Origin of the sequence: Acinetobacter sp. ANC 5054 (assembly GCF_002135295.1) — a bacterium.
Classification (GTDB): Bacteria; Pseudomonadota; Gammaproteobacteria; order Pseudomonadales; family Moraxellaceae; genus Acinetobacter.
Map to the genome: position 1 here is coordinate 230,685 of NZ_NEGG01000002.1, position 57,671 is coordinate 288,355.

The window sequence follows — 57,671 nt, forward strand, 5'->3', positions numbered from 1 at the left end:
TAAATAATCCAAAAAATGGAGCTTAGATTTGAATATGTTTTTAACTGAACTACGGATTTAAGGGAAAAGAGGATTGAGCATGTTACAAAGCAAACACAGTGAAGCTTTTCTAGCCGTTGCAGAGACTGGAAGCTTTGAACAAGCTGCAATTCGTTTAAATATTACAGCCTCTGCAGTGACGCTCAGACTACAAACTTTAGAAAAAAATTTAGGTCATGTGCTCATTGTACGTGAACGCCCTTGCCGCGTGACTCAAGCTGGACAGTCTTTATTACATTATCTACAACACAGTAAATTGCTTGAACAGAATTTCATGCAGAATCTAACAGGGCAAACCGAAAATTCATTTTATCAAATCAATATCGCGACCAATGCTGACTCATTGGCAACGTGGTTATTACCATTACTTAAAGATATTTTAATTGAAGAAAAATTTGTGATCCACTTTCATGTAGATGATCAGTCGCAAACGCATCATTTACTTGAAGCTGGCTTAGTTAACGCCTGTGTTGCAACGGAATCGAAGTCAATGAAAGGTTGTATTGCTGACTACTTGGGTACAATGCATTATCGCTTTGTCGCAACGCCTCAATTTATACAACAATGGTTCAGCGATGGCTTAACACGCGAAGCATTACGATCTGCACCTGCGGTGATTTTCAATGAAAAGGATCAAATGCATATGCATAGCATCTCAAAAATCTTTGGTCTAAACCCTTCTCAATATCCGCATCATTTTATCCCTTCGTCCACTGCATTTGTCGATGCCATAACCATGGGCTTGGGTTATGGTTGGTTGCCAGATTTTCAAAATCAAAAATTCCTCAATGACGGTACATTAATTGAAGTTTCACAGGCGTTATCCATTGATCTCCCCTTTTATTGGCATCACTGGAAACAGCAATCAGAGCCCTTAGAAAAATTAACTGCCTTGCTCCAACATCATGCAAAAAGCTATATGGATTTAATATAATTTTGACCTGATTTTTGCCCTTCAATTAATAAGCTTGCCATTGGCCTTTTAACTGGATAATAACCTGCTCACCCACACCGCCCAGTGCTTTACGCATTCCAAAATCGCTACGTTGAATTGTAGTGTTCGAATGAATATCCATTAATCTTGGATTATTTGGATTTGGGTTCATCAGCGTATCAAAGCTCACCAATTTTGTGACACCACGAATGGTCAGGTCACCCGTAATTTGATAACGACCGTAGGCAATTGGTTTAATTTGTCGACTGGTAAATTTTACATGCTTGAATTCTTCGGCATCAAAAAACTCACTACCAAGAATAAGTCCTTTTAGACTTGGTTTACTAAAACTCATGCTGTCAACATCTAACCTCAATTGTGCTGTACCTTTTTGCGGTATTTCAGGATCGAATTTCAAATCGGATTGAACTTTATTAAATCGACCTTCAACAACCGAGAGTCCCACAGATTTAATACCAAAAGTAATCTGGGTCGCAGGAGTAAGTGTCCATTCGGCTGCATTTAACTGAGGTACATAAGCAAGCACGATAATCGTTAAAAATCGAGCGAAAAAAGTTCGACGCATTAACATAAAACCTCCTGAAGCGCTTTGCTATCCATAGCACACGCTATATTTAAGCCGTTCTATTTTTCGACATACTATTTTCGAATATTAACGGCTTTTAATTCAGGTTCGTTTTATCCTGAGTCATATATTTGTGTTGAAGTTGTTTATAAATGTCACTTAGTTGAAAATCACGTAAAAATTCAATGGTGCCTTGCGGAAATGCCTCGAGTTGAATTTCTCCTCGAAAATAGGCTTCTCGTACTGGCGTCGCCGAAATTGAACCAGCCAAACTATCCAACTCGACCATTTTCCATTCAGGGAAAAATTTTAAATAGTAAGATGAATGATCTTTGAAATGTCCAATCAAACCAACTTTGGCGCCGTCTTCGACCACTTCAGCAACTAATGATTTAACTAATTTTTGCCATTTTTCATCGTTATAAACATCAATAACATGGACAAATTTAATGCGCTGTTGATCGACTTCTGAAAAATTCGACAAAATCATCTCTTCACGTTCTGTGGCAAGAAATGGATTTTTGATGTTACGTTCATATTGCGCCGAACCTAATGCTAAAACTACATTTTGACTTTGCTCTAATGCGATTTTGATGGTTTGTAAATGTGCCAAATGAAAAGGCTGAAAACGACCAATGAACACTAAATAATCGAATATATATTTCATATCAAATCAAACTTTTTATGAACTGAGCAGTTGTGCCACAAACTGAAATATGCGACATAATGTCGGGCATAAAATCATAATGAACTTTTAAGCAAGGATAGTACGATGACACTGAGCTGTATTCAACAACCTCATGAACATTTGAATGCGAATTTGGAAAATGGCGTACTGACTTTAGCCATTAACCGCCCTCAGGCGAAAAATGCACTGTATACAGAACTGTATTTTTGGATTGCCAAAGCTTTAGATGAAGCAGATCAAGACAGTACTGTTCGTGCAGTGATTTTACGTGGTGCTGATGCCGATTTTAGTGCTGGCAATGATATGCAAGATTTTATGAAATCTGCTGCGCAAAAAGGTCAAGCGCCAGCATCTGAAGGTGCACCATTTGTATTATTAAAATCTGCTGCGAAGTTTTCTAAACCTTTAATTGCAGCTGTTCGTGGCGTGGCTATTGGCATTGGTGTTACGATCCTGCTTCACTGCGACTTAGTTTACAGCGACAACACAGCGCTATTCCAAATTCCATTTGTAAGCCTTGGTTTGTCACCAGAAGGTGCTTCAAGCAAACTTTTAGTTGAACAAGCAGGCTATCATAAAGCTGCTGAATTGCTGTTAACTGCGCAAAAATTTGACAGCGCAACGGCGCTTTCTGCAAATCTTGTCAACAGCATCGAAGAAGATCCGTATGCTACTGCTGCCAAAAAAGCAGCACAATTGGCAGCATTACCATTGGCATCTCTCGTGCAATCTAAAGCCTTGATGAAACACAATGTAGATGAAATTGTGGCATGGATTGACCATGAAGCCGAAATTTTTATGGATCGTGTTGGCTCACCTGAAATGATGGAAGCGGTTGCAGCCTTTATGCAAAAACGTAAGCCAGATTTTTCACAATTTAATTAATTGTAAAACTTTAATTTTGTATTGAAATACGCCACCTAAATTCATTTTTGGGTGGTTTTTTTATGTCTTAGCCCCCATTCATAATTCAAAATATCGTGTGGAAAACTCTGCTATGTCCTCTTCAAATACCAAAGATCTAGCCGCTAAACAATCTAATCAAACTGTATCTTCGCAAACCGAGAAGAAACGCTACTTTGAGCCTGCACCTAAAGGCATTGATATTGAAAATTTTAAAAAGGTGGTTAAAAGCCGCCGTTCAGTACGTAAATTTACCAAAACACCGATTCCAAACGAAGTTCTTGACGAATGTTTAGACTTGGCATTGCTCGCGCCAAACTCTTCAAATTTACAGCCTTGGACTTTTTATGTGGTGCAAAATCCAAGTAAAAAGAAACAATTGGTTAAAGCCTGTTTAGGTCAATTGGCAGCGAAAACAGCGTCAGAGTTGATCGTGTGTGTGGCGCGAACTGACCGTGTAGATGAAATGGCGAAACGTAATATTTCAGAGTTTCCATTTCCAGAAGCGCCTGCTGCGGTGCAAAAGTATTATAAGTTCATCCCTTATAACTACAAGACGGGTTATTTCAATGCCCTAGGTAACTTTAAGAAAGTCGCTTTCAAAGTTGCACGTACACTAGATAAGCAATTGCCTGTGACTGCTTTTAATGAAGCGGATGCAAAACTTTGGGCTTCTAAAACCACCGCATTGGCATGTGAAAACTTGGTTTTAGCTTTACGCGCTTATGGTTTTGACAGCTGCATGATGGAGGGTTTTGATGAGCCAATGGTTCGTAAAATTTTACATCTAAATAGCCAGCAATATCCTGTCATGGTGATTGGTGCGGGTGAACGTGCAGCTGATGGTGTGTTCTTTCCGCAATATCGTTTTGACCGTGATTTATTTATTCAAAAGGTTTGATTACAGCCTACTTCTGCATCACAGCCATTGGAGTCGTGAAAACGTCATCAGCAACTGTTCGAGGCAGGACTCGATTCAATAAGTTAAGTTTCTGCGATGAAATTACTCACTTGACGGAATTTAACGAGTTTTGCAGATGACAATGGTTTTGCCTACTTTTCCCGAAAGAAAAGTAGGTCGAACCGAAGGTTAATTCTAGCAATGAATTTATAATGATAAGACTCCGTATTAAAGATAAAAACTTAGAAGATCACATTTACCATCTGAATAAACTCAAAAGTAGGCTTTCATAATTTACATCAATACTCTGTGATGATTCGTGCAGGTAAACGTTCGAAAGATGGTGTGTTCTTCCCACAATATCGTTTTGACCGTGAGCTGTTTATTCAGAAGGTTTGATCGCAACATTGAATCCATCAACATCGTTTGATACACGCATGGCGACATGGATGTTGCCCCTGTTAGACTGTGGGACAGGAAGTCCCATCAGTCTAACATAGGGCTTTTGTTACTTTTCGCCCGTGAAAAGTAAATACTATCTACACGTTTATATAAGAATTAATCTCTGAATATGGCGATCGTGAGATGCGACATTAATACTCAACATCTACCATTTTAATAAACTCAAGCGGTGGCTCTTAATAATGTATTGCAATATTTTATGATGGTAATAAGTGCAAGTGAATGAGCGCAAGATGGTGTGTTTTTTCCGCAGTATCGTTTTGACCGTGAATTATTTCTTCAGAAGGTTTGATTGCAACATCATATCCATCAACATCATTTGATATACGCATGGCGACATGGATGTCGCCACTGTTAGACTGTGGGACAGGAAGTCCCATCAGTCTAACAAAGGGCTTTTGTTACTTTTCGCCCGTGAAAAGTAAATATTATCTACACGTATACCTAAGAATATAATCTCTGAATATCGCGATCGTGAGATGCGACATTAATACTCAACATCTACCATCTGAATAAACTCAAACGCTGGCTCTTCGTAAGGATGAGTCGTTTTTAATGCCTTCGCCACATGACTGGCTTTATCCTCAGGAACAATCATTTCAACTCGCCATTCAGGAATCTGCTCCAAAGAATCCAACTCCCCAATAAAAGGACTCGCACCTTTCACAGGCTTAAATTGCCCTGTGCCAAGCACTTGCCATGCGCAGTGCTCATAATTACCTATGCCACCCGCTCCTGCTTCAAACACTGCCAATTTTGTGGCTTCAAGATGTGATTCAGGTACGTAATAAATTAATTTCAACATGATTTATTTTCCAATGTCTTCTCATTTTTAATGCGAAGTTTCGTCATTCTGCTGACGCAAGGTCTGGGTAATAATGTCTAAAGCTGCATTTTGTGATTTTTTCGCATAAGTTGCGTATAAACCTAATTCGGGTAATAACAAATCAGTTTGAATGACTTTGACCTGTGGATTGAGAAACTTCAGTAAATATTCAGGGACAAAACTAAAACCCATGCCCATATTAATGAGGTTCAAATGTTGCATAACATTGGTCACCCAAAGCATATGATCATGTTGTTGCTGATCAAATGGAATCAACGCATTTAATTTTTCATAAAATACGGGTGAGGAATTTTGCTCACACATAATCACATGATGATTTTTCAATTCTTGTAGTTTTAGTACGCGGTTTGATGGATGTAAAACGTCTAATGCCACCAAATAGATTTGTTCACTCATCAAGTGAATATTTTCAAAATCAGCGTGCTTTAATTCAAAACGAGTAAATGTTAAATCCAGTTCTGCATTTTTCAATGCTTGGATTTGCTCTAAACAAGTCAAGCTATGCAGATGAATTTTTAAGTCAGGATTACGCTGTTTAATCTCAGCCAAAATACTGGGCATCAGCTTAATTTCAGCTACATTTAAAAAACCAATATGAATCTGATTACTTTTCCGCTGGGCAATTTGTCGTGCCGCAGCAACTGCCAGTTTTGAGCTTTCAATGGCATTGATTGCATGTGGTAAAAATGCTTCACCTTCAGCCGTTAATCTAACATTACGTGCACTGCGGTCAAATAATGTCAAACCGACTTCTTGTTCTAAGTCCTTAATTTGCTGGCTTAAAGAGGGCTGCGCAGTAAATAATTTATCTGCTGCTTTCGTGAAACTCTGTTCTTTCGCCACGGTTACAAAATATCGTAAATGTCGAAGTTCCATTGCATTTCACCTAATTCATTCAACACTAAAATCAATACATCGATTGTCTAATAGTGGAAATTTATATACATCCAGACTTTAAACCAATACCCATTTCAAGGCATACAAGGCTTAATTACACTCAAATGAGAACGGCAGAAGCCTATTCTAGCACCACAGAGATGGATCAAGTATGACACAGCTTTTCGATACCGATGTACTGATTATTGGCACAGGCCCTGCGGGTTCAACCTTAGGTTTGGCACTCGCTAACTATGGCATTAAAGTTCAACTTTTCACGCAGTTTAATTGGTTAGCCAATAGTCCTCGTGCGCATATTACCAATCAACGTGCAATGGAAGTCCTGCGTGATTTAGGTATTGAAGAGCAAGTCCTTGAAATCGCAACGCCTTGGGATCAGATGGGTGAAAGCCTCATTACCACCAGTTTGGTTGGCGAAGAAATTGCCCGTCTCAGCGCTTGGGGTACAGGTGATGAACGTCATGGTGATTACATCAAAGGTAGTCCTTGCCCATTGGTGGATTTGATTCAACCAAAAATGGAGGCATTGCTGGTTAAAAATGCTGCCGAGCGTGGTGCAATTTATAATTTTAATACCGAATATTTATCGCATGTTCAGGATGAACATGGTGTCACTGCTACTTTTTTAAATCGTATCACCAATACTGAATTTACTTTGCGTGCCAAGTATTTGGTCGGGATGGATGGTGCTAAATCTCGTGTATTAGAACAACTTGATTTACCGCTTGAAGGGATTATGGCACGGGCTGGAACGGTCTATGTGACGTTCAAAGCCGATCTTTCACAGTATGTGAAAAATCGTCCTGCTATTTTGCAGTGGATTGTGAATCCTGAAGCAAGCTTTGGCGATCTAGGCATGGGCTTACTTCGTGCTCTCACCCCTTGGAATGAATGGATTATGGGCTGGGGTTTTGATATTTCCAAAGGCGAACCTCAAGTGACTGAAGAACAAGTCCGCGCACGTTTAAATACATTTGTTGGCGCTGAAGTTGAAGATGTCGAAATCCAAAAATTGTCGTATTGGTACGTAAACCAAACGTGGGCAACAGAATATTCTAAAGGCCGTGTGTTCTGCGGTGGTGATGCCGTGCATCGTCATCCTCCTTCAAGTGGTTTAGGCTCAAATACCTGTATGCAGGATTCGTTTAACTTGGCTTGGAAATTAGCTTATGCCGTGAAAGGCTGGGCTTCTCCTACCCTGTTAGATTCGTATACTGCCGAGCGTGCTCCTGTAGGTAAGCAAATTGTCGCGCGTGCCAATCAATCACGTTTTGACTATAAACACCTGAAAGAAGTTTTTGGTTTTGACCAAGGCATCACTACGCAAAAGCAGATGTTAGAACGTATTTTTACTGAAGATGAACAAGGCGCAGAAATTCGTAAAAAACTCTTTGAAGCTTTAGAGATTAAGCATTTTGAGTTTAATGCTCAGGGCGTAGAGCTGAATCAACGTTACATTTCAAATGCAATGATTGCTGAATCAGAGCCTGAGATCTTTGAAAAAGATCAGCAGCTTTACCTCCAAGCAACGACTCGTCCAGGGGCAAAAGTTCCACATACATGGTTGATTGATGCCAAAGGCAACAAACAATCGACTCTTGATATAACGGGACATGGTCGTTTTACCTTGCTGACAGGACTTTCAGGCAAAGGTTGGAAAACTGCTGCTGAATCGTTAAATCTACCTTATTTAGATGTGATTCAAGTTGGCTCCCGTGACTATCGTGATGTGTATGGCACGTGGAATAGCAAATCTGAAATACATGAATCAGGTGCAGTGTTGGTTCGTCCAGATGGTTATGTGGCATGGCGCTACCAAGACAGTACCAATGATGCTTTTGATTATGAAAATACGTTGAAGGCGGTGTTAAAGCAGGTTCAATTGGCTATTTGAATGAATGAAAAAGGCCATCAAATGATGGTCTTTTTATATTTACATTTTATCTAGTTGAATTTTTATGTCATATAATTTTGTATACGCATGTATTCCCTGAATTAAATCTTTCTTTGCAAGCCCGCTATTTTTATATTGCTCATTAAATCTCATGAATGATGCTACATTTTCATCGCTTAAAGCTATAAATAAATGTGTTGGTGTATCTAATTCATCAAAACTATTTTCTATTGTTTTAGAACTTTGATGTATTACATTTAATTTTCCATACTGACAAATTAATAAGACATGAAGAACATGTTCAATTTCACCTCTAAGTTCATTTACTAATTCAAATTTTTTTATTTGATCAAAAAAGTGAAGAAAACTTACTATCCTAGGATCTATTCGATCCAAAGTATTCTGAGACCCTTGCATAATCTGTGGAAGTATTAATCTAAATAATTCTGTTCTAGCTTCCTTTAATTCCTCTATAGTCTTTTCAGCTTCCGATCTTAATTCTTTTAACTTGACGCCATTTCCTGCAATCGAAAACTCCTGCACCTCTGCAGCGAACGCGATAATCAGGCCAATTACAGCAAATCCAAAGCTAAACGCAACAAATTCAGCTCCCGATATTTTCTCTAAAGAAATTAACAGCCATAAGCCGCAAGCTATTCCGAGCAAACTAACAACAACGCCAAATGCTGTATTACCTTTTAAACTGTTCTTTTTAGTTTTCAATGTTTAACTCATAAATATTATATTTAATACATGATAACAAAAGAAAAAAAATAATTACTAATATTTGATCACATGACTAGCGACATGTATGTCACCAGTTAGATTGTGGGACAGAACGTCCCTTCAGTTTAACATAGAGTTTTTGTCTTACAGAGCAGTGCTACTCATACCCTGTCAAAAGTAAATGAATCCCAAAATAAAAAACCGCCTCACGGCGGTTTCAATTGTCCCAATATTTACATCTGCAACGCATAACCCAAAACTAAAAACATCAACTGTAAACACACGACTACACCAAAAAGCTTCCAGCCCTTTTTACGCAACGCAGACTTATCAACTGCCGAATATTGCACTGTTTTAATCATGTCATCACCTCATCATGAGTGTTGATACTGAACTCGTTTAGTTATCCATCTTTCTTTTATCTTGCATAGTTATTGTGCATAAATTACACACTAGCATGTTTCCACAAATATAAAAGCAAAATCTAAACCAAGTTCAGTGGGAGAAATAAAAATTTAAAACTAACAAAAAACCACCCGCAGGTGGTTTAAAAAACGAAAGCGATTATATGTGTAAAAACAAGCATTCACAATAATTAATATATCTTTTGGTAAATTTTTACCATAAAAAAAAGCCACCCGAGGGCGGCTCTTTTCTATGATTCATCTATCTAAGATTAACCAATAAATTTACGTGCATTACGGAACATACGTAACCAAGCACCATCTTGATCCCAATCTTCAGGTTTCCAAGAATGCTGAATCGCACGGAAGTTACGTTCAGGGTGCGGCATCATAATTGTTGCACGGCCATCTTTCGAAGTTACACCAGAAATCGCTTCTGGTGAACCGTTCGGGTTCAATGGGTAGTGCTGAGTCGGATTACCTTGGCTATCTACATAACGCAAGATTACTTGATCACCCGCATTCAATGCCTCAATGTTATCGCTGCTAGCAACCACACGGCCTTCACCATGCGCAACAGCGATCGGAAGAATCGAACCTTCCATGCCTTCTAACAATACAGAGTTTGATTTTTCTACACGTACGTTTACAGCACGCGCTTCAAACATTTCAGAAGTATTGCGATGGAAACGAGGCCAAGCTTCTGCACCCGGAATAAGCGGAGCCAATTGAGACAGCATTTGACAGCCGTTACAGATACCTAAAGAGAAGGTTTCGTCACGGTTGAAGAATTTCTCAAATTGGTCACGTAGTTTAGGGTTAAACAATACTGATTTCGCCCAACCACCGCCTGCGCCCAATACGTCACCGTAAGAGAAACCACCACAAGCCACTAGACCTTCAAAGTCATCAAGGCTGATACGACCAGCAAGCAAGTCGCTCATGTGTACATCAACGGTATTGAAGCCAACTTTGTCGAATGCAGCAGCCATTTCGACATGACCATTTACACCCTGCTCACGCAGAATCACCATGTTTGGACGGCGTTCGTTGATGTACGGCGCTTCAATAGGCTCGTTCAAATCAAATGTTGGTTTTGCAATTAAACCTGCATGTGATTTATCCGCGATTAACGCATATTCTTGATCCGCAGTTTCTACGTTATCACGTAAACGTTGGATTTGGTGAGACACTTCAGTCCATGCTTGTTGCAATTCAACACGGTCTAAGTTCAAACCATTTACAGTTAAAGTATCTGTAGTGTTTACAGTACCTACAACTACAATTGCATCTTTTAAGCTAGATGCTGCAACTTCAGCTTCAAGTGCTGCCCAGTCTGCTTTAGAAATTTGCAATACGGCACCAATTTCTTCTGCAAATAGAGATTCAACGGATTGATCTTCTAAAGCCACACCTAAGCGTGATGCAAACATCATTTCAGCAACAGTTGCAACCAAACCACCATCACCAATGTCATGGTAAGCCTGAATTAAGCCACGGTTGTTCCAGTCTTGAACCAATGCAAAGAATGCTTTGAAGTCATCAAAGCTGTCTACATCTGGAGTAACTGAACCGATTGCTTTGTAAACCTGAGCTAAGATCGAACCGCCAAGACGGAATTGACCTTTAGACAAATCTATACGTACAAGTACTGAATCTTCATTTTTAAGTTCAGGTGTCAATGTTTTGCGAACATCAGTCACTGGTGCAAATGCAGTGATTACACCTGACATTGGAGAAGTTACAGACTTGTCTTCGCCTTCGTCATTCCAAGTGGTACGCATAGACAATGAGTCTTTACCGACAGGAATTGCGATACCTAGTGCAGGACACATTTCCATACCGATGGCTTTTACGCCTTCGAATAATGCTTGGTCTTCGCCAACTTGACCTGCAGCCGCCATCCAGTTTGCAGACAATTTAATGTCACTGATTTGGTCGATTTTTGCAGACATGATGTTCGAAATAGATTCAGCAACTGATAAACGCGCTGACGCAGCAGGATTCAGCAATGCTACAGGTGGACGTTCACCCATTGCCATCGCTTCACCTGTGTAACCTACAAGGCTTGTTGTTGTAACCGCAGCATCCGCTACAGGAACCTGCCAACGACCTACGAACTGATCACGTGCAACCATACCTGTAATCGAACGGTCACCAATAGTGATGAGGAACGATTTAGAAGCAACAGTTGGATTTTTCAGAACGCGGTAAATCGCATCTTTCAGGTCAGTGACTTTTGAAGCTTCGAAGTCGTCGCCTTTACGTTCAACAGTTTCATACGAACGGCTCATACGCGGTGTACCACCAAGCATCACTTGCATTGGCATATCCACAGCTTTGTTTTCGAACAATGGATCTTCAACTGTTAAGTGACGCGCTTCAGTCGCTTCACCCAATACCGCAAACGGACAACGCTCACGTGCACAAAGTGATTCAAATAATTCCAAAGAACTTGGGCGAATGGCCAATACATAACGTTCTTGCGCTTCGTTCGACCAAATCTCCATTGGAGACATACCTTTTTCAAGCGAAGGAATTTTACGTAGATCGAGTACCGCACCCAATTCGTGATCATTTACCAGCTCAGGCATAGCATTTGAAACACCACCCGCACCAACGTCATGCACAGATACGATTGGGTTGTGATCTTCCATGCGCCAGCAAGCATCAATCACTTCTTGGCAACGGCGTTCCATTTCTGGGTTTTCACGTTGTACAGAAGCGAAATCTAGGTTTTCACCCAATTTACCGCTATCTACAGAAGATGCTGCACCACCGCCTAAACCAATCAGCATTGCAGGGCCACCCAGTACGATCAGTAAATCGCCTGGTTGAATCGCATCTTTTTCTACATGGTCAGGACGGATGTTACCGTAACCGCCAGCAATCATAATTGGCTTATGGAAGCCTTTTACATCGCCATTTACATTTTGTTCAAATGTACGGAAGTAACCATTTAATGCAGGACGACCAAATTCGTTGTTAAACGCTGCACCGCCCAATGGACCTTCAATCATAATTTGAAGTGGAGATGCCATACGAGATGGTTTACCGTAGTTTTCTTCCCAAGGCTGTTCAAAGCCCGGAATATTCAAGTTAGATACAGTAAAACCTGTTAAGCCTGCTTTTGGCTTACCACCACGACCTGTTGCGCCTTCATCACGGATTTCACCGCCCGAACCTGTCGCAGCACCCGCAAAAGGTGCAATCGCTGTAGGATGGTTATGTGTTTCCACTTTCATAAGAATGTGAGCAGCTTGGCTCTTATATTTATAAACGTGGTGACCCGTTTCAGCATCTTGTTTTGGATAGAAACGCTGCGTGTCAAAACCCACAATCACTGATGCGTTGTCTTTATATGCCGACAATACATCTGTAGGTGATTCTTTATAAGTGTTTTTAATCATTTGGAACAATGACAATGGCTGAACTTCACCATCAATTGTCCATTCAGAACCAAAAATTTTATGACGGCAATGTTCTGAGTTCGCTTGGGCAAACATCATGAGTTCGATGTCATGCGGGTTGCGACCCATTTTTGTAAAAGCTGCTGTTAAATAATCAATTTCTTCATCAGACAGTGCAAAACCAAATTCTGAGTTGGCTTTTACCAGTGCTTCTTTACCTTGACCCAAAATATCAATTGAGTTTAAAGGTTTAGGCTCAGTCTCAGAGAAAAGTGCTGCTGCATCTTCAATTGCATTGAATACGCTTTCTGTCATGCGGTCATGCAATGCCAGTTTTACTTCGTCTGAAACAGCATTTACGCCCTTCAAAGTAAACAAAACACCGCGTTCAAGGCGATGAACCGGTGTATTACAGTTGGCGAAAATATCTGTTGCCTTCGACGACCACGGAGAGATTGTCCCAACGCGTGGCGTCACTAATATTTGGACTTCATCACTTGCTGGCTGGCGCAATTCAAAAGATTGACCATCATTAAGTAGCTGTAAAGCGGATTGCTGTTGCTGTTCGCTCAGCGCTTGGTCAAATAGATAGACCAACTGGCTTTCAATTTCTTGAACAGAACTAATCGAAGATAGACGTGTTAATAGTTGCGTTTTCTTAAAAGAAGAGTGTGCTGATGCACCGGCCACGATAAACATGCTGATTTTGGCTCCACGGGCTGGTCTTTTGAACCAAGCCGCAATGTGACTTGAAGAGAGCGCACATTCTACTGTGTATTGCTGAAATCAGCTAGATGGGAAAAGCATTTTCTGTTCGAGAATGACACGAGATTTTTAAATTTTGTTTTTATTTTCAGTCAAAAAGATTAAATACAGCAGTGCAGGTTAGCACAAAATAAATTGTAAAAAACATTAATTGAAAATTAATATCAAATTTAGAATTTTCCGGCTTTCAAGTCCACGTCACCATTGTGCTATGAATCACCTAATAGTCTAGCCAATGAATAAAATTCATCTAAAAGATACCATTCATTAAGATGAATACTGCTGTACCTACCCGCCTCAGTAGCAAGCTAATTGTGTATTTGATTAAATTTTCTTTGCTCAATACTAATACCTTTAAATAAAGTGACAAGCTATGACGCGACCCACTATTACTTTAGTCACAAGTTTGGCATCATAGTTTTTAGTAAATAAATGAATAACGATAAATGACTCAAATGCGTTGGCTTGAACTGTTATCAACAGTTCGTCTTGGTAGTAATAAACATAGTTCTGAACAGGCACGTAGCCCATTTCATAAAGATTATGATCGCATTATCTTTTCGCAAAGCTTTCGTCAGCTTAACCGTAAAACCCAAGTTCACCCACTCACACAACACGACGGTATTCATACGCGACTAACCCATTCACTTGAAGTTTCGTGTATCGGTCGTTCACTCGGCATGCTCGCTGCTGAAAAAATCAAAGACGCACTTCCAATGTGGATTTCTCCTGCCGATGTTGGCGCGATTATTCAAGCCGCATGTTTGGCACATGATATTGGTAACCCACCTTTTGGTCATGCAGGTGAGTATGCGATTCGTGAATGGTTTGATGATGCTTCACATACAGACTTTCTCAGAGATTTAAGTCCTGAAGAAGAAGCCGATGTACGTCAATTTGAAGGTAATGCACAAGGTTTACGCTTACTGACTAAAATTGATTATCACCCCAATGCAGGCGGTATGCGTCTTACTTTCGCAACATTAGGAGCTTACTTAAAGTACCCATGGCTATCCAAAACCATTGCTTCTCAAGGTAATACGCCTGCCAGTCAACGTGCCAAGTTTGGTTGCTATCAAGCGGAAAAGGAAATTTTAAAACAAATAGCTGAACAGCTCGGACTCATTCAACTTGGGCCAGACCATTACTGCCGTCATCCACTCACCTATTTATTAGAAGCAGCGGACGACATGTGCTATGCCTTAATTGATCTAGAAGATGGCATTATTTTAAACATGTTGTCTTATGAAGAAGTTGAGCCAATTTTTCTCAGTCTTTTAGGCGACTATAGTGTTCCTATTGAACTGTCGATGCCTGATACCACATGGCAACAAAAGATTGCTGCATTACGTGGTCGCGTCATGAAGCGTTTAGTTGAGGAAGTGACGACTGCTTTTGCTCGTCAACATACTGAAATCTTGTCGGGGCAGCTGAAAGGCAGCTTATTGCAATACTGTAGTGCTGACATAGAAATGGGCATCAATCGTGCCAAAGAGCTTGCACGAGATAAAATTTTTGAACATCCACACAAAGCAGGATTGGAAATTATTGCGCATCAAAGTCTACAAAATATTTTGGATGCCTTTATTCCTCTTACAACGCCAAATAAAACCTTAAGCTTTAAAGAGCAACGCTTGATGTCGATCCTGCATCGCGCGGGGGCGCATTTTGGAATTTCACATTATGACAATATTATGCAAGTACTCGACATTATTTCGAAGTTCTCCGACCATCAGGCTTATAACTTAGCGCAAGAGTTACAAGGCAATAAGGTTGGGTTCTTTTAAATCTTATAGAAGGCAAAGGCTAGTAATTCACTGGCCATCACGCTAATCTCACAACAAATTGAAAAGATGGGCAATTGCCCATTCCTGAACTGAAATAAAGCGAATAAATCAAATGATCGGATGTTTAATTGGCGAAGTGCTTGCACTGGAAGCACCAACAGTATTACTCAATGTAAATGGTGTGGGCTATGAAATTGATACTCCACTTTCTACATTTTGCCAGTTACAAAAAGGTCAGAAAGTCACTTTATGGACACATCTTGCAGTTCGTGAAGATGCACAACTCCTTTATGGCTTTAGCAATGCTCAAGAAAAATTAATTTTCCGCACTTTACTTAAAGTGAATGGCGTTGGCCCAAAAATGGCTTTAGGCATTCTATCGACCTTAAGCGTTGAAATGCTGATTCATACTGTAGAAAATGAAGACGTAAATACGCTGGTTAAAGTACCGGGTGTCGGTAAAAAAACTGCTGAACGTCTAATGATAGAACTCCGCGACCGCTTTAAGGCAATGTCATCTGGTGTTGCTCCTAGCAACTCAACAGCCACACAAATTCAATTTACAGGTAACTCTGCTGTTGCTGAAGCAGAAGCGGCATTGCAATCATTAGGCTACAAACCAATTGAAGCACAAAAATTAGTAAATGCAGCCAAAGGTGACTTTACTGAAGCCAGCGACATTATTCGTGCTGCATTAAAGTCGATGAATAAGTAAACCTTTATACGCTGAATCACAATGATAGAGTGATACGCGAAAATGTCATTCGCAACTGTTCGAGACAGGAAGCTTTTGCAAGATAATGTTTCTGCGATATAGTTGATTCGCATCAACATTCGACGAGTTTTGCGAATGACAATGGTTTTGCTTACTTTTGCCGAAACAAAAGTAAGGCGAACCGCAGGTTATTCCTGAAGTAAAAATAGTATTGAAAAGACCCCGCCATGCCTAACGCATGTTTTTTGTTTTTTTAAATCGTATTAATTGAAGCCAAACTTATGCAAGACCGTCTTATCAGTGGTTCAGAAAAACCCGAGGACCACTTCGACCGTGCCATCCGCCCAACGTCACTAGAAGACTACATCGGACAACCCGTTGTTCGTGAACAAATGGAAATTTTCATTGGCGCTGCTCGTGGCCGCGAAGAAGCCCTCGATCACACCCTTATTTTTGGCCCACCGGGTTTAGGTAAAACCACACTTGCCAATATTATTGCGCGTGAAATGGGTGGCAACCTAAAATCTACTTCAGGTCCAGTTCTTGAACGTGCTGGTGACTTAGCTGCAATGCTGACCAACCTTGAAGAAGGCGATGTACTGTTTATTGATGAAATTCATCGCTTATCACCTGTCATTGAAGAAATTTTGTATCCAGCAATGGAAGATTACCAACTGGATATCATGATTGGTGAAGGCCCTGCTGCACGTTCAATCAAACTCGATTTACCACCATTCACGCTCGTTGCCGCAACGACACGTGCAGGTTTGCTGACCTCACCATTGCGTGACCGTTTCGGGATTGTGCAACGCCTTGAATTCTATTCGGTGAAAGACTTAACACATATTGTGAATCGTTCAGCAAACTTAATGGATGTGCCTATTACAGATGAAGGTGCACAAGAAGTTGCTCGTCGTGCACGCGGTACACCACGTATTGCCAACCGACTATTAAGACGTGTTCGCGACTATGCCCAAGTCAAAGGCACAGGCGAAGTCACCCAAGACATGGCACAGCGTGCGCTCGACATGCTGAATGTCGACAAAGATGGTCTAGACACTTTAGACCGCCGTTATCTTTCAATGTTATTGGAACGTTTTGATGGCGGGCCTGCGGGTGTTGAAGCTTTGGCAGCAGCCATGGCAGAAGATTCAGGCACATTGGAAGATGTGATAGAGCCATATTTAATTCAGCAAGGTTATGTCATGCGTACCGCACGTGGACGTATTGCTACCAATATGGCGTATTTACAGTTTGGTATGACACCGCCAGAACCGAAATAAAGATCAGATATGGGAGTATAAAAACTCCCTATTCTTTAAATATTTTTTAAATTTTACAATTTTTTGTGACATGTTGCTGAACTAAAAAACTAAAGATACCAATCAAAAACAGGCTATTGCTAGATATATTGCTGCATATTTAAATGCACTTATAAAATAAAAATTAAGTAGATTATGAGCAGTAGCTTTAATTGAATATAGAGTGCTTATATTTAAAGAACATTCACAAAGTTTTATGCGAGTTGAAACCTTGTGCCATTGGACTGATGACTCACGGTGCTAAACTGCCCGTCATTGATGTACTTGACGATTTAAACATTTAAAGTCATGTTTTCACATGATGAATTTTTTTAGTTTCAGTGCAGCCAAAAACCAATCAGATTTAACAACGGAACACTCTCATGGCGAACAAATTCGAATTCAACATTCGTGTCTATATTGAAGATACAGATGCAGGCGGTATCGTTTATCATGCCAACCACATCCGCTTCATGGAGCGTACACGTACAGAATGGCTTCGCGCATCAGGCGTTGATCACTACTGGCATCAAAAAGATTATAATTTTGTCGTACATAAAATTAATGTGAAATATTCACGCCCTATATTAATGGATGACCTGATTACTGTTACAGCAAGTGTAGTTTCGTGTAAGGCTACGTCATTTGTATTGCAACAAAATATTTATCGTGGTGATATGATGCTGGCATCAGGTGAGGTAGAATTGGCATGTATCAGTTCAGAGATGAAACCACGTCGCTTACCTGATGAAATACGTGAACTAATTCAGAAAGAATTGGAACAAGATTAAAAAAATATTATTTGGCACATGTAGTAACTATGGCAACTCAACTCGAATCAACACTTAAAGTTTCAGATCTTATCCTTCAAGCAAGTCCTGTCGTTCAATTGGTAATGCTCTTGCTTTTATTGGCCTCGTTGTTCAGTTGGTATTTGATTGCCAAGTTACACATGAGTTATAAAAAAGCCCAAGCAGATGATGAACATTTTCAAAAAATTTTCTGGTCTGGTGCTGAACTCAATACGCTTTATAACAATGCTCAACTCAACTCAAAACGTGTTGGCCTTGAAGATGTGTTTTATCAAGGTTTAGGCGAATTTTTCAAACTTAAAAAACGTAATGCTTCATCTGCTCAGTCAGTTGAAGGCACAGAGCGTATTTTACGTGTAGGCTTAAGCCGCGACCAAGGGCATTTGGAAAATGGTCTTGGTGCCCTCGCAAGTATTGGTTCAGTTGCACCTTATGTAGGTTTATTTGGTACGGTTTGGGGCATTATGAATGCCTTCATTGGCCTGGCAGATGTAGACCAAGTGACACTTGCAACAGTAGCTCCTGGTATTGCTGAAGCTCTAATTGCCACTGCAATTGGCCTATTTGCTGCAATTCCTGCGGTATTAGCGTTTAACCATTACACAGCTAAAGGCGAAACGGTTTATAATAATCGGGCGCTATTTGCCGAAGAAATGGTTGCGTTATTACAACGCCAGTCAGTAGGTTCGACTCAGGACAATGACTAATGGCTATTCAACGTTCTGGACGCTTTGAGCGCATTAAAAAACCATTAAAAAGTGACATGAACGTCGTGCCATATATTGACGTCATGCTGGTACTTTTAGTCATCTTTATGGTGACTGCCCCAATGATTACCACGGGTGTTAAAGTGGACTTACCACAAGCCAATGGCACACCTATGCAGGCAGAAGACCGCCCTGCTATTGTGACATTAGAAGCTGATGGCACAATCAAACTTGAAGATAAAGCCCACAGTAACGACGTGCTTACACTTGATGAGCTGAAAGCAATTTTGACTGAATCACAAAATCAAGCCACTGAACAGAAAAAACAAATGAGTGTGCTCATTAACGGCAGTGAATCTCGTCCTTATGGTGAAGTCATGAAACTCATGTCTGCCCTTCAGGATGCAGGATTAACACAAGTAGGTTTACTGACTGAGCCATTAAAGTAATTTATGAACGATTTTAAAAAGCCGCCGTTTAAACAAAAAGCTGTTGCGATTGGCTTCACGCTTGGCGTGCACGTTATTGCAGTAGTTGGCTTACTTTATTTGGGCATGAGTAAACCGCCTGAGCCTCCAAAAAAAATCACGACGGTTTTAGTTAAACCAGAAGATTTAAAACCGGTGACGCGTGAAGAAACCCAGTTTGATGAAACAGCGCATGAAAATGTTGCTGAACACATCACTCAAACAGCTGAACCAAGTGTAGAACCAGCACCTGAAATTCCAACTTCTGCACCACCAAAGCCAGCCGAAACACCTAAAGCCGATCCACAAATTGCGGCACAGCAAGCACTCTCCGCAGCCAAAGCACAGCAACTTGCTGAACAAAAAGCTGCTGATCAAGCCAAACGCGCTCAAGAACAAGCAAAAGCTGCTGAAGCTGCAAAATTAAAAGCCCAACAAGATGCAAAAGCAGCAGCGAACCGCCAGCTTGCAGAAGAAGCTGCAAAAGCCAAAGCTGATGCAACAGCTAAAGCCAATGCAGACGCTGCAAAACGCAAAGCTGCAGCAGATGAGAGAGCCAAAGCCGAAGCCTTAAATAAAGCCAATGCAGATGCCAAAGCGAAAGCTGAAAAAATTCGTGCCGATGCTATAAGAAAAGCAGAAGCTGATAAAGCTAAAGCAGCTGCAACAGCCAAAGCGAAGGCTGATGCTCAGGCAAAAGCCAATGCAGATGCTAAGGCAAAAGCTGATGCTAAAGCGAAAGCCGATGCTCAGGCCAAAGCCAATGCAGATGCTAAGGCAAAAGCAGACGCTAAAGCGAAGGCTGATACTCAGGCCAAAGCCAATGCAGATGCTAAGGCAAAAGCTGATGCTCAGGCCAAAGCAAATGCTGACGCCAAGGCAAAAGCAGACGCTAAAGCGAAAGCCGACGCACAGGCCAAAGCAAATGCTGACGCCAAGGCAAAAGCAGATGCTAAAGCGAAAGCCGATGCACAGGCCAAAGCAAATGCTGACGCCAAGGCAAAAGCAGACGCCAAAGCAAAAGCCGATGCAGAAGCACGCGAACGTGCAGCTGAGGAAGCCAAAGCATCATCTGCCCGCAAAGCCGCTGAAGAAGCCGCACAGAAAAAAGCTGAATCTAAAAAGATTGCATCAACGGCTAAAAAAGATTTTGAAAATAAAATCAAACGTGCATGGGATACACCTTCCGACTCTGCTGGTAAGACCGCGACTGCTCGAGTAACACTGGCAGATAATGGTTCCGTCCGATCAGTAATCGTAAATTCTAGCGATCCCGATATGAAAGCCAGTATTGAAGCTGCCGTTCGTGCTGCTGCACCTTACCCTATGCCAAGCGATCCAGATGCTAGAGCTGAAGCACGAAGCTTTACTTCAACCTTCAAATCTTCAAACTAAGCCTTTTAGATCCCTGCATACGTTGCGGGGATTTTTTAATTTACGTCAAGACCCAATCATAAAATACGAAAACACTTTTTTATTTTCGATACGATTACCTATCGATGCTCAAAAAATTCCTGAAAACCGTTCAATTCATATCTCTTCTTCGACGCTGCCCAATCAGGTTTTCATCAATTTTTTCTTATATCTAATTAAAAGAAAATGGGCCTGCAAATACCATCAGCATAGCTATTCAAAATAATAAAATGTAGCCTAAAGCCATATCACAAGCTCCATCTGAATTATGAAATGAAGAAGTTACAAAGATAAAATTTAAATCAGAAAAATTTTGATCGTGTTTTTCCGAGAATCTTTACGCTCGCTAGCATTCATTACAGAAAGCTATCAATTCGTTTTTAAATTTTCTAAACGCTTGATTCAAAAATTAAATTTACACTCGATAGAATTATCATTTTCAATTCAAATTGTGATTTTGTCTTCATCACTTTTAAGATAAACTTCAGCAAAACCGAATAAAATCTCTGCATTTTTCACAGTGTTATAACAGTTCAGTCATATTTTCATGCTTTTAATAATTCAAAATCATGCCATTATGTGACACAACCAAATATAGACAATAACTCACATTTTTAGAGTAATTAGCGAATGATGGAAATGACGCGTAAACATCTACTTTGCTTAGCAATTATGACTACCTTGAGCCCAGTTTTAGTGACCCAAACCCATGCACAGCTGCATCTTGAAATTACCAAAGCACCTGAAGCTGCACCTAAAATTGCGATTGTTCCATTTAGCAATGATGCCAACATTTACCCAGTAGTAGAAAGTGACTTAAATCGTTCAGGTAAATTTACCAGCGCATCTAAAAACTTGCCTGCTACAGCTGCAAATAACACTCCAAATGCAGAAGCATGGCAAGCAGCGAATGTACCTTATGTTGTTACTGGAACATCTAAAACCACAGCAGATGGGTCGACTGAAATTCACTATCAACTCTATGACGTAGAAAAAAAACAATACCTACTCAATGAGTTACTCACGGTGCCCACTTCACGCTCTCGTCAAGCAGCACACATGATCAGTGATGCCATTTATCAAGCATTAACAGGTATTGCTGGTGACTTTAGTGGTCGTATTGCCTATGTACTGCGTAATGCTGCAACACCAGATCAACGTTATACCTTACAAATTGCCGATACCGATGGTGAACAACCACGCACGATTTTAACTTCACGCGACCCGATTTTATCACCTGCGTGGACGCCTGATGCCAAAAAGTTGGCTTATGTCTCTTTTGAAACCAAACGCCCTGCGATTTACATTCAAGACTTAGCAACTGGTAATCGTGAAAAAGTTGCAAGTTTCCGTGGTTTAAATGGTGCGCCTAGCTTCTCTCCAGATGGTAAAAGCATGTTGTTTACTGCATCAATGCATGGCAACCCTGAAATCTATCAAATGGATTTACAAACGCGCCAACTTCAGCGTATGACCAACGATACGGCGATCGACACAGAAGCACGTTATGCACCCGATGGTAAATCATTTATTTTTACCTCTGACCGCGGTGGTTCTCCACAAATTTATAGCTACAACTTGAGTTCTGAAAGCACGAAACGTCTGACCTTCCGTGGTGCATTTAATGCACGTGGTACTTTGAGTGCTGATGGCAAAAAATTAGCACTTGTTCATCGCCCAAGTGGCAGTAACTACAAAGTAGCAGTGCAAGACATTAACTCAGGCGTGACCAACATATTAACGCCAACCAGTTTAGATGAATCGCCAAGCTTCTCACCCAATGGGCAAATGGTTGTTTATGCAACTCGCGAAGGCAATCGCGGTTTGCTTGCAATCATGTCACTGGATGGTCGTTTCCGTATGAATCTTCCAAGTGAACAAGGTGAAGTACGTGAACCTGCTTGGGCTCCTAAATAAGCACTTAATGTTTTATTCCACTATTTTTTACCAATATCACAATGAACCGTCATGGAGATTAAGATGAACGCTGTAAAATTATTCGTACTTCCTGTTTTAGCAACAGCCTTAGTAATGACTGGCTGTGCTAGTCGTAAACCTGCTACTGATCTTCAAGCAGGTCAAAATCCATCTGGCTCAACCTCAGTCAATACTTCTGGTTTGAGTGAAGATGCTGCGCTAAATGCTCAAAATCTTGCGGGCGCATCGTCTAAAGGTGTAACTGAAGCAAACAAAGCATTTTTAGCAAAACGCGTTGTTCATTTTGACTATGACAGCTCAGAATTAACCAATGAAGACCTTCAAACCCTTCAAGCACATGCACAATTTCTCGTTGCAAATGCTAACTCTCGAGTAGCTTTAACTGGTCATACAGATGAACGTGGTACGCGCGAATACAACATGGCGCTAGGCGAGCGTCGTGCTAAAGCCGTAGAAAGCTTCCTTGTTACTACGGGTGTAAATCCAAACCAACTTGAAGCAGTCAGCTATGGTAAAGAAATGCCAGTCAATGCAGGTCATGATGAAAGTGCTTGGAAAGAGAACCGCCGCGTAGAAATCAACTACGAAGCTGTTCCACCACTGTTAAAATAATTCTGCATTTTGCATAATAAAAAAGCACTCAACTTTGAGTGCTTTTTTATTAATGAAGAAATATTTTGATTTCATCTTAAAATTCAATCTTGATTGATCCAAAGTTTGAACTAAGATGACTGAAATTAAGGAAGTTATGCGCCCTCTTTTGGTTGTTCCGCATCTTCTTTTTCAGTTTGCATAGATTCAATCAGATCATGCTTATTGAATTTTTTGTATTCGGATTTTGCTTCATAGCCACTCCACGCAGCTTTAACATTGTCCGAAGAAATCTCATCTAAATTCAATCCTTCGCTCGGTGTCGGAGTCGCATCAAATTTTTTTGTGGTCATTGTTGTGCTCCCTGTCTTTCATTTTTTGATCTCCCTTCAACATAGCATGTTATTCAGGACATGCAAGGGTAAAATCACGGCAAATAGTCTAGTTTAATTTTTCTTTTGTCTCGTTCTCATCTAAAATGTTGCACAATCACGTTTTTATCATTTTTGATAAGTTTATATTTGGAGTTTTCCTGTTATGTCAAATCTCACCCTTTCCCAATTTCTACAACAACAAAGTGGCAACTTAACACCAGCACTTGCACAAGTTATTGAAACAATTGGTAATACATGCAAAGACATCGACCTTCTTTTACAAAAAGGTGCGTTAGCTGGTGTATTGGGTAGCGCGCAACATGAAAACGTTCAAGGTGAAGAACAAAAAAAATTAGATGTTATTTCAAATGACTATTTAATTGATGCTTTAAAAGTACATCCACATGTGGGTGGCTTAGCATCTGAAGAACTCGATGAATTTACGCCTGCACAAGAAAATGGTGATTATCTTGTTTTGTTTGACCCGCTAGACGGTTCAAGTAACATCGATATCAACATGTGTGTCGGTACAATTTTCTCTATTCTTCCTGCAAAAAATGCAGTAACTCAAGCTGAAGACTTCATGCAAGCTGGTGTAAACCAAGCAGCTGCTGGTTATGTACTCTATGGCCCATCAACAATGATGGCTTTGACTGTTGGTGCAGGCGTTGTCTTCTTCACTTTTGATCCAGAAACTAAAGAATTCCTATTAACCAAAGATGCCATTGCTGTTGCTGCTGATACTAAAGAATATGCAATTAACGCATCAAACCAACGTCATTGGGAAGAACCTGTAAAACGTTATATTGATGAACTTCTTGCAGGTAAAACTGGACCACGTGAAAAAGACTTCAATATGCGTTGGGTAGCGTGCATGGTGGGTGATATTCACCGTATTCTTTGCCGTAGCGGTATCTTCATGTATCCATATGACTTTAAAGATCCGAAAAAAGCGGGCCGTCTACGTTTAATGTATGAAGCAAACCCAATGAGTATGCTTATGGAACAAGCAGGTGGTGCATCAACTACAGGTCGTGTTCGTATTCTAGACATTCACCCCTCAGAACTTCATCAACGTGTGCCAGTGATTATTGGTTCAAAAAATGAAGTAGAACTCGTAACGTCTTACCACAACTAATTTAATTTTTTAATGAGAGTCAGCTGACTGACTCTCATGGATATCTCCCTCATGGCGCTGATTTACCTAGAATCAAAAGACAACCCTAAAATCAAACACTTACGCGGTTTAATTGAGCAAAATACCTATCGTAAAAAACAAGGTCAAACTGTTTTAGAAGGTACGCATTTAGTATTGTCTTGGCTTGATTCAAAACAACCGATTAAATCAATTTTCACCACTGAACAAGCGATTAATCACGCAGATTTTGACCGTATTGCTGAACAGTATACGGGTGCAGTATTTATCTTAAGTGAATCTCTCTATAAAGATATTAGTACTTTGGGTACTTCTCTTGCTTGCTTGGCAATTGTTGATTTACCAACGCAACGTGATGCCCTCAATTTCAGTGAAGACACATTAATTTTGGATAATATCCAAGACCCTGGCAATGTAGGTACGCTTTTACGATCTGCAGCAGCTGCGGGTATTGAACAAGTGGTGTGTACTAAAGGTTCCGCTTCATTGTGGTCTCCACGCGTTCTTCGTGCAGGTATGGGTGCGCACTTTTCATTAAATACTTATGAAAATATAGCACTTGAAGATATTTTGACTAAATTCAAAATTCCTGTATATGCCACCAGTTCACACCAATCAGAGAATTTGTATTCTAAAAACTTACGCCAACAATGCGTTTGGATTTTAGGTAATGAAGGTCAAGGTGTTTCAGAGTATGCGTTAAAACATGCTCAAGCCATAGCAATCCCGCAACCGGGTGGTCAAGAGTCATTAAATGTGGCCATTGCTGGTTCGATCTGCTTTTTTGAAATGGTTCGCCAGCGTCAGTAAAATCGTTAATTTATTTTATTTCGCGGCAACCCTACAGAAAAATAGATTACACTAGAAAAAATAATAATCTTTTTGTCAACCTAACCATTATTTCCAGCGTTATTTGTATATGAATATGGAAATAATGGTGGGTATCCAATGACAGGATTCTCCATCCCTATGGATTTAGCACCCAAACAGTCTGAGACGAAAAACAGCAGTGTTCTTAAGAGCACGGCAGAGTCTCGTCTGAAAAACTTCATGCATGAAGTGACGGGTCGTGCATTAGTCATGATGGAAAGTGCAACACACGGTCAACATGGCATCGCAATGGACTTAGTGCAAGAAGCTTTTATTTCATTGCATAAAGCCTATGCTGAAAAATCGACGGAAGAATGGTATCCCCTGTTTTATACTATTCTGAACAATAAGTTACAGGATTGGCGTCGTAAAGAAGCACGACGTTCACAACCATTTTCCTTATTCAGAAAAGTTAGTCTTGATGACGATGAAGTCGAAGTTCAGGATGTTGTAGATGAATCAACGCCCAATCCTTTCGACTTCTTAGATCAAGCAGTTACTGCAGAAGAAATTCAAAATGCGATTGCAGAACTTCCAGTCCGCCAACAGCAAGCATTTATGTTGCGCGCTTGGGAAGGTTTTGATACGCATACAACTGCAGAAATTATGAATTGTTCCGAAGGCAGTGTGAAAACACATTACCACCGTGCCATTCAGGGTTTACGTACCGCTTTGGCACATTTGAATCCACATATGGGAGGGTCATCCGAATGAAACAAGATGATTTCTTAAAACAAGTAACTTCCAAACTTGATGGACTCGCACAACATCATAAAGACAAAGCCACTGTCATGAACAACGTGCTTGAGGATATACATCAACGCGAAACGTCACGCTATGGTTTTTGGAAAATGTCAGGCTTTGCACTTGCTGCCGCAATTGCAGGTTTTATTGTTTTACCAAACGCGACTGTGCTTGATGAGAAACCACAAAATCAAGTGATTTCTACCCCTAAGCTTTCTCCGCAAATGGTAGAAGATCTTGAAATGTTAATGGTTTTGGGTGAGGACAAAGTTCCACATGGCAGCTAAAAAATTAGCAATCGCTTTCTGTGCATTCAGCTTCCTGCAAACCAGTTTTGCAGGATTTGACCGTTTTTGGATTTTTTCTAAAGATGCCGATACTCAAGTCAATGAAACTTGGGATTCTTTGTCTGAAGCAGAACAACAAGCGTTGATCAAGAAATATCAAACACTGAAAGAGATTCCATCTAACCAAAGTATCAGTTTACAACAACGCATGGATTGGTTTACCCAATTGCCTGATGCTGAAAAGCAACGTATGCGTGAAACTTGGCAAAAGATGAGCACACTTGAACGTAAAGAGCTTGCAACGCGTATGCAAAAAGCCAGCCCAGATGAGCGCTCAGCAATTCGTGATGAATATATTAATAAATATCTTCAACCTGTGATCGTTTCTCATTAATAGTGTCCCTATTGTTTCACTTTTATTAAGCTGTTAATACACATAAAAAAGCCTCTAAATTTAGAGGCTTTTTTAATATTTAAGATTACTTTTTACTACGGTGTCGATATACACCTAATCCCATCAGAGCCAATAATCCAAAAATTCCCATTGAACCACCGCCGCCACTCGAAGATGTATTGGTATTTTTAGCCGTATTTTTTAAGGTAATAATGGCATTACCAGATTCCAGACCATCACTATCTAAAACACTATATTGCACTGGATAATCAAATTGACTAAAAGCATTTTTTACAGAGAAAGTCACTTTTCCACCATAGCAAGTTTCTCGTGGATAGCTTGCTGGACACGGTCCACTCAATTCTGCTTCAAAATTTAAACCTGCTGGAATTTTAGAAAAACGTATTGGAATATCCTGACCAGCTTCATTCTGATGCCATAGCTTTTTGCCAACTGGCAGACTTGCAACTGGACCATCCCCCTCATCATTCGCATTTTCAATAATATTATTTACTGTAATACTTAGATCATTGGATGGACTGATGCTGTATTCTGCGACTTTTGCTACTGGTGCAATATTTTTAAAAGCAACACGCACAATCCCTGAAGATTCCGCTTGGCTACCTGTCTTTTGTTTAAGGGTATATTTGCAGAAACCATACTCCGTAGGTGCTGTTGTCGCACCACTGGCACGATAGATCACAATCTGCTTGATCCCGGCATCCCAATCACAATGTAAATCATGTGCAGGATTGCCCACAATACTCGCCTCACCTGTAGTCGATATAGTTACGGATGAACCAATACCAATTGGAGAAGCGGTGACCGTGTAGTTATCTGTATTTAAGGCAATTTGACGTGTTTCAGCTGTACCATCCACATACTCTTCTTGAGGAAGCGATTCTTTAAAAGGGTCAAAATAAACTGCACGGTATTTCAGATTGTTTTTCAATGCGGCTAAAACAGCTTGGTAATTATCTAAATCATACTGATTGGCAATTTTGTATTCTTTAAACTCTTCGTCATCAATATCTTTTTTCAACTGATCAATTGTGTTTTGATATTTATCCTGCAACGCTGTTAATGATTCATTGTTAATATCTGCCATATCTGCAGCAGTCAAATTCATTAATTCAACCGAACCAATGTCACAAGTATTACGTTGACCCGGATTTAGCTGCAATGTTCCGTCTGTAATACGTAAAATACCGCGTTGATCAGCTGTACTACAACCATCCATACCGAGATTAAGCAAACTGAAACCACCACTGGCTTTCTTTGGATAATACAAGGGTAAATATAAATTGTATGCCGACTTCGCCTGCAAACCACTGAGTAAAGTACTCATTGCATAGTTGGAAACATCGTAATTTTTGAGATATTCACTCGCGTTATTCAGTACACTTTCAGGTAAATCACACTGTTCTTTCGCCAATTCAAGCGCGTTATAAATCGTAACAAAGGTTTGCCCATTATCAGGAACTTGGTTATTTAAATAACGGCACGACTTGCCACCCGTATTGTAGGCAAACAGGTTAAAATACCACGCCTTACTTCCATTATTGTCGTAGTAATAGGTGCTCGCTGCATTATTTTCAACAATCGTATTACTGGTCAAGATAAAACTAGAAAAGGCACTAAGCCGATCAGTTCCATCTGAAATCGCACGAATAATACTCCCCGAAGCTGGATTTGCTTGGTTCTGTGCAATGGTGTTCGCGGTTAGTTCTACTGTCGTGCGCCCACAAAAGTCAAATACACTATTTGTTGTTGCCGAACCATTTTGGATAATACTACTTTGTTGAAAGGTAATTTCAGGCAGTGTATCACCCAAATTACCAATGCAATCCATAGCGACTACACTGCCTTTGGGAGCTTTATTTCCTTTAATAAAGCTACTGGTAATGAGCGTCTTCTTCGCCATATTATGGGCAACGGCATAAACAGCACCACCCGCAACTTTCGCTTCAGAATTTTCAATTGCACCATTATTTAAGCTAAAAGCGCCACCTAAATATACTGCACCACCCAAATCTTGCGACATACCGCCAGTTAAGCGTACATTGTTCACTACGAAATTCGCTTCGGAGCGCGAGGTATTGAAAATACGTGATTTACCTTGCGCATTAATAGTCGATTTAATATCTTCATACGCAGGGTATTTTTGAGTCAGTAAATTTTTAGCGTCATAATTAAAACGACTCTTACCATTAATCACAATCTGATTTTGTGGGACCAATTCACCCTTGTTTAACAGGTATTCACCTGCTTCAAGTTGAATATAATCCGTCTGACCATTTGATGCATTTCCGACAGTACATCCACCATAAGCTTTATTTTTTCTAGCTGTTTCAATTGCTTCACGCAAAGAACATTTATTTAAGTTTTCACCATCTTCATCATCAAACGTTGTGACATTGATAACTTTACTTGTTTCTGCCATAGATGACATAGCCACGAGGACCATGACAGCCAGCAATCCTTTTTTATAATTTTTCATTTGCTGTCCTTAAACGATAAATCAAGGCGATTTCTTAAAGCGACGAAATCCAACTAAGCCCATAAGAGCGAACAATCCTGTCCACCCAATTGCCCCACCCGATGTTTTTACGGTTTTACTTTCCATTTCACCAGTTGGTTCTTGCACAATACGAACTTCGGCTGCTAAATAATTTTTTGCCGAAGTATTGAAGCGTGTTGATGACGTTACTACGCGTAGCTCAAAAATATCTGCACCATGCCAATTACCATCTGGCTTATATTCAAAATCGCCATTTAAATTGAGCGTGAAAGTCCCTTTTGAATCCGTAGTTTGTTTTAGAATTGGGCAGCCATCCTGCCAAGGCTTACCTGTCGGATTTTCCATGCCCATGACTTTGGTACATTCTTCTTTTGGAATTAAGTCACTATCGCCTAATGAATCTAAAATATTAAATTTAGCTACTTCGCCAACTTTAATGTCTTGTCCCAAACGCGGCATACTCACAGGTACTACAATTTCAATAGCACCACGGTCGCACCATACATCATCTAAATTACGCGTTTTACCACGTTGGTCTGAACCTTCACAGTAAACATGATGTGTATTACCATCTGCTGTGGTTTTACCCTTATTTAAAATTGGGCTTGCGAAAATTGTTGCATAATCCAACAAAATACGTGGACGCAAATAACCAATAAAGGTTTTGTTCGGTGTATTAAATGGGCAGAAAACTGAAGTTCGATCTTCCGTTAAAGTCTTACACGTCCCTTCATCTTCACCAGCCAATAGACTATTACCAGACCAGACATCATTCAAATTTGCGACTGGCCCGACTGGACATCCCGTACCTACCAAGTTGTTATACAACACACTTTGATCTGCACTGCTATCGACAATTTTACAATCTTGCGCAGTTCCGCCAAGGTTGTTGCCAATTACGACACTATTGGCAAGATAACCATGTTCAGAAGTTGTATTAAATTCAATACCACCACTATTTTTAACCACAGTAATATTATTGAGTGCTAATCCATCGCGAACATTAATAGCAAAACCTTTATTCTTAAAGAATGTGCTATTCGCAATGACATTTTGTGGATTTGCAAATGTTAACTTCGAGATATCAGCGATGCCATTTGCGTTAAAAACAATGGCACCACCGGAACTACTTTCATTGCCTTTAAACAAAGAAGTATAAATTTCATAAGCAGGTGCTTTTGAATAGATTGCACCACCCTCTACGGCTTTATTGTTTTCAAAAATAGTTGTGCGGATATATAAGCGGCTTGCTGAACCAACGCCATCTTCTGAAAATCCTTCATTGTAAATAGCGCCACCAAAACGTGCGTAGCCATCCTGAAATTTAACATTTTCTAAAGTTAATTTTTCGTTGTTATATAAGATGCCGCCTTTCTCAGCACATTGATCTTGCTTACAGCCTTTAAAGGTAATTTCCTTAAAGTTAACTGCAACAACACCATTATCGTCATCATTAATATTAAAAATTTGATCTTTACCTGTCATTTCAATGACGGCATTATTTAAACCCAGCACAACATCTTCATTTACATTACTGTCATATACAGTTTTGATGTTCAACTCAGCTTTAATATCGATTTTTTTTTCTAATTTGTAGACTGCGTTTTTTGCTAAAGAGACAGATGCATATGCGTCTTTGCCACCACAACCATTATATCCGGCTTCTGGCATGCCATTGTTGATATATTCGATTGCTTCACGAAGAGAACATTCCTTGTCATCTTTAACGATATCTTCCGTAGTCGTTACAGTTATTTCAGCGCTAAATGCATGACCTGCAACAAGCAGCATGCCTACGCCTATGCTCTGTTTGAGCATATCCATCTCCTTAAATTTTTTTTACTTTTTATTCTTTTAAGTTGCACAATCCTTGCAACATTAAAATATTTTTATGTACTTTGTCACAGCTTGAGTAATTACTCAAGAATTTTTATTGCTTACCGATATTCATCAATTAATGCAAATATTTGTCTTAAATTAGCATTACTCAGCTTTACTTTTTCGCCTTTCAACATCTGAATCAGTTGCTCTAAAGAACGTAATAGAATCGAAGCTTGATGCGGTCCATGTGCTAACAAATAATCTAAAATTTGTTGATCCATGTGTATGCCGCGACGTGCTAACACAGAAGTGACCAACGCTTGTCTGTCTGCATACAAGCTACCATTAGGCACTTTTACGCTCACCGCTTGAGTGAGGCGCGATTGTAAATCAGGTAATTCTAGTTTTAGTTCAATGGGTGCAACACGCGATGAAAAGACCAGTTGCCCACCTTCCTCATTATTATAATTAATCAGGTGAAAAACAGCTTTTTGCCAATGTGGAACACCACTGATGGCTTCAATATCATCGAGTGCGACCAAGTCAAATTGATCGAGTGAGGTAATGGCTTCTGTCGGAGCATCAAGCAACTCAAGTAAAGATACCTGAATTGCCGATTTACCAATTTCTAGATATGAATCACAAATGGCGGAAAGTAGATGGCTTTTGCCTGTCCCTGCACCACCATAGACATAGAAGCGATTCATTAATCCCGCATGTAACTGACGAACACCGTCAATCACATGTCCCCAACTCGGCCCAGAAAAATCACTAATCCGGGCATCGAGTTGAGGTTCTATATCTAACTGCAATTGACGCATATCTATATTTTTGCCTTATCAATCTTTTTTATCTGATTGTCCAATGTTACTCGAAATTTCAGGATCTTGCAGTCCATTTCCAGAATGATTTTTCAGCTCTACATCGACAGAAACATCATCTGTTTCAACTGTCACAGTTCCAGTCGCTGCATCACTCATGATCAGCACCTCTTTTCGATATAAGTCACTCTTTTCATAGTTTTCACGTACATGGCGCAGTAAAACCACAATGATTGCGGCAACAGGTAATGCAATCAACATACCGAGTAAACCTGCCAACTGAGCGCCTGCTAACACGGCGAAGACCACTGCGACGGGTGAAAGACCTATTTTATCGCCTAAGAGGAATGGTTGAAGGATATAACCTTCTATTGCTTGACCAATTAAGAACACAACAAGGACTAACGCCAAATGCACCCAATCTAAGCCAAATTGAAATAAACAAGCGATGATCGCCGAGATAATACCCACCGCAAAACCTAAATAAGGAATGATACTCGCCAGACCTGCGATCATCCCAATAATGATTCCGACCTCTAAGCCAATCAATTGTAAACCAACAGCATAGACCACACCCAGTAAGAACATCACTAAGAATTGACCTTTCACAAAAGCACCTAAAACTTCGTGACATTCACCCACAATCGTTAAAGTGCTTTTTTCATATCTAAGTGGGATGAGACGACGCATACTGTCCAACATACGCTCCCAATCCAATAAGAAATAGAATGCAATAATTGGAATTAATACAATTGTGCCACCGATTTGGATAAAGTTCAGACCCGATTGTGCAACTTTCAAGACCATCGCTTGAATACTGTCTGCACTGTAATTGGTTTGAATATATTCCATGATTGCAGCAGACATTTGTTCAGTGTCAATTTCCATAGGCACTAAATTAAAAGTACTCGACAACCATGGCAGGAAGGTGTAATTCACCCAATGAATATTGCCCGGAATGTTATTTTTAGCGTACATCAACTGTTGCCAAACTAACGGCACCAGATACCACATAGCCAGGAATATAACCACACCAATGCCAACAAACACAAAACTAATGGAAAGCCAGCGAGGCAAACCTATTTTGTGTAATTTATCGACGAGAGGACTAAATAAATAAGCTATTAAAAAAGCACCAATGAAAGGCACAACGACTGGTTTTAGCAGGTAAATAACCCAGAGTATCAATGCTATCCCAGCAAGTATAAAAATTCGGCGCAAGGTGCGATCACCCATACAAAGTCACCTTTTTTCAATGTAATCGTTATAGAAAAGAAAATATTTGAATAAAGATAACATTTTAGTGCGAAATAGCATAAGAGTTTCGCATATTCAGGTTATAATCCCCGCGCGAATGCGGAGACTTCATTATGAGCAACTCAACTTCTACCCCAAACACTGGTTTAAGCTACAAAGATGCAGGTGTCGACATTGAAGCGGGCGACGCGTTAGTCGATCGTATCAAATCCGTCGCTAAGCGCACAAAACGTCCTGAGGTTATGGGCGGTCTAGGTGGCTTCGGCGCACTTTGTAAAATTCCTAAAGGTTATGAAGAACCTGTTCTCGTATCTGGCACAGATGGTGTTGGTACAAAATTACGTTTAGCATTGAATTTGAACCGTCATGACACAATTGGTCAAGACTTGGTTGCAATGTGCGTAAACGATCTTCTCGTATGTGGTGCTGAACCACTATTCTTCCTTGATTACTATGCGACTGGTCACTTAAATGTCGACGTTGCTGCAAATGTTGTGACTGGCATTGGTGCTGGTTGTGAACTTGCAGGCTGTGCATTGGTCGGTGGTGAAACTGCTGAAATGCCAGGTATGTATGAAGGTGAAGATTACGACCTTGCAGGCTTCTGTGTAGGTGTCGTTGAGCAAAGCAAAATTATTGATGGCTCTAAAGTTAAAGCGGGTGATGTCTTAGTTGGTGTAGCATCTTCAGGTGCACATTCAAATGGTTACTCATTACTTCGTAAAATCTTAGATGTTAAAAATGTTGACATGACACAAATTGTAGATGGTCGTCCACTTGCAGACACTGCAATGGAACCAACGCGTATTTATGTCAAACCAATTCTTCAACTGTTAAAAGAAGTTGATGTGCATGCGATGGCACACATCACAGGTGGTGGCTTACCGGGTAACCTTCCACGTGTACTTCCTAACGGTGCTCAAGCTGTAGTAAACGAAGCGTCTTGGGAATGGCCTGAATTGTTCAAACTACTTCAAAAAGAAGGTGGTGTTGAACAATTTGAAATGTATCGCACATTTAACTGTGGCGTAGGTATGGTCTTGGTTGTTGATGCTAGTGATGCTGACAAAACTGTTGAATTACTCAATGGTCTAGGCGAAAAAGCTTTCACTATGGGTCACATTGCAGACAACGCTGAATCAGTTGAAGGCGCTGACGAAAAAATCCGTGTTGTTTTCGCATAAGCCACACAGATGATTAAAATTGCTGTCCTCGTTTCAGGCAGCGGAAGTAACCTCCAAGCCCTGATAGATGCCAATCTGTCAGGGCAAATTGTTGGGGTTATTTCCAATAAACCTGATGCCTTTGCACTACAACGTGCAGAGAAAGCACATATTGCGACTGCTGTAATTGAACATAAGCAATATCCAAGTCGTGAAGCCTTTGATGATGTTATGCATCAGCAATTGCTCGACTGGAATGTTGATTTAGTGATTTTGGCAGGCTTTATGCGTATTTTAAGCGCAAAGTTTGTCCATGCATGGGAAGGGAAAATGCTGAACATCCACCCTTCTCTATTGCCTCACTATAAGGGTATGCATACTCATCAACGTGTCTTAAATACTGGTGATGTCATGCATGGATGTACTGTGCATTATGTTACGGCTGAACTTGATGCTGGCCAAGCTTTGGCGCAAGGTGTACTAAAAGTCAATGTACATGATGATGTCAATACACTGGCTAACCGAGTTCATGTGCTAGAACATGTGATCTATCCACAAGTCGCAGAGTGGATTTGTAATGGCACCATTCAACACACGGAACACGGTGTTTTATATCGTGGCGAGCCTATGCAACAACCTGTTCAATTCTGTAAGTTCGAAGTAACTGTATAACTCAACAATCAACGCATCTTCGGATGCGTTTTGTTTTTTCAGTACCGAATAAAACTCTATTTAAAGCTAAAATCCATTTTTGCAGAATGTTCAACTTTATGATGAATGTGTATTTTTTCGTTAAATGAAAGCTTTTACCACCATTAAAACACTAAGCTTATATAGCACTTAGAAGTCCTTATAAATTTAGAAATATTACATCCCTCAAAAGTGGAGAAAATCATATGTTGAAATCCATCGCACTCACGACTTGTGCATGCATCACATTGGGTATGGTCGGTTGCGCAACTACATCAAATCCAGCCACTGATCGTAATTTAGATAAATTGCAAAACAAAAACTGGGTTGCGAGTGAAATTCAAGGCGTTAAGCTTGAAGCTAACCCTGCAAATTCAAACGTACCTACCATCGCTTTCGACGATACTCGTGTCAGTGGTTCAGATGGGTGTAATCGATTCATGGGCGGCTACACCGTGCAAGACACAAAAATCCAATTTTCAAACCTCGCTTCAACACAAAGAGCGTGTTTGACTGCAACGAATATTCCCCAAAGTTTTAACCAGGCATTAAGCCAAGTCACCCATTATGATGCCTCTAAAGATCATTTGAAATTTTTAGACACCAATAACAAAGTCGTTTTACAATTTGAAAATGTGAAATAAATTTTCAACGTTAAATGTTTTGTTTATAAAAAAAGCACTCCAAAGAGTGCTTTTTTAACATCATCATTTTTAAGATTTAATGATGAATCTTGTGCAATTTAAGTAAGTCTTTGATTGTTTCCACCGTCTCGACTGGGCGCTCCAATGGAAACATATGACTTCCCGCAACGACCTTAAATGGGATCCCAAATTTCTTTTCTACCATTTGTGGAAACTTACGCGGTAAAAATGGTCCTTTTTCAGCAATTAATAATTGCACTGGCATTTGCGGTTTCGCATGTGGCAACCACCATAAAGATGGATTGGTTCGGAAAATGGCAACCTCATCATCTCTTGAGATGGTCAGCTCTACCCCACCACGAACCTTATCATCCATCAAGGCGTAGTCTATATAGGCTTGAAAACAGTCTGCATCAAAAGCTTGATAAAAACCTTTTGGACGAAGCAGTTCAGCCGCTTGTTCACGACTTTCCCAATGATCCCGACGGCGTTTTGATAAACCCGCAGGTGACATTTTATCGACCATTTTGAGTTTAAACATCTTCGCTATATGTAAAGCAAAAGACTCTTTCCCCATAATCATGGGAGGATCAATCATCAGTACTTGTTCAAACAATTCAGGACGCTGCAAAGCGGCCTGAAACGTCAAAACCGAACCTAATGAATGTCCCAGACCAATGACCTTTCGACCATTCGCTTGTCGAATAATGCTATCAATGACTTGTTGCGTCAGGCTTTTCCAATGGTTATCGATTGGATAACGCTTGTCAGGCCCAAGCAAAGGTACATAAATCACATCATACTCATCACTCAATAGATCAAAAAGCTTTTGATATACCCGTGATGGCACGCCATTGGCGTGCGCAAAATGAATTAAAGGTTTCATTGTAACTTGGTTGTATTTTCAGATTGAACTTGTTGCGACAAAGCACTCGCAAAGCCTTGACCAATTGAACTTCCCATACGTCCTAGCACAGAATCAAATGGACTATATTCAATCGTGTAATTCACCGCTTTTTCAGTTTTAAGTTCACGTTTCAAGGTATTTAAACTACCTGTACGATCTGCAATACCCAATTTCACAGCTTGATCCCCTGTCCAGAATAAACCTGAGAAAATAGCAGGATCAGTCGATTTCAATTTCTTACCACGACCTTCTTTCACAGCATTGATAAAATGTGCATGCACATTATCTAACACACCTTGCACATGCGCTTTTTGAGCAGGATCAACAGGTTGAGTCATCGATAATATCGCTTTGTTTTCACCTGAAGTCATTGTGCGGTCTTCAACACCTAGTTTTTGCATCAGTCCATTTACACCATAATTCGGCATAATCACACCAATTGAACCAACTAGACTTGATGGATTAACAATGATTTCATCCGCTGCTGAAGCAATATAGTAAGCACCTGAAGCACCTGTATCACCGATAATTGCATAGAGCTTTTTATCCGTATGCGCTTTTTTCAAGTACTGAATTTCTTGCCAAATTTCATCTGACTGAACAGGTGAACCACCCGGTGAATTGATGTTAAGTACAATCGCTTTACTTTGCTTATTTTCATAGGCTTTTTTCAAAGCTTTAATTGTATTTGTACTATTCACGCTTTGTTTATCCGCGGCAATCGTACCAATAATATCAACAACAGCAATATGTGAACCCGCGGTTGCGGTTGGATCTGTAGAAGAAGAACTACAGCTTTTCGCCATCGCAATAATAATAAACAGCAGGTAAGCAAAGGTTAAAAATTTAAAAAATATTCCCCAACGACGCGCTCTGCGTTGTTCTTCAACTGAAGAAAGAACTGCTTTTTCTAAAATTTTCCATTCATTTCCAGTTGGCTGCTGAATATTATTTGAAGAAGCCTGATGTTTTTCTTCAGGTTTTGGTGGCCATTCGGACATATAAAAAACCTTGTTCATCGTAAATTTGTTGTCATTATATACACGCTAATCGCTAAATCTGTCTAATCAATTCATTTTCCCCTATAATTATTTTAAATTTTCTTTCATTCGCATCAGACTCAGACAAGATGACCGACCAAAATTCACAGGACACAACATACTACCTGTTAAAATTTATAAGCCGTCAACCGATTCAAATTGCTCGGTTAATTGCAAAAGGTTTGGCTGGGTTAGTGAATATTTTTAAAATTTCAAAAACATCTTCAACGATTTTGCGTAATTTAAAAATTGCTTTGCCTGAACTTTCAGATGCAGAACGCCACCAGTTAACCAAACACGCTATTCGTAACGAACTGATCTCTTATTTTGAGTTTTTCAATATTTGGGGAGCAAGTACCCAAACCAACATTCAACGAATTCACAAAGTTTATGGTGAAGAACACCTGCATGAAGCTCTACAGCTTGGTAAAGGAATTGTTTTAGTCGTTCCGCATTTTGGGACATGGGAAATCATGAATGCATGGATTGCCCAATATACCAAAATGACCATCATGTATAAGCCGGTAAAAAGCGAATCTGCCAATAATTTTGTCCGTGCGGCACGTAGCCGTGAACAAGCGACATTGGTTCCAACCGATGAGTCTGGGGTGCGTCAAATTTTCAAAGCCTTAAAGCAAGGTGGTACGACCGTTATTTTACCTGACCATACCCCAAATGCTGGTGGGGAAATGATTCCCTACTTTGGCATCCCACTTAAAACCAGTAATTTAAGTGCCAAACTAATTCAAAAAACCAAAGCACGTGCTTTATTGCTTTATGCGCTTCGCGATGATGATCATGGTTTTGAGATGCATATCGAGCCTATTGATGAAAAAATTTATGAAGGCACTGCCAATGCAGGTTCTGAAGTTATTTTCGAAGCAGTTGAAAATTTGATCCGTCGTTATCCAGAACATTATCACTGGAGTTATAAGCGCTTTAAAGCCAATCCTAAACTTCGCAATATTTACAATGTTAGTGATGCAGAAATGACTCAACGTATCCAAGCTGTACGTGAAGAGTACGTAAAGGAAACTCAGCTTCAAAAGGAAGCGTTAATTCAAACACATTAAATTAAATGCACTATTGCGCCATTGGATTACGCAGCAACCATTTAGATTTCGATCGTTCCTCTGTGAATTTAATGTCTTGCTGCTGTTGCAAAAAATGAATGCTGCCACTGTTCGCAGTTTGTAACAAGGGAATACCTAGCTGTTTTAATCTTGCTTGGGTTAATACAGCAGGATGCCCATAGCGATTAAAACGTCCTGCAGATGCAATGGCTAGTTTAGGCTGGAAATGCTTTAAAAAGGCGTAAGCTGAACTGTGGTGACTACCATGATGTCCCAAAACCAAGACATCAACTTTCAAATCTGGATAATGTTGCAAAATTTGATATTCCGTCTCCCAGCCTGCATCTCCCATAAGCAGAAAATTTTTAAAGCCTGTACCATCCTTGACTGACACATACATGACGCATGAGCTTTCATTGGCATTTTGAGCAGCTTGATTCAACTGCTGCGGACTGGGCGATAAAAATTCAAAAAAAACTTTATTTTCCCAATTCCAGCCCTGTCCTTGTTGGCAAAAACTTTGTGGTGAAGCATTCTGCATCTCCACTTTAGCATTGCTATAAAGTTGATCTATGCTTAATTGCCCTTCTAATGAAAAGAAACCACCACTATGATCCTGATCAAGATGTGTGAGCACCACTTTTTCTAAATGATGCACCCCTTGCACAGATAAAAATGGTCGAATGATGTTCTTTCCGACACTAAATTTACTTTCATCATAATTGCCACCAAAATCTACCATCATGCTGTGCTGACGATATTGAATGAATATTGCCTGCCCCTGCCCAACATCTAGTACCGAAAGCTGAAATTCATGCTGTGGTTTAAAAGGAAAGACCACTGCCAATAATGCAATGGCTGCCCATAGCCTTGGTGCAATCCCTTGGGGTAAACATGCGATGAGAATCGCTAAGATCAATAAACCTAGCTGCCAAGCATTCAACGCAATATCGCGCATTTGTGTCGCAAATATTCGATCTAAACCATATAGAAATAGATGCAGTATTTCCAAGCACCAATCATTTAATTGAAAAAGCACTTGAGCAAAGGGTTCGGAAACAAAAGTACAGAGGGCTGCCAAAATATCGAGTGGTACAACAACTAAACTCAGCCAAGGAATCGCAAATAAATTACTAACCGGTGTAATCCAAGAAATTTGTTTAAAGAAAATCACCATTAATGGGAACAGCGCCACAAAAATTTTCCACTGCGATTCAACCAATATTTTTAAAGCGGTCTTTATGCGCTGCCAATGGCTTTGATGCAAACTCTCATTCTGCGTCTTTTTAAGCATTTGATAAATCCTGAGCAAAACAAAGCATGCTCCATAGGACAGCCAAAAAGCAGCAGATAAAATACTAAAAGGGTCAAATAGTAATAATAACGCTGCACTATATATCAACAGTTGCAATGGCCGCATCGGTTGCTGTAACAGCAACATGCTACAAGCCACAACACACACGATTAGAGTTCTGAGTGCTGGAATTTCAAAGCCTGTAAAAGCGCAATAAATGAGTACACAAACCCAAAAAGGCAAAATTAATAGATATTGTTCAGGGCACTTTAAATATACTTTTGGACAAAATTTACGAAGACTTAACTTAAAAAGTCCACAGACCATCATGGCAAAAACCAATACATGTGGCCCTGAAATTGCCAATAAATGACTCATACCAAAGCGCTGAAATAACTGACTGGTTCCGTAATGTAATAAGCTTTTATCCCCTGTTAATAAGGCCAATAGCAAACCATGATTTCTTAAGGGTTGCTGATGTATAAATTCACGAAGTGCCAAGCGTTTAAGTTCTATCTGAATATGTAAACGATGCAACCATGATTGATGTGAATCATAATGTTGTGTGAAACCGAGTGTAAGAATTTGATCTGGACTGAGTTGCTCAACAAATTTAGCAGATAACGCCACATGAATATTTTGCTGTAGATTCCATTTTTCTTGGTCAAAAGCACCTGAGGTGACATAGCTTTGGCTGGGCTTCAGTTGCCCTTTTATTCGATAATATTGTCCCGGTATCGGTTCAGGAATGTTATCGATTTGCCCATTTGAACCCTGCGGCCAATAAACTGTGAAATATTGGGGCTTTGGATTGTGACTGAGTACTTCGACTCTTTGCTGTATACCTTGGTCTTTAAGTTGGCTAATTTGCGCGACATAGACAATAACTTCCCTTTGGCTCGTCTGTTGCACAATCAATGCTAAACGCTCATCCAGCTGCGTATTGGCAAAGCTAAAGCCCAAAAGCAGACCTAAACTGAGATTAGCAATAACCTGAAAAGTTTTTAGATGAATACGCTCAGGTCTTTTGAAAACACAGCGTTGGATTATTTGCCAGAGTATAAATAGACCAATCACCCAGCTTATGGCTAAGGATGGATTCCAGAATGTTGATCCCATTCCAGCAATACCCACGATCCATCCCACACAAAACCATTGCAACATGTTTTAATCTTTATTGTTATTCTTTGCGCGCAATAATAAAGCCCACCGGGGTGAGCTTCAATAAAACAATCTTAATCCACCATTGAAACGTGAGGTTTAATCGTCAACCCAAAGACCGTCTTGCATATGTAATATGGCATCGGCAGATTGCGCCAAATACTCATCATGGGTCACGATTAGCATCGCCATATTGAATTCTTTACGCAGTTCAGACAATAACTCAAAGATTTTCACCGCAGTTTTACGATCAAGGTTCCCTGTCGGTTCATCAGCCATCATCAGTTTAGGCTTAGCCACCAAAGCACGCGCTAGAGCGACACGTTGACGTTCACCACCAGATAATTCACCGGGTTTATGCGTCAAACGATGTGACAAACCCACACGCTCAAGTAGATATTCCGCTTGCTGCTTTACTTCTTTGAAGTTACTTGATTTACGTAGCATCAATGGCATCGCTACATTTTCAAGCGCAGAAAATTCAGGGAGTAAATGATGGAATTGATAAACAAAACCCAGATGTTCATTTCGAACATAACCACGTTCCGCTTCACCCAAAGTGTCAAAACGACTGCCATTAATAAACACTTCACCTGAACTTGGGCGCTCTAAGCCACCCAAGACATGCAGTAAAGTACTTTTACCTGAACCACTTGAACCGACAATCGAAACAAACTCACCCGCTTTCACCTGAAGTGATAATCCACGGATGACATCAACAGTAGATTTACCATCGGTAAATGACTTTGTGATGTTACGAGCCTCTAAAACTAAATTACTCATAGCGCAATGCCTCAGCGGGTTGAACTTTGGCAGCACGTAAGGCTGGGTAGATGGTCGCAACAAAACTTAAGCCCAAAGACAACGTTACAATCACCACCACATCTTGCCATCTTAAATATGAAGGTAAGTAGTTAATAAAATAGGCATCAAACATATTGAGTCCCAACGTATTGTTTAACCAACCAACTAAATTACTGATACTTGATGCTGCAATAATTCCCAGAATCGCCCCAGAAACCGTACCAATGACACCGATCACAGTACCTTGAACCATAAAGATACGGGTAATCGTGCCTGGAGATGCACCTAATGTCCGCAGAATAGCGATATCTGATTTTTTATCTGTTACAACCATCACCAATGAAGAGACAATGTTAAAAGCTGCAACCAATACGATCAGGAACAATAGTAAGCTCACCATTGCCTTTTCCATTTGAATCGCGCTGAACAAGTTGCCGTGAGTATAGGTCCAATCTGAAGCATAGAAATTTGCAGGCAGATCACGCACAATTTCTTGTGAAACCTGTGGTGCGGCAAAAATATCATCCAGTTTCATACGAATGCCTTGTGCACCGTCTGGAAGTCGCAATAGTGTCGATGCATCATTCAATGCGACATAACCCATCATTGAGTCAACTTCCGCACCAATGCTGAAAATACCCACAATTTTAAAACGCTTAAAGCGTGGCACAACCCCAGCAGGTGAAGGTGTCGCCTCTGGCAAAACTAAGGTTACGTTATCATTCAAACCGAGTCCGAGTGCATCGGTCATCTGCTTGCCGAGCACGATACCAAATTCACCTTTTTTCAGGTTATCAATACTGCCTTCCACCATATGATCTTGAATGATTGAAACCTTTTTTTCATATTCAGGTTCAATACCACTGACCATAATGCCCGAAACTTGCCCTTGAGCTGTGAGCATCCCCTGCAACTGCGTAAATGGAGCTACGCCCTGCACATGCTTATGTTGTTCAATTTTTTTTGCAAGTTCTGGCCAATTTGTTAAAATTTGTGTTGAAGAAACAGTAGCTTGAGGTATCATTCCCAAGACACGAGTTTTCAGCTCACGATCGAAGCCATTCATTACAGATAAAACGGTAATTAGGACTGCTACACCTAGGGTGAGGCCGATCATGGACACCAAAGCAATAAAAGAAATAAAGTGGTTACTGCGCCGTGCGCGAGTGTATCTCAACCCTATATACAGCGAGATTGGTTTAAACATAACCATCTAGTCCGAGGTAATATATTATGGAAAATATACAGCATCAAAGCGTTCCAACTGAACGCCGTGTAATGTCGCGTATCGATGCTGCTTTGCGCATTAACTATCAGATTATCTCTGACGATGTTGCACTGAATGATCCTTACGATCCTAATTTTGTATTGCCGCGCTATTTTCTACTACTTGCTGAATTAGATCAATTTGATCATGCACTCAACTACGAATTAGAACAATTAGCTGAGAAAGATCAACAAATTGCTCGAATCTTATCCTTATTTAACCAAAAGTTAAACCTGATTACGGGCTCTTTGTATGACGCAATTGTACAAAGCATGTTACCAATACCTGAACATGTCAATTTTTCAGAGACAGGTTTAAGCTTTTTCAGCGAAAGACCGATTAAAGAAGGTACTTATATCCACGTGACCTTAAGCCACCCTGAAAATTTCTTCCATATCGCTGCAACAGCACAAGTGGTCTACAGCCGTGAAGAAGAAAATAGCCTATATCGTACAGGTGCGTATTTTATCACGCTGCTACCGCAAGACCGGGTCAAACTTGCTGAATGCATTGCATTAACACAAAACAAAAACTAAGGTTTTGTTGAGCCTATTTTCCGGGCAAGCTCTCGACTTGCCTTAAAATCCTTATAAAAATAGACAAACAAACCAGACAATAAAATCACAGCACCCACAACAACCAATATGGTTAATTTTTCATTATTGAGTATTGCACCAAACAACATTGCCAACATCGGTGTCATTACCGTTGTTAAAGATAAAGTCGTCGCCTTAATATTTTGCACCAATTTAAAATAACAAAACATTGCCACCAATGATGCCATGATCACGGCATAAACAAGTCCAAATAAAGCTTTTGCTGAAGGTATATGTGCTGGCATGTCTTGCCAAATAAACGGCAACATACATAGAGAAAAAAGTGCTGAAATTAAAATCGAGCCTGTAGCTTGAGACATCGGTTCTAAAGGTGCATTAACCTTTTTCACCCAAAAGATAGACGCGCAATACACACAAACACTGACTAACATCATCGCAATCCCAATGGGGTTGATATGATGATTACTTCCACCTAAGCAGATGATCGCCAGTCCTGTCACCGCGATACACATACCCATCCACTGTAAACGGTGCAAGTGCATTTTAAAAAAGAACCGTCCAATCAGTCCTGTCATAATCGGTGCTAAACCAAACATCAATGCAATCATGCCTGAGCTTAAATATGCTGTAGCCATGTAAGTAAATATTTGCGAACCAATAAAACTAAAAGCCCCTGCCAAATAACTCAGCATGGACAGTTTATCCATGGGTAATTTATTTTTAAACAGAAACAACAAAGCAACAGCCAATGGCAATGCTAAAAAGAAGCGTAATGCCAAAGCCCAGAACGCATTAATATCACTGACACTCCACACAATTGCTAAAGGTGTAGTTGACCAGATAAAAATTAATAAGGCATAGGTGGTTGCCAAATTGGCTTTAGAGGGCATGTTTATGGCTTCTGTGCAGTTTTACGTTTTTGCTTTTGAATGGTTTGATCCAAGCTACTGGAAAATTCGCGTTTATCACGTTCAGAAATCGGTGCTGGTCCGCCTGTTTGCACCCCTGCGCCGCGCAATGTATCCATAAAATCACGTAAATGTAAGCGTGCTTTGACATTGGCGGTGGTATAGATTTCACCGCGAGGATGGATCGCAATGCCGCCACGCTCAATCACTTCAGCAGCCAAAGGAATATCTTGCGTCATCACAATATCGTTTTCTTTCATGCGCTGGATGATTTCCTTATCTGCCGCATCTGCACCACTCATGACCTGAATTGAGTTAATCCGCATTGAAGGCGTAATTCCAACATTTTGATTAGCCACGAAAGTAACTTCTAATTGATAACGGTCCGAGGCACGAATAATCACATCACGTAAAATGCGTGGTAACGCATCTGCATCCACCCATAATTTAAATGGCAGCACTGATTTTCCATTCACTTTTAAACATGACTCATAGTAACAAATCTACATGACAATTTGGGGATCTGCTCATTCTGAATGGATCTACATTTCTCTAATAATGAGAATCGAAAAGCTGCAAAATGTACCTAGCTTTGGCCAATCTTCCAAAACTTTTACATTTAAATCCTACTGAAAACATTTTTTATGCATGATTTCATGATAAATATGAGCTTGGTGACTTGAAAATTTCAAATAACCCTCGATTTATTATATAAACCCAACCCAACAATCAATTGTGCATATGAAAAAACAAAATAGCCCTGAAATTATCACTATTGAAGATCAAACTTTTGGTAGTCACGTTGAACATTGGACATTGCTCACTGGCAATCCAACGACGGATGTGCCAGTTTGGCTGGGTCAGGCGCTCGATGCACCGATTATGCCTATGGGCTTATGTGCACAAGAAGCCGATATGGATCAAACCACTTGGCTGATTCAAGGTCCGTCTAAAGCAGCAATTCAACTGTGCCAAGTGATTGCCGTTGAAAACAATAAACCTAAAGCTGTTAAAACCGCCTTTCCAAGTTTTGATAGTCCATATAAAACCAAAGCCACCATTGAACGAATTATTACCTGTAAATCCAATACCCAAGCTGTACTGTGTTTAGATTTAGGTGCAAATACCAGCGTCTATGCTTTTGACAGTTTATATAGTGTTAACCATGATCAATACGAAAAAGATGCCACTTATAGTGTGCAACTCAATGCATGGGCCTATGAACTCGAAGCTGTCGCTGAACATGAACAATTGGTGGTTGATGATCCTGCATCGATTAAGCATCACCGCGCTTTAAACGATATATTAGCAGCTAATAATGGCGTTGCCCCTGCTGACGTACATGAACAAATCAAAGCGTGGCAGCCAAAATCTGAAGATGATAAAGCGCCTGTAACCGTCGATTTTTCTCAAATGGTCGCTTATCTATATGGTGAAACATTGGGGCAGGAAGATGAAGCATGGTTCCAAGGGCATATTGTGGGTAAAACCAGTATGCAATTTAATGATCAAGAATACACACTCTATGATGTAACCTTAATTCATGAGGAAGATCAAGAAGCTGTGATTCTTCGTGTTGCAACGCGCAACCCTGAACATAAAGATTTTGCAGTCGGTCAATATATTCGTGGTAACCTGTGGATACAGGCGAATATTTATGCAAAAACTGCTTAATTTAAATTCAAAAAATTCACTTTTATTTAGAAAACCGTCACTCTGGCGGTTTTTTTATATCTCATTAAAACGATGTATTCACTCATGATTTCAATCATTGTATATATTTTATCCACAATCACTCTATTTTATTCTATTTTTAAATTCAATTTATAATCACTTATCCACAATATTAAATTCAAAATTTACACTTAAAAATAATATAGGAAATTAAATACGATTTTTTAAAACATGAGAAAAATAAGGCACATATCTCAGTTTTGAAAGCATATAAAGTAGTTGCGTAACTTATTTTTAAATAAATTAAATAGTTTGGTAAGTTTACCTAAGATAGTACTTTATTTAATCAAATATTTATGTTAAAAATGCGATTAAGAATATAGCTATTAGCGATAAATAGATCGGAAAGAATATCTATGAAAGTCGTGCAAGAAGAAAACTTAGCGCAAGTTGAACATCAAATGGAATCTCGATATCAAATCGAGCCTATGTCATGCTTATTTTTTATTTTAGGCATGCTGATTTGTGCATACATACTACATACTTTTTTTATCTAACCTATTCAAATAAAAAACCGGCAATTGCCGGTTTTTTTATACTTCAAGAATTATGCATTGCGTTTTGCAAAGTCATCCATAAAGTTAACTAATGCTTGTACGCCTTCAAGCGGTACGGCATTGTAAATACTTGCACGCATACCACCCACTGAACGGTGACCTGCTAAGTTAAGCAAATGGTTTTCTTCAGCTTCTTTCAAAAATTGTTTTTCTAACTCAGGATTTGCCAAAGTAAATGGTACGTTCATAATTGAACGGAATTCTTTCGCAATCGGGTTTGCATAAAAATCGCTAGAGTCGATATAACCATAAAGAAGTTCAGCTTTTGCCATATTTGCTTTATGAATCGCCTCTACCCCACCTTGTTCAAGTAACCATTCAAAAACAAGACCTGATAAATACCAAGCATAGGTTGATGGTGTATTCACCATTGAATCATTTTTGGCTTGTGCTGAATATTTTAAAATACTTGGAACTTCAGCTTTTGCTTGATCTAATAAATCATCACGAATAATGACAAGAGTTAAGCCCGCAGGACCAATATTTTTCTGCGCGCCTGCGTAGATTAAACCAAATTTAGACACGTCTAATGGTGCAGATAAAATGCTTGATGAAAAGTCAGCAACCAGTGGTTTATCAGTTTCTGGAATTTTCGAAAATTGAATACCACCGATCGTTTCATTATCAGCATAGTGCACATAAGCAGCATCGTCAGATAAGTTCCAAGTGCTTTGGTCTGTAATCGCAAGTTTACCGTCAATTTTGGTACCTGCTTCGATCACATTGATGTCGCCATAGCGTTGAGCTTCTTTCAACGCTTTTTCTGACCAAATACCCGTATGGATATAATCTGCTTTGCTATTTTTACCTAAAAGGTTCAATGGAATGGCAGAGAATTGAAGTGATGCACCACCTTGAAGGAACAGAACTTTATAATTGTCTGGAATATTCATGAGTTTACGCAGGTCAGCTTCCGCTTTTTCTGCAACAGCGACATAGTCTTTGCTACGGTGGCTCATTTCCATGATCGAAAGACCTTTGCCTTGCCAGTCAAGCATTTCAGCCTGAGCTTTTTCTAAAACGGCAGTTGGTAATGCAGCAGGACCAGCACAGAAGTTGTACGCGCGCATGATTTTTCCTTTCAAAGTGAAACACAATAAAATGATGGCATTTAACCACATCTCGCCCATGCTTGCAGTAGATAAAACTGAAAATATTTCAATGCTGTCTGACATTTAAAGTCAAAATATCAATCAACCGTCATTTTATAACTAAGTGTTTTAATTTATTTATTTTACTGATACTTTTTATTCATTCAGATCATGCATATTTTGAGCATTTTTCCTTCACATTGAGCTCAATTAAATTATGTATTTTCTTTACATATGTATATGAAACAATACAACAACTTAGTGGTTTTCTCATTTAATTAACAACGTCTATAATGATGCCATACCTGATGTGAGTGTATTTCATGGCCCTATTTCAAACCAATAAATCGAAATTAAGACCACATTTAATTTCAGGATTATGCTTTGCACTAGGAACTCTGGGTTTAGTGTGTAGCCAAACAGCGCTTGCCCAAAGTATCAGTTATGCCCAAGCTGAAAAAGATTTATTAACTAATTCTTATAGTAGTCAAGCAAACCAAGCACTACAGCAGTCAGCTCAATTACATGCACAAGCCATGAAAGGTTTAGGTTTACCTCGTGTTGATTTAAATGTACGCGCTTATGCTTTTCATAATGAATTGGATGTACCCTTAGGTGCACTCAAGAATAATTTAGAACAAACACTGAGTAATGGTATTAATGACAAAATTGATGAGATGCTTCCGAGTGATCTCGCTGATCCGTTAAAAGAAAGCATTCAACAACCGATTCGTGATGGTGTTGGACTCATCCCCGACTCGTCACAAGTGGTACTTGATGATCAGGTGATTCGCCCAACTGTTTCAGTCATGATGCCTATCTACACAGGTGGCTTGACTTCCAGCGCCAAAGAAATTGCCAATATCCAAGCACAGCGCAGTGAACTCAATACAGAACAGCAACAAGATGTACAACGCTTTGAGCTCATCCAAGCGTATTTCAATGCCCAATTGCAGAAGAAACTTTTAGACAGTAGCCGATTTAATTTACAGGCCATGCAACAACATTATGACAATGCTTTAAAAATGGAAAAGCAAGGCTTTATTAGTAAAGGTCAGCGCATGCAATTTGAAGTTGCCAAAAATAATGCACAGCGTGGTTATCAAAATACCGAAGCAAATTTACGCTCCAGTTTGTTTAAATTAAATAATCTAATGCAAAGTAGTGATATTACTGACCTAAGCACCCCACTATTTATTAACCAGCAAAATAATCAAAATTTAATGGCGTTGCTCAAAACCTATCAGGACCAATCCAGTTTAATTCGTAAGATGCAAATGGATACACAACTCGCCAATGCCAATGTGAAAGCCCAAAGCGCTGCGAAAAAGCCCAATGTTTTTGCTTTTGGTGAATATAGTCTAGATGACAAACAAAACTGGATTGTCGGTGTTGCCGCTCGTTACAACCTATTTTCAGGCATTGATAAAAATAAGACCGTTCAAGCCGCTGAATTACAACGCTATGCCACAAAATTGATGACGGAACGTACCAAGCAAGAAGTTGAAAGTGTCATTTATACTTCATTTAATGAAGCTGGCAGCGCGCAGCAAAGCCATTTATTGTTAGCGCAAAATGTTAAAGCGGCACAAGAAAATTTAAGAATTCAACAACTCTCATTTAAAGAAGATATGGGCACAGCAACTCAAGTCATTGATGCCCAAAATTCCCTCAATGCGTTGCAAAGTGAAATGGCATTGAATGCCTATAAATACGTGATGTCACTTGCGACTTTACTGCAAAGCCACGGTTCTATTAATCAATTCCAAAGCTATGTCAATCAACCACACACAGATTACATCCGTTAAACTTAGATTGGGGAAATACATATGAATCAGGAATCAACTGATCAACCAAAAGATACCTCAACTGAGGATGAATCATCTGTTGTATCAACCAATGATAAGGATGTAAAAGCGCCTGTGGTCGAAGATAGAGATACGCAAAATGAAATAGCAACGGATATAAAGCCGACTGAATCTGTTAATCCAACGCCTCAACAAGAGGATACCCCTACTCCCCCACCAACAGACCAAGATAAAAAATCTGCACTGATAAAAATAGCCATCGGCATTATTTTGATTCTACTTTTAGCGTTGATCGCATTTGGCTTATGGAAAAGTTATCAACCCAAACAGGTCGAGTTACAAGGCCGCGTAGAAGCAGAAACCATTCATATCAGTACCAAAGTGCCAAGTCGTATTGAAGAAATTTATGTGCATGATGGTGAAAAAGTACGTGCAGGTCAGGAGTTGGTTCGACTGACTAGCCCAGAAGTTTCAGCAAAGAAACAGCAAGCCTTAGCTGCACTTCAGTCCGCTCAAGCTTTACAATCGACTGCTGAACGTGGTTCTCAGCAAGAAAATATCGATAGTTTATATGCCAACTGGCAGAGCTTAAAAGCACAGCAACAATTGGCGCAAACCACTTATCAACGTGGACAAAACCTTTTCAAAGAAGGCGTTATTTCACGCCAACGCCGTGATGAAATGCAAGCTGCCGCCATTTCTGCTGCACAAATGACCGAAGCTTCATATCAACAATATCTACGTGCTCAACGTGGCAGTACACCGCAGCAACAAAGCTCTGCTGATGCACAAGTCAAAATTGCTCAAGCTGCTTTGGATGAAGCCAATGCCTTAGAAGCTGAAACCAAATTATTTGCACCATCTGCCGGTACTATTTCAAAAACCTATGGCAAAGTATCAGAACTAGTGGCAATGGGTGTCCCTGTGGTGAGCCTAATTCAAGATGATAGTCTTTGGATCAGTCTGAATGTTCGTGAAGACCAATATGCCCAAGTTTATAAAGCCAAATCACTTGAGGGTTTTATTCCAGCCCTGAATCGTTCAGCACAATTTAATATCGACCATATTGAAGCTGAAGGTGAATTTGCCACCATCAAAACCACGCGCCAAACGGGTGGTTATGACATTCGAAGTTTCAAAATCCAGCTTAAACCTGCACAAGCCATTCCAGATTTAAAAGTCGGCATGAGTGTTTTGTTTAAGATTGAAGAGACTAAATAAATGTTTGCTGGCATTTGGCGCGAACTGAACTATTTGCTTCGACACAAATGGGATTTGTGTCTCGTCACCCTTGCACCTGCATTTGTCATTTTGTTGTTTAGCTCCATGTTTGCTCAGGGTAAACCTGATCATTTACCTATTGCCATTGTTGACCAAGATCAAAGTGCTTTAAGCCGCAATATCACTCAATTTTCACGTTTGAATCATACATTGCATGTTGAAACTATTACCCCGAGCATGGATGAAGCAGAGCGCTTACTGAATCAAACTCAAATTTGGGGCTATATTCATATTCCTGCGGGTGCTGAACAGCGTTTCGTGCAAGCTAAAGATGCCGAAATTAGTATTGCCTATAACCAAAGTTATTTTAGTGTTGGCAACAGTATTTCCTCTGCCATGCTGCTTAGCACTTTACAAGCCATGGCAGATTTTAGTGGTCACAATTACCTAGAAAATAAAATTCCATATTTAGATGCACCAACACCGAATGTTAAAATTTCGCCCTTATTTAACCCAGGTTTAAATTATGAGTTCTATTTAGAACCTTACATGGTTCCTGCCATTCTTCATCTACTGCTCTGCTGTTGTGTGGCATTTTCAGTTGGACAAGAATTAAAATTTGCTACGACTCGACAATGGGTCAATTCAAGCAGCCTATTTCGTGCATTAATTTCTAAAAATTTTACTTATATTTTGATTTTTTGCTTTTGGACTTGGGCTTGGATGTTTTGGCTCATTGAAGTTCGTGGATGGTTTGTGCAAGGTTCACTCTGGCTGATTTTAATAGCACAATTCTTTTTCTTTAGTGCCTATGCTTTTATTAGTACCACAGTCGTGCTTGCCACACGGGATCTAGCCAAATCTTTTGGTTTTATTGCGGTATATGGCGGCTCTTCTTTAAGTTTTGCTGGCGTGACCTTACCTTTGAATAATGCACCTATGTTCACCAAGTTTTGGGCCAATATTATTCCCTATACCCCTTATGCAAAATTACAAACTGAACAATGGGTCATCGGTAGTCCACTTTCTATCTCTTTCATACCTTTAATCACATTAATTATTTATTGTGGGTTCTACTTGATGGTCGCCTACTTTTTTTTACGTAAAGTCTTTGCGGAGGCTTCTACATGAAAATGATGAATACACGATGGGCACGTTTTTGGCAAAACAATCTGCAAACATTTAAAGACATTGTTAAAAATACATCGATTTTTACCACATTAATATTGTCAGTCTTTCTGTACAGTTTTTTCTACCCGATTGCCTATCAAGCCGAACATGCTGAGTCACTACCCATCATTGTGGTCGATGAAGAACAAAGCATGCTGACAAATACGATCATCAGTGCCGTTGAACACAGCCCAAATGTGGAAATTCGTGCTGTGACAGGGAACTTTGCTGAAGCAGAACAGATGATTCGAACTCAGCAAGCTGATGGTATTTTGCTATTACCCAGCAATTTATCCAATAGTATTCGTCGCGGTGAAACAGGCGGTATTGGTTTATATTTAAGTGCGGCAAACTTCTTAAAAACCCAGAAAATTGGATTAGGTCTAGCTGCTTCCATGGAAAGTGCACTAGCCGAACAAGCTGAAAAATTCCAAAATATTTCTGATTTTAGCCCTGCGCTATCAATCCACAAAATTCCGTTATTCAATCCTTTATCGGGTTATGGCAGTTATATATTCCCTGCTGTTGCACCACTAATTATCCATCAAACCATATTTTTGGGCTTATGTATGCTCATAGCAACATACCGCCAAAACTCCCAATGGAGACCCAGCTATGCTCAATTTTGGGCAATCTTTTTTAGCATATTAACGATAGGTACTTTGGGCTGCCTATATTTATTTGGTTTCACGTTTTGGTTGAATGATTATCCACGGGGCGGAAATTTCTGGGGCATGCTGATTGCTGTACCCATCTTTTTAAGCTGTATCATTGCGATGACCATGTTTTTAGCAACGTTCTTAGATATGCCTGAACGCGCGGGACATATCATTGTCTTTACCTCCATTCCGCTTTTCCTACTCTCTGGGACAGCATGGCCACATGCAGCGATGCCTGAGTGGATGCAAGCATTTGCCAACTTCCTACCGTCTACGCAAGGAATTCAGATGTTTATTCAACTCAACCAAATGGGTGTACCGACCAGTTTAGTGGTTCCTAAAATGATCTATTTGACAGCTTTTGCTGCGATTTGTTTATGTCTTGCGATCTGGCGTTTGAAATACGCAAAATTACCTAAAGCTTAATTTTTTTAGCCTTTCATCTAGTCATCACGCATGACTAGATTTGATATAGGGTTAATTGGCTTCCAAGCTTAATCTATATATCAATTAACTATAACCTGAAGGTGTAATTGCCGATGCTTCATCAATGGCTTGCGCCTCCGCACTGTCTCCAGTATTAATTTCAGTAATCAAACTATCGTCTTCTAATTTATTGGGACCATTTTCAATCCAAACACCTCTAACCAAGTCCCCACCATCATGCCCACTAAACACCACACTCATATACACATCCTTTTGCGGATAGGTATATTTATAGACAATGACTGTAGTTTTGCCCTCGGTTGGATTGATAGCAGCCGTATGTTTGATCACTTCGACTTCAGCGTTTTGTTCCGTATCTGGAATCATCTGATACATCGTTTCAAAAATGGCTTTATCTTTTAGCAGTATTTCTTGTACATTTTGTTCGACCAAGGAGATAAATTTGGTTAGGTCTTTATTTTCTAAAGCGCTATAAACCTCTGCTGCTTTTATTTTTTGCGCAGTCGTCTCATCAGGCACGACCTCTTCAATTTTATCAATTAGAAAATTACCGATTTTGTCACAAGCAGTTAAAGGCACAATTAAACAAAGTGTCAAGATAAGCTTCTGGATCATTACTGGCGGCCTCAATTTATTGTTGATTTTATAAAGTGTAAAAGTCACTTATATTTTAAAAATTTCAATTAGAAATTATGCTGATTAATTTATTGAATGATTATAAAGCAAACTACTAAGCGTCTTATAGGCTTTTATCTTCAAATTCAGCATTATTTGAAATGAGTCCATATTTTTCCATTTCTTTAAGTTTGTATATTTATAACTCTTTTTTATTTATTAAATTAATTAAACCACAAGTTAATATCGACTAAACAAATAAAACTGATAATTAATCGAACAAACAGTTTGGTATTTATCAAAATTATTAGCTGAATTCTCAGATTGATTGCAAAATATTATCGTATTTTATCTCCCAATTTATTCAGAACCTTTTGTCTGGCCGATCCTGTCTGTCTGCAACACTAGTTTCGTGGATGACTGTGGGCTTTTTTCTCCCAAATCTGACATAAGAGCTTATGTATGAAAAAGATTAAGGTGAGCCTTGCCTGGCAAATCGTGATTGCACTCATTCTAGGTATACTTGTTGGTGCTTTCCTACACTATTCTCCTGAATATCGTGATTCTTTAGTTAATAATTTTTTAACTCCACTGGGTTCAATCTTTATTAATCTGATTAAGATGATTGTTATTCCGCTTGTAGTTTCAATGCTTATTTTAGGCATTGCAAATTCAAGCCATGGTAGCAACTTAGGTAAACTTGGTTTCAAAACAATTATTTATTTTGAAATTATAACTACAATTGCGATCTTAGTCGGACTTGTAGCAGCCAACGTATTCCAGCCTGGTGCCGGCATTGATATGTCTGCATTGACGCAAGTCGATATTTCAAAGTATCAAGAAACAACACATGAAGTTAGCGAACACTCTCATGGTTTGGTTCAAACGATACTTTCACTTATTCCATCAAACTTCTTTGCAGCATTGACAAGTGGTCAAATGCTTCCAATCATCTTCTTTTCTGTGATGTTTGGCGTGGGCTTAGGTGCTCTCGATCAAGAAGTAAAACAGCCTTTAATTAAAGTGTTGACTGCTGTTTCTGAAACTATGTTCAAAGTGACGCACATGATTATGCTATTTGCACCTGTTGGTGTATTTGGTTTGATTGCTGCGACTGTTGCAAACTTTGGTTTTAGCTCACTGTTGCCTTTACTTAAATTGGCCGCGTTAGTTTATGGTGCGATCTTCTTCTTTATTTTCGTTGTATTGGGTGCTGTCGCTAAATTCTGTGGTTTCAGCATTTGGGCTATTATTAAAATCTTAAAAGATGAATTAATTTTAGCTTATTCAACTGCAAGTTCAGAAACTGTATTGCCTCGTATTATGGAAAAAATGGAAGCATATGGTGCTCCAAAACCAATTACCAGTTTCGTTATTCCAATTGGGTATTCATTTAATCTCGATGGTTCTACGCTTTATCAAAGTATTGCGGCTATTTTCATTGCACAACTTTATGGCATTGATTTAAGTATTACTCAGCAAGTGATTTTAGTACTTACCTTAATGATTACCTCTAAAGGTATTGCAGGTGTTCCAGGCGTGTCCTTTGTGGTTCTACTTGCAACGCTTGGTAGTGTTGGGATTCCACTTGAAGGCTTGGCATTTATTGCAGGTATTGACCGTATTTTAGATATGGCACGTACTGTATTAAACGTGATTGGTAACGCCTTGGCTGTTCTTGTGATCAGCAAATGGGAAGGTCAATTTGATTATGAAAAGCAAAAGAATTATTTTGCTTTGCTTGTTGGCGAAACAGCCGCTCCTGTTAGCGCTGAATTGGACAACGTTTCAGCACCATCATCAAATCAGGATGATCACGACAAGCATATGAACAATGCATCGTAATTAATTTTTTAAAAAAAAGGACGCCAAAGCGTCCTTTTTTTATCTTTAAATTTTGATAATTCAAAGCATTTTTTAAGTATCAATATTACGTATAGTCAATTAACTAGATGTACTGTGCTGCACATCTACCCACAATCCTACAACGTCATCCCCACCTTCATGCCCTTGGTAAACTACGGAGAGCAGCACTATCTCTTCTGGATAGATATAAGCATAATCAATTTTAGTAATTTCACCAGCGGACTGTTCATCTATCTGCGCCACTGCAACAATTTCAGCTTGATCTAAAAAGTAATTCGGCAAAATCCCATAAACATGATTTAAAGCATCAGGATTCTGCAAGAAAGCTGCTCTCACATTCGGCTCAACCAGAGCCATAATTTTCTCACTATTTCGATCAATTAAAGCTTCAAACAAAATTGCCGATTTACTATTTTGCTGTGCACTGGCTGCAATCATCATCATTCCACTATACTTTTACTCTTTTTTTACTGTAGCACAATGCCGCGCTTAAACATGTATTCATACCATTCTGTAAGCTTATTTACCCTCTTAGCATTGTTGTCTATACCTCCATTCATTACCATGCCATCCAATATTCCAATCCCTAAAAGCAGGTTTTTTCTGCAATAAAAAAGGACACCTCAGCATCCTTTAAATTTTGGATTTTTATTCTATTGAATCCTACAAAAACAGCGAATTTAGTTCTAAATTTTCTCACCAAAAACAGAAACGCTTAAGTCTCGAATTTTGTCACTGCCGCCTGCTTTATCAAAGCTGACATCATACTGAACCAAGTTCTTTTCATATGCATATTCATAGGTCACCGTATATTTACTTGGCTGACCTGTAGATTTCACCATTTTTTTTGCCACAATTTTCTTAGTTTTATACTCTGCTTTAGGCAAGCCGCGTGCAAATTTATGCATCTGTTTTTCATTGCCATTAAACTTTGCCTGCAGTTCTGGTTCTAAGCGCGTCATTAACTGATCAAAATTCTGTGCACGCAAATCATCATAGGCACTTTGTGCGGCCTGAGCTTGAGATGTGCTTGGATCTGGCAGCGCATTCATTGCCTGCTGTCCCATTTTGTCACAACCGCTTAGCGCCAACACAGACGCCAATAACACATAATTTCGTTTTAACATCTTTATCTATTACCTATATTTTTGACTAAGCACCTTGCCGAGATAGAAAAAAGGACGCCGTAGCGCCCTCTTTATCAAATCAAAAACTTAGTCTTCTTCAGGCTCATTCAAGTCTGATTCATTTTCAGTTTGATCCATAATTGTTGAATCACCGACCAATTGCTCAGTTTCAATTGCATCCACTTCTTCAAAAGTGTCGTCTTCTTCCACTGCTTCAATTGATACAACACCTACAAGTAGTTCTTCATTACCTAAACGGATTAGACGAACACCTTGGGCATTACGACCAGTCTGAGCCACTTCTGCTGCACGCGTACGTACTAAAGTACCGCCATCAGAAATCAGCATCAATTCTTTTGTCTCATCGATAGCAACTGCACCAACCAACTGACCGTTACGCTCAGAGGTTTTAATGGCAATAACACCTTTACCGCCA

The 57,671-nt window shown here is 39.7% G+C and carries 53 protein-coding genes and 2 pseudogenes (1 of these 55 only partly in view); 31 read left to right on the forward strand and 24 right to left on the reverse strand.

The features are described from left to right. Window positions 1-79 precede the first annotated feature (79 nt). On the forward strand, window positions 80-973 hold the full coding sequence (locus tag B9T33_RS03440) for a LysR family transcriptional regulator ArgP (RefSeq protein WP_086177550.1): 894 nt from the start codon (window positions 80-82) through the stop codon (window positions 971-973). Between the two features lie 25 nt (window positions 974-998). On the opposite strand, the gene B9T33_RS03445 is transcribed toward B9T33_RS03440, so the two are convergent. Both B9T33_RS03445 and B9T33_RS03450 read right to left on the reverse strand, forming a co-directional pair. Further along, on the reverse strand, window positions 999-1,559 hold the full coding sequence (locus B9T33_RS03445) for a YceI family protein (RefSeq protein WP_171263560.1): 561 nt from the start codon (window positions 1,557-1,559) through the stop codon (window positions 999-1,001). A 97-nt stretch (window positions 1,560-1,656) separates the two neighbouring features. Then, window positions 1,657-2,226 (reverse strand): nicotinate-nicotinamide nucleotide adenylyltransferase, encoded by a 570-nt coding sequence (locus B9T33_RS03450; RefSeq protein WP_086177552.1) that lies wholly within the window; start codon window positions 2,224-2,226, stop codon window positions 1,657-1,659. A gap of 105 nt (window positions 2,227-2,331) precedes the next feature. On the opposite strand from B9T33_RS03450, the gene B9T33_RS03455 reads away from it, so the two are divergent. The 4 genes and pseudogenes from B9T33_RS03455 to B9T33_RS16340 all read left to right on the forward strand — a co-directional run. After that, a complete protein-coding gene (locus B9T33_RS03455) occupies window positions 2,332-3,132 on the forward strand; it encodes an enoyl-CoA hydratase-related protein (protein WP_086177553.1) in 801 nt (266 codons plus the stop codon). Between the two features lie 112 nt (window positions 3,133-3,244). After that, a complete protein-coding gene (locus tag B9T33_RS03460; protein ID WP_086177554.1) occupies window positions 3,245-4,051 on the forward strand; it encodes a nitroreductase family protein in 807 nt (268 codons plus the stop codon). Window positions 4,052-4,342: 291 nt separating this feature from the next. Next, window positions 4,343-4,450 (forward strand): annotated as a pseudogene (locus tag B9T33_RS16335) (nitroreductase family protein); the annotation flags it as partial. 244 nt (window positions 4,451-4,694) lie between these two features. Further along, window positions 4,695-4,805, forward strand: a pseudogene (locus B9T33_RS16340) (nitroreductase family protein); the annotation flags it as partial. Between the two features lie 195 nt (window positions 4,806-5,000). Here the strand turns inward: B9T33_RS16340 and B9T33_RS03465 are convergent. Next, window positions 5,001-5,318 carry an NGG1p interacting factor NIF3 gene (locus B9T33_RS03465; RefSeq protein ID WP_086177555.1) on the reverse strand — a complete coding sequence of 106 codons (318 nt, stop codon included), beginning with the start codon at window positions 5,316-5,318 and terminating at the stop codon, window positions 5,001-5,003. A gap of 27 nt (window positions 5,319-5,345) precedes the next feature. Further along, window positions 5,346-6,236 carry a LysR family transcriptional regulator gene (locus B9T33_RS03470; RefSeq protein ID WP_086177556.1) on the reverse strand — a complete coding sequence of 297 codons (891 nt, stop codon included), beginning with the start codon at window positions 6,234-6,236 and terminating at the stop codon, window positions 5,346-5,348. A 172-nt stretch (window positions 6,237-6,408) separates the two neighbouring features. Here B9T33_RS03470 and B9T33_RS03475 point away from each other — a divergent pair, with 172 nt between their 5' ends. After that, complete coding sequence (locus B9T33_RS03475; RefSeq protein ID WP_086177557.1) at window positions 6,409-8,151, forward strand: FAD-dependent oxidoreductase; 1,743 nt, start codon at window positions 6,409-6,411, stop codon at window positions 8,149-8,151. Window positions 8,152-8,190: 39 nt separating this feature from the next. Here B9T33_RS03475 and B9T33_RS03480 read toward each other — a convergent pair whose 3' ends face one another. From B9T33_RS03480 to purL, 3 genes are all read right to left on the reverse strand, one after another. After that, window positions 8,191-8,874, reverse strand: coding sequence for a hypothetical protein (locus B9T33_RS03480; RefSeq protein ID WP_086177558.1), 684 nt, complete (start codon window positions 8,872-8,874; stop codon window positions 8,191-8,193). A gap of 236 nt (window positions 8,875-9,110) precedes the next feature. After that, window positions 9,111-9,239, reverse strand: a complete 129-nt coding sequence (locus B9T33_RS16640) for a KGW motif small protein (RefSeq protein WP_265733588.1) — start codon at window positions 9,237-9,239, stop codon at window positions 9,111-9,113. A gap of 314 nt (window positions 9,240-9,553) precedes the next feature. Continuing rightward, entirely contained in the window at window positions 9,554-13,390 is a 3,837-nt protein-coding gene (gene purL / locus B9T33_RS03485) for a phosphoribosylformylglycinamidine synthase (protein ID WP_086177559.1), read from the reverse strand. A gap of 512 nt (window positions 13,391-13,902) precedes the next feature. Between purL and B9T33_RS03490 the strand changes: the two genes are divergently transcribed. The 9 genes from B9T33_RS03490 to pal all read left to right on the forward strand — a co-directional run bounded on the left by B9T33_RS03490 (window position 13,903) and on the right by pal (window position 23,208). Further along, window positions 13,903-15,243 carry a deoxyguanosinetriphosphate triphosphohydrolase gene (locus B9T33_RS03490; RefSeq protein ID WP_086177560.1) on the forward strand — a complete coding sequence of 447 codons (1,341 nt, stop codon included), beginning with the start codon at window positions 13,903-13,905 and terminating at the stop codon, window positions 15,241-15,243. A gap of 112 nt (window positions 15,244-15,355) precedes the next feature. Next, entirely contained in the window at window positions 15,356-15,958 is a 603-nt protein-coding gene (ruvA, locus tag B9T33_RS03495) for a Holliday junction branch migration protein RuvA (protein ID WP_086177561.1), read from the forward strand. A gap of 281 nt (window positions 15,959-16,239) precedes the next feature. Further along, complete coding sequence (gene ruvB / locus B9T33_RS03500; protein ID WP_086177562.1) at window positions 16,240-17,241, forward strand: Holliday junction branch migration DNA helicase RuvB; 1,002 nt, start codon at window positions 16,240-16,242, stop codon at window positions 17,239-17,241. Between the two features lie 401 nt (window positions 17,242-17,642). Further along, complete coding sequence (gene ybgC, locus B9T33_RS03505; RefSeq protein WP_086177563.1) at window positions 17,643-18,050, forward strand: tol-pal system-associated acyl-CoA thioesterase; 408 nt, start codon at window positions 17,643-17,645, stop codon at window positions 18,048-18,050. 29 nt (window positions 18,051-18,079) lie between these two features. Then, window positions 18,080-18,778, forward strand: a complete 699-nt coding sequence (tolQ, locus tag B9T33_RS03510; RefSeq protein WP_086177564.1) for a protein TolQ — start codon at window positions 18,080-18,082, stop codon at window positions 18,776-18,778. Beyond that, window positions 18,778-19,227 carry a protein TolR gene (gene tolR, locus B9T33_RS03515; RefSeq protein WP_086177565.1) on the forward strand — a complete coding sequence of 150 codons (450 nt, stop codon included), beginning with the start codon at window positions 18,778-18,780 and terminating at the stop codon, window positions 19,225-19,227. Before tolQ ends, tolR begins: the two co-directional genes overlap by 1 nt. A gap of 3 nt (window positions 19,228-19,230) precedes the next feature. Beyond that, the gene (gene tolA / locus B9T33_RS03520) at window positions 19,231-20,640 is read left to right on the forward strand and encodes a cell envelope integrity protein TolA (protein ID WP_086177566.1); all 1,410 of its coding nucleotides are present in this window, start codon (window positions 19,231-19,233) and stop codon (window positions 20,638-20,640) included. Between the two features lie 651 nt (window positions 20,641-21,291). Then, window positions 21,292-22,575, forward strand: a complete 1,284-nt coding sequence (gene tolB / locus B9T33_RS03525; RefSeq protein WP_171263569.1) for a Tol-Pal system beta propeller repeat protein TolB — start codon at window positions 21,292-21,294, stop codon at window positions 22,573-22,575. 63 nt (window positions 22,576-22,638) lie between these two features. Next, entirely contained in the window at window positions 22,639-23,208 is a 570-nt protein-coding gene (gene pal, locus B9T33_RS03530; RefSeq protein WP_086177568.1) for a peptidoglycan-associated lipoprotein Pal, read from the forward strand. Window positions 23,209-23,342: 134 nt separating this feature from the next. Here pal and B9T33_RS03535 read toward each other — a convergent pair whose 3' ends face one another. Beyond that, window positions 23,343-23,540: an NF038105 family protein gene (locus B9T33_RS03535; protein WP_086177569.1), complete on the reverse strand. Its 198-nt coding sequence runs from the start codon at window positions 23,538-23,540 to the stop codon at window positions 23,343-23,345. A gap of 184 nt (window positions 23,541-23,724) precedes the next feature. Here B9T33_RS03535 and B9T33_RS03540 point away from each other — a divergent pair, with 184 nt between their 5' ends. The 5 genes from B9T33_RS03540 (at window position 23,725) to B9T33_RS03560 (ending at window position 27,012) form a co-directional block, all read left to right on the forward strand. Next, window positions 23,725-24,699 carry a class 1 fructose-bisphosphatase gene (locus tag B9T33_RS03540; RefSeq protein WP_086177570.1) on the forward strand — a complete coding sequence of 325 codons (975 nt, stop codon included), beginning with the start codon at window positions 23,725-23,727 and terminating at the stop codon, window positions 24,697-24,699. 51 nt (window positions 24,700-24,750) lie between these two features. Continuing rightward, a complete protein-coding gene (locus tag B9T33_RS03545; protein ID WP_086177571.1) occupies window positions 24,751-25,527 on the forward strand; it encodes a TrmH family RNA methyltransferase in 777 nt (258 codons plus the stop codon). A gap of 159 nt (window positions 25,528-25,686) precedes the next feature. Then, window positions 25,687-26,301 carry an RNA polymerase sigma factor gene (locus B9T33_RS03550; RefSeq protein WP_086177572.1) on the forward strand — a complete coding sequence of 205 codons (615 nt, stop codon included), beginning with the start codon at window positions 25,687-25,689 and terminating at the stop codon, window positions 26,299-26,301. After that, entirely contained in the window at window positions 26,298-26,618 is a 321-nt protein-coding gene (locus tag B9T33_RS03555) for a hypothetical protein (RefSeq protein WP_086177573.1), read from the forward strand. Before B9T33_RS03550 ends, B9T33_RS03555 begins: the two co-directional genes overlap by 4 nt. Next, the gene (locus B9T33_RS03560) at window positions 26,608-27,012 is read left to right on the forward strand and encodes a DUF3106 domain-containing protein (RefSeq protein ID WP_086177574.1); all 405 of its coding nucleotides are present in this window, start codon (window positions 26,608-26,610) and stop codon (window positions 27,010-27,012) included. The genes B9T33_RS03555 and B9T33_RS03560 overlap by 11 nt, the downstream gene beginning before the upstream one ends. Before the next feature lie 85 nt (window positions 27,013-27,097). Here the strand turns inward: B9T33_RS03560 and B9T33_RS03565 are convergent, their stop codons facing one another. The 4 genes from B9T33_RS03565 to cxpE form a co-directional block, all read right to left on the reverse strand. Continuing rightward, window positions 27,098-29,512: a CSLREA domain-containing protein gene (locus B9T33_RS03565; protein ID WP_086177575.1), complete on the reverse strand. Its 2,415-nt coding sequence runs from the start codon at window positions 29,510-29,512 to the stop codon at window positions 27,098-27,100. 21 nt (window positions 29,513-29,533) lie between these two features. Then, complete coding sequence (rbtA, locus tag B9T33_RS03570) at window positions 29,534-31,351, reverse strand: rhombotarget A (protein ID WP_086177576.1); 1,818 nt, start codon at window positions 31,349-31,351, stop codon at window positions 29,534-29,536. A 119-nt stretch (window positions 31,352-31,470) separates the two neighbouring features. Continuing rightward, on the reverse strand, window positions 31,471-32,175 hold the full coding sequence (gene hda / locus B9T33_RS03575) for a DnaA regulatory inactivator Hda (protein WP_086177577.1): 705 nt from the start codon (window positions 32,173-32,175) through the stop codon (window positions 31,471-31,473). A gap of 18 nt (window positions 32,176-32,193) precedes the next feature. Next, on the reverse strand, window positions 32,194-33,411 hold the full coding sequence (cxpE, locus tag B9T33_RS03580; protein WP_086177578.1) for a chloramphenicol efflux transporter CxpE: 1,218 nt from the start codon (window positions 33,409-33,411) through the stop codon (window positions 32,194-32,196). Between the two features lie 134 nt (window positions 33,412-33,545). On the opposite strand from cxpE, the gene purM reads away from it, so the two are divergent. The 3 genes from purM to B9T33_RS03595 all read left to right on the forward strand — a co-directional run bounded on the left by purM (window position 33,546) and on the right by B9T33_RS03595 (window position 35,929). After that, the gene (gene purM / locus B9T33_RS03585; protein ID WP_086177579.1) at window positions 33,546-34,616 is read left to right on the forward strand and encodes a phosphoribosylformylglycinamidine cyclo-ligase; all 1,071 of its coding nucleotides are present in this window, start codon (window positions 33,546-33,548) and stop codon (window positions 34,614-34,616) included. A 9-nt stretch (window positions 34,617-34,625) separates the two neighbouring features. Next, window positions 34,626-35,267, forward strand: a complete 642-nt coding sequence (purN, locus tag B9T33_RS03590; RefSeq protein ID WP_086177580.1) for a phosphoribosylglycinamide formyltransferase — start codon at window positions 34,626-34,628, stop codon at window positions 35,265-35,267. 224 nt (window positions 35,268-35,491) lie between these two features. After that, window positions 35,492-35,929, forward strand: coding sequence for an META domain-containing protein (locus tag B9T33_RS03595; protein WP_086177581.1), 438 nt, complete (start codon window positions 35,492-35,494; stop codon window positions 35,927-35,929). A 76-nt stretch (window positions 35,930-36,005) separates the two neighbouring features. On the opposite strand, the gene B9T33_RS03600 is transcribed toward B9T33_RS03595, so the two are convergent. Then, window positions 36,006-36,815 carry an alpha/beta fold hydrolase gene (locus tag B9T33_RS03600; RefSeq protein ID WP_086177582.1) on the reverse strand — a complete coding sequence of 270 codons (810 nt, stop codon included), beginning with the start codon at window positions 36,813-36,815 and terminating at the stop codon, window positions 36,006-36,008. Further along, entirely contained in the window at window positions 36,812-37,837 is a 1,026-nt protein-coding gene (sppA, locus tag B9T33_RS03605) for a signal peptide peptidase SppA (RefSeq protein ID WP_086177583.1), read from the reverse strand. Before sppA ends, B9T33_RS03600 begins: the two co-directional genes overlap by 4 nt. Window positions 37,838-37,965: 128 nt before the next feature. Between sppA and B9T33_RS03610 the strand changes: the two genes are divergently transcribed. Beyond that, complete coding sequence (locus tag B9T33_RS03610; protein WP_086177584.1) at window positions 37,966-38,949, forward strand: lysophospholipid acyltransferase family protein; 984 nt, start codon at window positions 37,966-37,968, stop codon at window positions 38,947-38,949. 10 nt (window positions 38,950-38,959) lie between these two features. Here the strand turns inward: B9T33_RS03610 and B9T33_RS03615 are convergent, their stop codons facing one another. The 3 genes from B9T33_RS03615 to B9T33_RS03625 form a co-directional block, all read right to left on the reverse strand. Beyond that, a complete protein-coding gene (locus tag B9T33_RS03615) occupies window positions 38,960-41,407 on the reverse strand; it encodes a DNA internalization-related competence protein ComEC/Rec2 (RefSeq protein WP_086177585.1) in 2,448 nt (815 codons plus the stop codon). Window positions 41,408-41,503: 96 nt separating this feature from the next. Then, entirely contained in the window at window positions 41,504-42,187 is a 684-nt protein-coding gene (lolD, locus tag B9T33_RS03620; RefSeq protein WP_086177586.1) for a lipoprotein-releasing ABC transporter ATP-binding protein LolD, read from the reverse strand. After that, window positions 42,180-43,415, reverse strand: coding sequence for a lipoprotein-releasing ABC transporter permease subunit (locus B9T33_RS03625; protein WP_086177587.1), 1,236 nt, complete (start codon window positions 43,413-43,415; stop codon window positions 42,180-42,182). Before B9T33_RS03625 ends, lolD begins: the two co-directional genes overlap by 8 nt. 26 nt (window positions 43,416-43,441) lie before the next feature. Between B9T33_RS03625 and B9T33_RS03630 the strand changes: the two genes are divergently transcribed. Next, complete coding sequence (locus tag B9T33_RS03630) at window positions 43,442-44,011, forward strand: PilZ domain-containing protein (protein WP_086177588.1); 570 nt, start codon at window positions 43,442-43,444, stop codon at window positions 44,009-44,011. On the opposite strand, the gene B9T33_RS03635 is transcribed toward B9T33_RS03630, so the two are convergent. Continuing rightward, window positions 44,008-44,922, reverse strand: a complete 915-nt coding sequence (locus tag B9T33_RS03635) for a DMT family transporter (RefSeq protein WP_086177589.1) — start codon at window positions 44,920-44,922, stop codon at window positions 44,008-44,010. The genes B9T33_RS03630 and B9T33_RS03635 overlap by 4 nt on opposite strands. Window positions 44,923-44,924: 2 nt before the next feature. Beyond that, on the reverse strand, window positions 44,925-45,416 hold the full coding sequence (locus B9T33_RS03640) for a YaiI/YqxD family protein (RefSeq protein ID WP_416202578.1): 492 nt from the start codon (window positions 45,414-45,416) through the stop codon (window positions 44,925-44,927). Between the two features lie 265 nt (window positions 45,417-45,681). On the opposite strand from B9T33_RS03640, the gene B9T33_RS03645 reads away from it, so the two are divergent. Continuing rightward, a complete protein-coding gene (locus tag B9T33_RS03645; RefSeq protein ID WP_086177591.1) occupies window positions 45,682-46,614 on the forward strand; it encodes a hypothetical protein in 933 nt (310 codons plus the stop codon). A gap of 607 nt (window positions 46,615-47,221) precedes the next feature. Here B9T33_RS03645 and serC read toward each other — a convergent pair. Next, window positions 47,222-48,301 (reverse strand): 3-phosphoserine/phosphohydroxythreonine transaminase, encoded by a 1,080-nt coding sequence (serC, locus tag B9T33_RS03650; RefSeq protein ID WP_086177618.1) that lies wholly within the window; start codon window positions 48,299-48,301, stop codon window positions 47,222-47,224. 344 nt (window positions 48,302-48,645) lie between these two features. Here serC and B9T33_RS03655 point away from each other — a divergent pair, with 344 nt between their 5' ends. Genes B9T33_RS03655 through B9T33_RS03670 form a run of 4 tightly spaced genes read left to right on the forward strand, consistent with a single transcriptional unit; the run spans window position 48,646 to window position 53,606 of the window. After that, complete coding sequence (locus B9T33_RS03655; RefSeq protein ID WP_086177592.1) at window positions 48,646-50,130, forward strand: TolC family protein; 1,485 nt, start codon at window positions 48,646-48,648, stop codon at window positions 50,128-50,130. A gap of 15 nt (window positions 50,131-50,145) precedes the next feature. Next, window positions 50,146-51,351, forward strand: a complete 1,206-nt coding sequence (locus B9T33_RS03660; protein ID WP_416202579.1) for an HlyD family secretion protein — start codon at window positions 50,146-50,148, stop codon at window positions 51,349-51,351. Next, window positions 51,352-52,482: an ABC transporter permease gene (locus tag B9T33_RS03665; RefSeq protein WP_086177594.1), complete on the forward strand. Its 1,131-nt coding sequence runs from the start codon at window positions 51,352-51,354 to the stop codon at window positions 52,480-52,482. Between the two features lie 5 nt (window positions 52,483-52,487). Further along, entirely contained in the window at window positions 52,488-53,606 is a 1,119-nt protein-coding gene (locus B9T33_RS03670; protein ID WP_086177619.1) for an ABC transporter permease, read from the forward strand. Between the two features lie 84 nt (window positions 53,607-53,690). On the opposite strand, the gene B9T33_RS03675 is transcribed toward B9T33_RS03670, so the two are convergent. Then, on the reverse strand, window positions 53,691-54,242 hold the full coding sequence (locus B9T33_RS03675; protein ID WP_086177595.1) for a hypothetical protein: 552 nt from the start codon (window positions 54,240-54,242) through the stop codon (window positions 53,691-53,693). Window positions 54,243-54,704: 462 nt separating this feature from the next. Between B9T33_RS03675 and gltP the strand changes: the two genes are divergently transcribed. Continuing rightward, window positions 54,705-56,087 (forward strand): glutamate/aspartate:proton symporter GltP, encoded by a 1,383-nt coding sequence (gene gltP, locus B9T33_RS03680; RefSeq protein WP_228145774.1) that lies wholly within the window; start codon window positions 54,705-54,707, stop codon window positions 56,085-56,087. Window positions 56,088-56,186: 99 nt separating this feature from the next. Here the strand turns inward: gltP and B9T33_RS03685 are convergent, their stop codons facing one another. The 3 genes from B9T33_RS03685 to gyrA all read right to left on the reverse strand — a co-directional run. Next, a complete protein-coding gene (locus B9T33_RS03685) occupies window positions 56,187-56,546 on the reverse strand; it encodes a hypothetical protein (RefSeq protein WP_086177596.1) in 360 nt (119 codons plus the stop codon). A 248-nt stretch (window positions 56,547-56,794) separates the two neighbouring features. Continuing rightward, on the reverse strand, window positions 56,795-57,235 hold the full coding sequence (locus B9T33_RS03690) for a DUF3887 domain-containing protein (RefSeq protein ID WP_086177597.1): 441 nt from the start codon (window positions 57,233-57,235) through the stop codon (window positions 56,795-56,797). A gap of 87 nt (window positions 57,236-57,322) precedes the next feature. Continuing rightward, window positions 57,323-57,671, reverse strand: the final stretch of a protein-coding gene (gene gyrA / locus B9T33_RS03695; RefSeq protein ID WP_086177598.1) for a DNA gyrase subunit A. 2,636 nt of this gene lie beyond the right edge of the window; 349 of the gene's 2,985 nt are visible here — the last part of the coding sequence; the start codon falls outside the window, past its right edge — the gene reads right to left on this strand; the stop codon is at window positions 57,323-57,325.

What these genes read in the sequence shown, in the direction of transcription:
- B9T33_RS03440 (WP_086177550.1), top strand. Translation starts at nt 80, where the DNA reads ATGTTACAAAGCAAACACAGTGAAGCTTTTCTAGCCGTTGCAGAGACT.
- B9T33_RS03445 (WP_171263560.1), bottom strand. Translation starts at nt 1,559, where the DNA reads ATGCGTCGAACTTTTTTCGCTCGATTTTTAACGATTATCGTGCTTGCT.
- B9T33_RS03450 (WP_086177552.1), bottom strand. Translation starts at nt 2,226, where the DNA reads ATGAAATATATATTCGATTATTTAGTGTTCATTGGTCGTTTTCAGCCT.
- B9T33_RS03455 (WP_086177553.1), top strand. Translation starts at nt 2,332, where the DNA reads ATGACACTGAGCTGTATTCAACAACCTCATGAACATTTGAATGCGAAT.
- B9T33_RS03460 (WP_086177554.1), top strand. Translation starts at nt 3,245, where the DNA reads ATGTCCTCTTCAAATACCAAAGATCTAGCCGCTAAACAATCTAATCAA.
- B9T33_RS03465 (WP_086177555.1), bottom strand. Translation starts at nt 5,318, where the DNA reads ATGTTGAAATTAATTTATTACGTACCTGAATCACATCTTGAAGCCACA.
- B9T33_RS03470 (WP_086177556.1), bottom strand. Translation starts at nt 6,236, where the DNA reads ATGGAACTTCGACATTTACGATATTTTGTAACCGTGGCGAAAGAACAG.
- B9T33_RS03475 (WP_086177557.1), top strand. Translation starts at nt 6,409, where the DNA reads ATGACACAGCTTTTCGATACCGATGTACTGATTATTGGCACAGGCCCT.
- B9T33_RS16640 (WP_265733588.1), bottom strand. Translation starts at nt 9,239, where the DNA reads ATGATTAAAACAGTGCAATATTCGGCAGTTGATAAGTCTGCGTTGCGT.
- purL (WP_086177559.1), bottom strand. Translation starts at nt 13,390, where the DNA reads ATGTTTATCGTGGCCGGTGCATCAGCACACTCTTCTTTTAAGAAAACG.
- B9T33_RS03490 (WP_086177560.1), top strand. Translation starts at nt 13,903, where the DNA reads ATGACTCAAATGCGTTGGCTTGAACTGTTATCAACAGTTCGTCTTGGT.
- ruvA (WP_086177561.1), top strand. Translation starts at nt 15,356, where the DNA reads ATGATCGGATGTTTAATTGGCGAAGTGCTTGCACTGGAAGCACCAACA.
- ruvB (WP_086177562.1), top strand. Translation starts at nt 16,240, where the DNA reads ATGCAAGACCGTCTTATCAGTGGTTCAGAAAAACCCGAGGACCACTTC.
- ybgC (WP_086177563.1), top strand. Translation starts at nt 17,643, where the DNA reads ATGGCGAACAAATTCGAATTCAACATTCGTGTCTATATTGAAGATACA.
- tolQ (WP_086177564.1), top strand. Translation starts at nt 18,080, where the DNA reads ATGGCAACTCAACTCGAATCAACACTTAAAGTTTCAGATCTTATCCTT.
- tolR (WP_086177565.1), top strand. Translation starts at nt 18,778, where the DNA reads ATGGCTATTCAACGTTCTGGACGCTTTGAGCGCATTAAAAAACCATTA.
- tolA (WP_086177566.1), top strand. Translation starts at nt 19,231, where the DNA reads ATGAACGATTTTAAAAAGCCGCCGTTTAAACAAAAAGCTGTTGCGATT.
- tolB (WP_171263569.1), top strand. Translation starts at nt 21,292, where the DNA reads ATGGAAATGACGCGTAAACATCTACTTTGCTTAGCAATTATGACTACC.
- pal (WP_086177568.1), top strand. Translation starts at nt 22,639, where the DNA reads ATGAACGCTGTAAAATTATTCGTACTTCCTGTTTTAGCAACAGCCTTA.
- B9T33_RS03535 (WP_086177569.1), bottom strand. Translation starts at nt 23,540, where the DNA reads ATGACCACAAAAAAATTTGATGCGACTCCGACACCGAGCGAAGGATTG.
- B9T33_RS03540 (WP_086177570.1), top strand. Translation starts at nt 23,725, where the DNA reads ATGTCAAATCTCACCCTTTCCCAATTTCTACAACAACAAAGTGGCAAC.
- B9T33_RS03545 (WP_086177571.1), top strand. Translation starts at nt 24,751, where the DNA reads ATGGCGCTGATTTACCTAGAATCAAAAGACAACCCTAAAATCAAACAC.
- B9T33_RS03550 (WP_086177572.1), top strand. Translation starts at nt 25,687, where the DNA reads ATGGATTTAGCACCCAAACAGTCTGAGACGAAAAACAGCAGTGTTCTT.
- B9T33_RS03555 (WP_086177573.1), top strand. Translation starts at nt 26,298, where the DNA reads ATGAAACAAGATGATTTCTTAAAACAAGTAACTTCCAAACTTGATGGA.
- B9T33_RS03560 (WP_086177574.1), top strand. Translation starts at nt 26,608, where the DNA reads ATGGCAGCTAAAAAATTAGCAATCGCTTTCTGTGCATTCAGCTTCCTG.
- B9T33_RS03565 (WP_086177575.1), bottom strand. Translation starts at nt 29,512, where the DNA reads ATGAAAAATTATAAAAAAGGATTGCTGGCTGTCATGGTCCTCGTGGCT.
- rbtA (WP_086177576.1), bottom strand. Translation starts at nt 31,351, where the DNA reads ATGCTCAAACAGAGCATAGGCGTAGGCATGCTGCTTGTTGCAGGTCAT.
- hda (WP_086177577.1), bottom strand. Translation starts at nt 32,175, where the DNA reads ATGCGTCAATTGCAGTTAGATATAGAACCTCAACTCGATGCCCGGATT.
- cxpE (WP_086177578.1), bottom strand. Translation starts at nt 33,411, where the DNA reads ATGGGTGATCGCACCTTGCGCCGAATTTTTATACTTGCTGGGATAGCA.
- purM (WP_086177579.1), top strand. Translation starts at nt 33,546, where the DNA reads ATGAGCAACTCAACTTCTACCCCAAACACTGGTTTAAGCTACAAAGAT.
- purN (WP_086177580.1), top strand. Translation starts at nt 34,626, where the DNA reads ATGATTAAAATTGCTGTCCTCGTTTCAGGCAGCGGAAGTAACCTCCAA.
- B9T33_RS03595 (WP_086177581.1), top strand. Translation starts at nt 35,492, where the DNA reads ATGTTGAAATCCATCGCACTCACGACTTGTGCATGCATCACATTGGGT.
- B9T33_RS03600 (WP_086177582.1), bottom strand. Translation starts at nt 36,815, where the DNA reads ATGAAACCTTTAATTCATTTTGCGCACGCCAATGGCGTGCCATCACGG.
- sppA (WP_086177583.1), bottom strand. Translation starts at nt 37,837, where the DNA reads ATGTCCGAATGGCCACCAAAACCTGAAGAAAAACATCAGGCTTCTTCA.
- B9T33_RS03610 (WP_086177584.1), top strand. Translation starts at nt 37,966, where the DNA reads ATGACCGACCAAAATTCACAGGACACAACATACTACCTGTTAAAATTT.
- B9T33_RS03615 (WP_086177585.1), bottom strand. Translation starts at nt 41,407, where the DNA reads ATGTTGCAATGGTTTTGTGTGGGATGGATCGTGGGTATTGCTGGAATG.
- lolD (WP_086177586.1), bottom strand. Translation starts at nt 42,187, where the DNA reads ATGAGTAATTTAGTTTTAGAGGCTCGTAACATCACAAAGTCATTTACC.
- B9T33_RS03625 (WP_086177587.1), bottom strand. Translation starts at nt 43,415, where the DNA reads ATGTTTAAACCAATCTCGCTGTATATAGGGTTGAGATACACTCGCGCA.
- B9T33_RS03630 (WP_086177588.1), top strand. Translation starts at nt 43,442, where the DNA reads ATGGAAAATATACAGCATCAAAGCGTTCCAACTGAACGCCGTGTAATG.
- B9T33_RS03635 (WP_086177589.1), bottom strand. Translation starts at nt 44,922, where the DNA reads ATGCCCTCTAAAGCCAATTTGGCAACCACCTATGCCTTATTAATTTTT.
- B9T33_RS03645 (WP_086177591.1), top strand. Translation starts at nt 45,682, where the DNA reads ATGAAAAAACAAAATAGCCCTGAAATTATCACTATTGAAGATCAAACT.
- serC (WP_086177618.1), bottom strand. Translation starts at nt 48,301, where the DNA reads ATGCGCGCGTACAACTTCTGTGCTGGTCCTGCTGCATTACCAACTGCC.
- B9T33_RS03655 (WP_086177592.1), top strand. Translation starts at nt 48,646, where the DNA reads ATGGCCCTATTTCAAACCAATAAATCGAAATTAAGACCACATTTAATT.
- B9T33_RS03665 (WP_086177594.1), top strand. Translation starts at nt 51,352, where the DNA reads ATGTTTGCTGGCATTTGGCGCGAACTGAACTATTTGCTTCGACACAAA.
- B9T33_RS03670 (WP_086177619.1), top strand. Translation starts at nt 52,488, where the DNA reads ATGAATACACGATGGGCACGTTTTTGGCAAAACAATCTGCAAACATTT.
- B9T33_RS03675 (WP_086177595.1), bottom strand. Translation starts at nt 54,242, where the DNA reads ATGATCCAGAAGCTTATCTTGACACTTTGTTTAATTGTGCCTTTAACT.
- gltP (WP_228145774.1), top strand. Translation starts at nt 54,705, where the DNA reads ATGAAAAAGATTAAGGTGAGCCTTGCCTGGCAAATCGTGATTGCACTC.
- B9T33_RS03685 (WP_086177596.1), bottom strand. Translation starts at nt 56,546, where the DNA reads ATGATTGCAGCCAGTGCACAGCAAAATAGTAAATCGGCAATTTTGTTT.
- B9T33_RS03690 (WP_086177597.1), bottom strand. Translation starts at nt 57,235, where the DNA reads ATGTTAAAACGAAATTATGTGTTATTGGCGTCTGTGTTGGCGCTAAGC.